The 57,671-nt window shown below is 42.9% G+C and carries 50 protein-coding genes (2 of these 50 running past the window's edge); 14 read left to right on the top strand and 36 right to left on the bottom strand.

Features of this window, described 5'->3' with window-relative positions; translation table 11 throughout:
* The 20 genes from AC3Z9T_RS19730 to AC3Z9T_RS19635 form a co-directional block, all read right to left on the bottom strand.
* On the bottom strand, positions 1-876 hold the 5' portion of the coding sequence (locus AC3Z9T_RS19730; protein ID WP_490127790.1) for a type VI secretion system baseplate subunit TssF. The gene continues 861 nt to the left of window position 1, outside the view; the window shows 876 of its 1,737 coding nt (coding positions 1-876); the start codon lies at positions 874-876; the stop codon falls past the left edge of the window.
* Positions 877-915: 39 nt separating this feature from the next.
* Complete coding sequence (locus AC3Z9T_RS19725) at positions 916-2,244, bottom strand: VasL domain-containing protein (RefSeq protein WP_490127789.1); 1,329 nt, start codon at positions 2,242-2,244, stop codon at positions 916-918.
* 38 nt (positions 2,245-2,282) lie between these two features.
* Entirely contained in the window at positions 2,283-5,831 is a 3,549-nt protein-coding gene (gene tssM / locus AC3Z9T_RS19720; RefSeq protein WP_490127788.1) for a type VI secretion system membrane subunit TssM, read from the bottom strand.
* The gene (tssA, locus tag AC3Z9T_RS19715) at positions 5,828-7,285 is read right to left on the bottom strand and encodes a type VI secretion system protein TssA (RefSeq protein WP_490127787.1); all 1,458 of its coding nucleotides are present in this window, start codon (positions 7,283-7,285) and stop codon (positions 5,828-5,830) included. Before tssA ends, tssM begins: the two co-directional genes overlap by 4 nt.
* 5 nt (positions 7,286-7,290) lie before the next feature.
* Complete coding sequence (gene vasI, locus AC3Z9T_RS19710) at positions 7,291-7,935, bottom strand: type VI secretion system-associated protein VasI (protein ID WP_490127786.1); 645 nt, start codon at positions 7,933-7,935, stop codon at positions 7,291-7,293.
* Entirely contained in the window at positions 7,932-8,729 is a 798-nt protein-coding gene (locus AC3Z9T_RS19705; RefSeq protein ID WP_490127785.1) for a Fis family transcriptional regulator, read from the bottom strand. Before AC3Z9T_RS19705 ends, vasI begins: the two co-directional genes overlap by 4 nt.
* Entirely contained in the window at positions 8,726-11,335 is a 2,610-nt protein-coding gene (gene tssH / locus AC3Z9T_RS19700) for a type VI secretion system ATPase TssH (RefSeq protein ID WP_490127784.1), read from the bottom strand. Before tssH ends, AC3Z9T_RS19705 begins: the two co-directional genes overlap by 4 nt.
* A gap of 8 nt (positions 11,336-11,343) precedes the next feature.
* The gene (gene icmH, locus AC3Z9T_RS19695) at positions 11,344-12,099 is read right to left on the bottom strand and encodes a type IVB secretion system protein IcmH/DotU (protein ID WP_490127783.1); all 756 of its coding nucleotides are present in this window, start codon (positions 12,097-12,099) and stop codon (positions 11,344-11,346) included.
* A complete protein-coding gene (gene tssK / locus AC3Z9T_RS19690) occupies positions 12,092-13,450 on the bottom strand; it encodes a type VI secretion system baseplate subunit TssK (protein WP_490127782.1) in 1,359 nt (452 codons plus the stop codon). The genes icmH and tssK overlap by 8 nt, the downstream gene beginning before the upstream one ends.
* A gap of 1 nt (position 13,451) precedes the next feature.
* The gene (gene tssJ / locus AC3Z9T_RS19685; protein ID WP_490127781.1) at positions 13,452-14,006 is read right to left on the bottom strand and encodes a type VI secretion system lipoprotein TssJ; all 555 of its coding nucleotides are present in this window, start codon (positions 14,004-14,006) and stop codon (positions 13,452-13,454) included.
* 1 nt (position 14,007) lies between these two features.
* Positions 14,008-15,279 (bottom strand): type VI secretion system-associated FHA domain protein TagH, encoded by a 1,272-nt coding sequence (tagH, locus tag AC3Z9T_RS19680; RefSeq protein WP_490127780.1) that lies wholly within the window; start codon positions 15,277-15,279, stop codon positions 14,008-14,010.
* A gap of 5 nt (positions 15,280-15,284) precedes the next feature.
* Positions 15,285-16,316, bottom strand: coding sequence for a type VI secretion system baseplate subunit TssG (tssG, locus tag AC3Z9T_RS19675; protein ID WP_490127779.1), 1,032 nt, complete (start codon positions 16,314-16,316; stop codon positions 15,285-15,287).
* Positions 16,280-18,061 carry a type VI secretion system baseplate subunit TssF gene (gene tssF, locus AC3Z9T_RS19670; RefSeq protein WP_490127778.1) on the bottom strand — a complete coding sequence of 594 codons (1,782 nt, stop codon included), beginning with the start codon at positions 18,059-18,061 and terminating at the stop codon, positions 16,280-16,282. Before tssF ends, tssG begins: the two co-directional genes overlap by 37 nt.
* 1 nt (position 18,062) lies before the next feature.
* Complete coding sequence (gene tssE, locus AC3Z9T_RS19665; RefSeq protein WP_490127777.1) at positions 18,063-18,500, bottom strand: type VI secretion system baseplate subunit TssE; 438 nt, start codon at positions 18,498-18,500, stop codon at positions 18,063-18,065.
* Between the two features lie 5 nt (positions 18,501-18,505).
* A complete protein-coding gene (gene tssC / locus AC3Z9T_RS19660) occupies positions 18,506-19,987 on the bottom strand; it encodes a type VI secretion system contractile sheath large subunit (RefSeq protein ID WP_490127776.1) in 1,482 nt (493 codons plus the stop codon).
* Between the two features lie 20 nt (positions 19,988-20,007).
* Positions 20,008-20,505, bottom strand: a complete 498-nt coding sequence (gene tssB, locus AC3Z9T_RS19655) for a type VI secretion system contractile sheath small subunit (protein WP_070929533.1) — start codon at positions 20,503-20,505, stop codon at positions 20,008-20,010.
* A gap of 1,210 nt (positions 20,506-21,715) precedes the next feature.
* Complete coding sequence (locus AC3Z9T_RS19650; RefSeq protein WP_490127775.1) at positions 21,716-24,025, bottom strand: glycoside hydrolase family 15 protein; 2,310 nt, start codon at positions 24,023-24,025, stop codon at positions 21,716-21,718.
* Complete coding sequence (zwf, locus tag AC3Z9T_RS19645; RefSeq protein ID WP_490127774.1) at positions 24,022-25,464, bottom strand: glucose-6-phosphate dehydrogenase; 1,443 nt, start codon at positions 25,462-25,464, stop codon at positions 24,022-24,024. Before zwf ends, AC3Z9T_RS19650 begins: the two co-directional genes overlap by 4 nt.
* A complete protein-coding gene (gnd, locus tag AC3Z9T_RS19640) occupies positions 25,461-26,513 on the bottom strand; it encodes a phosphogluconate dehydrogenase (NAD(+)-dependent, decarboxylating) (RefSeq protein WP_490127773.1) in 1,053 nt (350 codons plus the stop codon). The genes zwf and gnd overlap by 4 nt, the downstream gene beginning before the upstream one ends.
* Positions 26,510-27,220, bottom strand: a complete 711-nt coding sequence (locus AC3Z9T_RS19635) for an ROK family protein (protein ID WP_490127772.1) — start codon at positions 27,218-27,220, stop codon at positions 26,510-26,512. Before AC3Z9T_RS19635 ends, gnd begins: the two co-directional genes overlap by 4 nt.
* 443 nt (positions 27,221-27,663) lie before the next feature.
* On the opposite strand from AC3Z9T_RS19635, the gene hdeA reads away from it, so the two are divergent.
* The 3 genes from hdeA to AC3Z9T_RS19620 all read left to right on the top strand — a co-directional run bounded on the left by hdeA (position 27,664) and on the right by AC3Z9T_RS19620 (position 31,228).
* Complete coding sequence (gene hdeA, locus AC3Z9T_RS19630) at positions 27,664-27,972, top strand: acid-activated periplasmic chaperone HdeA (protein WP_490127771.1); 309 nt, start codon at positions 27,664-27,666, stop codon at positions 27,970-27,972.
* Positions 27,973-28,234: 262 nt separating this feature from the next.
* The gene (locus AC3Z9T_RS19625) at positions 28,235-30,283 is read left to right on the top strand and encodes a TonB-dependent receptor domain-containing protein (protein ID WP_490127770.1); all 2,049 of its coding nucleotides are present in this window, start codon (positions 28,235-28,237) and stop codon (positions 30,281-30,283) included.
* A gap of 66 nt (positions 30,284-30,349) precedes the next feature.
* Positions 30,350-31,228, top strand: coding sequence for an alpha/beta hydrolase (locus AC3Z9T_RS19620; protein WP_490127769.1), 879 nt, complete (start codon positions 30,350-30,352; stop codon positions 31,226-31,228).
* Between the two features lie 27 nt (positions 31,229-31,255).
* On the opposite strand, the gene AC3Z9T_RS19615 is transcribed toward AC3Z9T_RS19620, so the two are convergent.
* Positions 31,256-32,191, bottom strand: coding sequence for a LysR substrate-binding domain-containing protein (locus AC3Z9T_RS19615; RefSeq protein ID WP_490127768.1), 936 nt, complete (start codon positions 32,189-32,191; stop codon positions 31,256-31,258).
* Positions 32,192-32,777: 586 nt separating this feature from the next.
* Here AC3Z9T_RS19615 and AC3Z9T_RS19610 point away from each other — a divergent pair.
* The 8 genes from AC3Z9T_RS19610 to AC3Z9T_RS19575 all read left to right on the top strand — a co-directional run bounded on the left by AC3Z9T_RS19610 (position 32,778) and on the right by AC3Z9T_RS19575 (position 40,788).
* Positions 32,778-33,374 carry an ankyrin repeat domain-containing protein gene (locus AC3Z9T_RS19610; protein WP_490127767.1) on the top strand — a complete coding sequence of 199 codons (597 nt, stop codon included), beginning with the start codon at positions 32,778-32,780 and terminating at the stop codon, positions 33,372-33,374.
* Between the two features lie 18 nt (positions 33,375-33,392).
* Positions 33,393-34,316, top strand: a complete 924-nt coding sequence (locus tag AC3Z9T_RS19605) for an oxamate carbamoyltransferase subunit AllH family protein (protein ID WP_490127766.1) — start codon at positions 33,393-33,395, stop codon at positions 34,314-34,316.
* Positions 34,306-35,856, top strand: a complete 1,551-nt coding sequence (gene fdrA, locus AC3Z9T_RS19600; protein ID WP_490127765.1) for an acyl-CoA synthetase FdrA — start codon at positions 34,306-34,308, stop codon at positions 35,854-35,856. Before AC3Z9T_RS19605 ends, fdrA begins: the two co-directional genes overlap by 11 nt.
* The gene (locus tag AC3Z9T_RS19595; protein WP_490127764.1) at positions 35,856-37,271 is read left to right on the top strand and encodes a YlbE family protein; all 1,416 of its coding nucleotides are present in this window, start codon (positions 35,856-35,858) and stop codon (positions 37,269-37,271) included. The genes fdrA and AC3Z9T_RS19595 overlap by 1 nt, the downstream gene beginning before the upstream one ends.
* 110 nt (positions 37,272-37,381) lie before the next feature.
* The gene (locus tag AC3Z9T_RS19590) at positions 37,382-38,944 is read left to right on the top strand and encodes a xanthine permease (protein ID WP_490127763.1); all 1,563 of its coding nucleotides are present in this window, start codon (positions 37,382-37,384) and stop codon (positions 38,942-38,944) included.
* A 71-nt stretch (positions 38,945-39,015) separates the two neighbouring features.
* Positions 39,016-39,966 (top strand): carbamate kinase family protein, encoded by a 951-nt coding sequence (locus AC3Z9T_RS19585; RefSeq protein ID WP_490127762.1) that lies wholly within the window; start codon positions 39,016-39,018, stop codon positions 39,964-39,966.
* Between the two features lie 158 nt (positions 39,967-40,124).
* Positions 40,125-40,313, top strand: a complete 189-nt coding sequence (locus AC3Z9T_RS19580; RefSeq protein WP_070929546.1) for a type II toxin-antitoxin system HicA family toxin — start codon at positions 40,125-40,127, stop codon at positions 40,311-40,313.
* A 67-nt stretch (positions 40,314-40,380) separates the two neighbouring features.
* Complete coding sequence (locus AC3Z9T_RS19575; RefSeq protein ID WP_490127761.1) at positions 40,381-40,788, top strand: type II toxin-antitoxin system HicB family antitoxin; 408 nt, start codon at positions 40,381-40,383, stop codon at positions 40,786-40,788.
* A 189-nt stretch (positions 40,789-40,977) separates the two neighbouring features.
* Here the strand turns inward: AC3Z9T_RS19575 and AC3Z9T_RS19570 are convergent, their stop codons facing one another.
* Positions 40,978-41,565 (bottom strand): RBBP9/YdeN family alpha/beta hydrolase, encoded by a 588-nt coding sequence (locus AC3Z9T_RS19570; protein WP_490127760.1) that lies wholly within the window; start codon positions 41,563-41,565, stop codon positions 40,978-40,980.
* A 205-nt stretch (positions 41,566-41,770) separates the two neighbouring features.
* On the opposite strand from AC3Z9T_RS19570, the gene AC3Z9T_RS19565 reads away from it, so the two are divergent.
* Positions 41,771-42,583 carry a hypothetical protein gene (locus AC3Z9T_RS19565; RefSeq protein ID WP_490127759.1) on the top strand — a complete coding sequence of 271 codons (813 nt, stop codon included), beginning with the start codon at positions 41,771-41,773 and terminating at the stop codon, positions 42,581-42,583.
* A gap of 704 nt (positions 42,584-43,287) precedes the next feature.
* Positions 43,288-43,650: a helix-turn-helix domain-containing protein gene (locus AC3Z9T_RS19560; protein WP_490127758.1), complete on the top strand. Its 363-nt coding sequence runs from the start codon at positions 43,288-43,290 to the stop codon at positions 43,648-43,650.
* Between the two features lie 138 nt (positions 43,651-43,788).
* Here AC3Z9T_RS19560 and AC3Z9T_RS19555 read toward each other — a convergent pair whose 3' ends face one another.
* The 13 genes from AC3Z9T_RS19555 to AC3Z9T_RS19495 form a co-directional block, all read right to left on the bottom strand.
* Positions 43,789-44,922, bottom strand: a complete 1,134-nt coding sequence (locus tag AC3Z9T_RS19555) for a hypothetical protein (protein ID WP_490127757.1) — start codon at positions 44,920-44,922, stop codon at positions 43,789-43,791.
* A gap of 175 nt (positions 44,923-45,097) precedes the next feature.
* Entirely contained in the window at positions 45,098-45,640 is a 543-nt protein-coding gene (locus tag AC3Z9T_RS19550) for a fimbrial protein (protein WP_369514796.1), read from the bottom strand.
* A 15-nt stretch (positions 45,641-45,655) separates the two neighbouring features.
* Entirely contained in the window at positions 45,656-46,207 is a 552-nt protein-coding gene (locus tag AC3Z9T_RS19545; RefSeq protein ID WP_490127756.1) for a fimbrial protein, read from the bottom strand.
* Entirely contained in the window at positions 46,204-46,716 is a 513-nt protein-coding gene (locus tag AC3Z9T_RS19540; protein WP_490127755.1) for a fimbrial protein, read from the bottom strand. Before AC3Z9T_RS19540 ends, AC3Z9T_RS19545 begins: the two co-directional genes overlap by 4 nt.
* Positions 46,716-47,234 (bottom strand): fimbrial protein, encoded by a 519-nt coding sequence (locus AC3Z9T_RS19535; RefSeq protein ID WP_490127754.1) that lies wholly within the window; start codon positions 47,232-47,234, stop codon positions 46,716-46,718. Before AC3Z9T_RS19535 ends, AC3Z9T_RS19540 begins: the two co-directional genes overlap by 1 nt.
* A 14-nt stretch (positions 47,235-47,248) precedes the next feature.
* Positions 47,249-47,869 carry a fimbrial protein gene (locus tag AC3Z9T_RS19530; protein WP_490127753.1) on the bottom strand — a complete coding sequence of 207 codons (621 nt, stop codon included), beginning with the start codon at positions 47,867-47,869 and terminating at the stop codon, positions 47,249-47,251.
* Between the two features lie 36 nt (positions 47,870-47,905).
* Positions 47,906-48,667 (bottom strand): fimbria/pilus periplasmic chaperone, encoded by a 762-nt coding sequence (locus AC3Z9T_RS19525; RefSeq protein WP_140181176.1) that lies wholly within the window; start codon positions 48,665-48,667, stop codon positions 47,906-47,908.
* Between the two features lie 86 nt (positions 48,668-48,753).
* Positions 48,754-51,273, bottom strand: a complete 2,520-nt coding sequence (locus AC3Z9T_RS19520; protein ID WP_490127752.1) for an outer membrane usher protein — start codon at positions 51,271-51,273, stop codon at positions 48,754-48,756.
* 55 nt (positions 51,274-51,328) lie between these two features.
* Entirely contained in the window at positions 51,329-51,865 is a 537-nt protein-coding gene (locus AC3Z9T_RS19515) for a fimbrial protein (protein ID WP_369514802.1), read from the bottom strand.
* Between the two features lie 36 nt (positions 51,866-51,901).
* Entirely contained in the window at positions 51,902-52,420 is a 519-nt protein-coding gene (locus tag AC3Z9T_RS19510; RefSeq protein WP_272580561.1) for a fimbrial protein, read from the bottom strand.
* Positions 52,421-52,574: 154 nt separating this feature from the next.
* On the bottom strand, positions 52,575-52,937 hold the full coding sequence (locus AC3Z9T_RS19505) for a helix-turn-helix domain-containing protein (RefSeq protein ID WP_490127751.1): 363 nt from the start codon (positions 52,935-52,937) through the stop codon (positions 52,575-52,577).
* An 820-nt stretch (positions 52,938-53,757) separates the two neighbouring features.
* Positions 53,758-54,948 (bottom strand): mannonate dehydratase, encoded by a 1,191-nt coding sequence (gene uxuA, locus AC3Z9T_RS19500; RefSeq protein ID WP_490127750.1) that lies wholly within the window; start codon positions 54,946-54,948, stop codon positions 53,758-53,760.
* Positions 54,949-54,993: 45 nt separating this feature from the next.
* Positions 54,994-56,304 (bottom strand): MFS transporter, encoded by a 1,311-nt coding sequence (locus AC3Z9T_RS19495; protein WP_490127749.1) that lies wholly within the window; start codon positions 56,302-56,304, stop codon positions 54,994-54,996.
* A gap of 231 nt (positions 56,305-56,535) precedes the next feature.
* On the opposite strand from AC3Z9T_RS19495, the gene AC3Z9T_RS19490 reads away from it, so the two are divergent.
* Complete coding sequence (locus AC3Z9T_RS19490) at positions 56,536-57,252, top strand: FadR/GntR family transcriptional regulator (protein ID WP_490127748.1); 717 nt, start codon at positions 56,536-56,538, stop codon at positions 57,250-57,252.
* Between the two features lie 40 nt (positions 57,253-57,292).
* Here the strand turns inward: AC3Z9T_RS19490 and uhpT are convergent, their stop codons facing one another.
* Positions 57,293-57,671, bottom strand: the final stretch of a protein-coding gene (gene uhpT / locus AC3Z9T_RS19485; RefSeq protein ID WP_490127747.1) for a hexose-6-phosphate:phosphate antiporter UhpT. The gene runs 1,022 nt beyond the window's last position; the window shows 379 of its 1,401 coding nt (coding positions 1,023-1,401); its start codon lies beyond the right edge, outside the window; it ends in the stop codon at positions 57,293-57,295.

The following is a 57,671-nucleotide window of genomic DNA, read 5'->3' as shown; positions in this document are numbered from 1 at the left end:
ATTCTGTTTTTCTCGGTCAATCGTGGGCACACAGTTTAAATAGAAGCTGTCTTCACATTGTGCTGGGGTGATCGGCAACTGCTGATTGAAGTAGATATTGATGACGACAATGGGATCAGTTTGCCAATCCAGTTCTTTCACTATCGAGGGTATATCAATATCAATAAAATGATGTACATGCGGCAGATAGAAACCTTCTAACAGTTGCTGAGGAGCCGATAGCCCACAGTCGGATTGCTGAAAGATTTGATACTGCTTACCGATTTTCGGTTCGAAGGAAAAATCGATATTGTTGCCACGATAGTACTTACCCTGATGAGCCAACTCGATATAATCAAAATATTGGCTAAACCCCAACATTAAGGCATCAGCGACACTTTTTTCTTTGCTTAAAAACAGGTTTAAGGCCGCCGTCATCTGTGAGGTGAGTTGTCCACGATACCTCACACTCAATGAAATGCAGCTGCGATTCGGTTGATGCGTGATTTTTTTCTCAACAATGGTGAACGGTTGCAGCGTCATGCCATAGCACAGGCTAAAACTGGCACCATCAGATCCCAACACAGAATGACCGGCTGGAATATGGTAAGGGTAATTAACCACCTCCGTTTGGTCGACTTGAATAATCGCCGTCGAAGGTAACCCTTTGATGGCCTGAGAGCCTAAACGCTGTAACAAAGGTAAGGTGATCTCAGGAAAAGCGTCATCAATTTTTTCTTGCAAACGTGCGGAAAGAAAAGCAAACCCTTCAAGTAGGTAGCCCGTATGCGGATCTTGTGGGTCTAAAACATGCGCAAGATGTGGCTTCTCTTGCGCATAGTTATCAGCCAGTTTCTGCAAATATTGCTTTTCTTGTAGGTATTTAATTTCACTCATGGTTTATCTCTTTCCGCTATCATGCCATCGACTCATGTTTTAGTATGAGTTGGGTTTTAAACCCTGCTTTTCTGCCTGCTTTTGCAGTTCGTAGTAACGCGCTAGCAAACCATTAATTTGCCCATCGATATTGCTGATCAGTGTGGGTGAAATGGGCTGACCACTGTCGATTTGCAGCGCGAACTCACGCAGTTTTTCTTCCACTGGCGTGCTTTTGTTATGTTGTTTTTGGATGTCATAGATTGCGGTTTTCAAATAAGACAGGGTGAAGCTACCGCGATTGCGCTCTTGCATGACAATTTTGTCTGACAGCTGTTGCAACAGCGCAGTGGTTTCTGACCAACTGTCATCGATGGGGGCATTTTCGAGTCGAGTGGTGATCAGGTTTTGCCAATTGCGACTAGCGTAGGCTTGGTCGGCATCGTTCGGCCATAACCCTTTTGCTGTTTCCACAAGGGAGTCAGAAAGTTTTAAGCTAAAAACAGGTGATTGCTTTTCCAAAAGATTCAGGCTATCTGAATAGCTAGCGAGTTCAGGTTTAAATAACCAGCGCGCTGCGGCACCTTCAGGCACTGAGGTAGTGGCAATCAGCGCCTGTTTGAGGGGGTAATACACGGCGTAACCAATACCCGCAAATAATACAGCGCTAGCCACTAAGCCAATAAAAAAGCCTTTTGTCGCGCTCATTTTTTCTTGGATAGGCAGCGGTGCAGGCTCTGATGGCGCAGGCGTTTCAATAATAATCGATTGTATTGGCAGTTCTTGCTGAGCTTTCGGTTGCTGGATATACACCAAAGGTGGCAGTTTTACCGCTTGGCTTTTGATTTTACTCAGAGAGTCTTCGCGCTGTTCGAGGTTTTTTGCCGAGTTTTGAAAAAACCACAGTAGGTTTTCTAGCTTAGGCACCTTTGACCATGTGGTTTGTGCCAGTTTGTCGATAATCAGCTGTAGCGCACGCTCGGAGCGGTAAATTAGACGTAAATCATTGGTGTCAAACGTGAGCTGGCGCAGGGTAGAGCCTGCGCGGCTGTTAAACCAATTTAAAATATCGGCACGATGGTGTGGCTGCTCTGGCCATAAGTGATCCCACTGAGTGACGACAACACTGGCAAGCAGTTCAGTCCCTTCAGTGAAGCCACTTAACCCATGCAGTTGTAATCGAGCTATGGTGTAATAAATACCACTCTGCAAATCAATACCGTGGTTTTTGAATAAGGTTAAGCAAAGCGATTCAATGAGTGTCCAGCTCACTTCCGGGCGAGCTGGATGGTTTAGTTTATTGAACTCTGCTTTTAAGGCGATAAATTCAGGAGTCTCCAGAGGAGACCCTCCTACTTTGATCACTAAATTTTCAGATTGCGTACTCATTATTTCACTATTCCTTTGTTGTTATACCGAAAAGCACATTAGTAAAGGGTTTCCGGTAAACGGAATCGGGTAAATAATCCCCCAAAGAATGGGTTGTTAGATTCATCGATTTGCACACGGTACGTCATGTCACCACCATCGATGCTGAAACGCACATCGAAGGAGTTTGGTTTCACATTCATTAACTTACCGCTGTCGATCAGGCGTAACTGTGCCCACGGGCCACTAAAACTTAACGCACGCGGCGATTTATCACCTGAAAGAGGAACTAATGTGAGTTTGCTTTCTATATTTGAACGCATGGAGTTTGGCCAAACCATATGCACGGTATTGCTGCGACCATGTGAGTAATCAATAATTTGCCCATCAAGGTTCAAAATACTGCGGCGCTTATTGCCGGAAAGTGACAGTGGTTCAACTGCAAACTGGGTTTCAAGGTTACCTTGAGCAGTAAAGAAGGTGTCACGAATGCGGTTTGCAACCTCAATCTGTGCCAATACATCAGGGCGGATCAGCGACTGCCCATCCATATTTTCAATCAAATTATTTTCTACAAACAAACGTAGATTTTGCTGATAGAAGCTATCGATAGTACCGTTTGGTTTAAAGAAGCGTTCAAATTCACTCAGTGGTACATCTTGGGTTGATTTCGGATTGAATGGGTAACGCCCTGCAATATAAGCGTTATATTGCTTAACCACATTTTCATTCCATTCCACTTCCATGTAACGAATAGCTTCTTTTTGCACCACGTTCCATGCTTGGTCAGCAAGATCACCCACCCAGCGGTTCAATGGCTCCGGCAATGTTTTCGCCATCTGTGATAGCTCAAAAATCACATCACGGTTGTTGTCGTTCAAACGCATCGATACAGCTTTCAACGCTGCTTTACCCGGAACAGGTGAGTTTTGGATACTTAACAAATAACGGTGTAGATCGTTCAATTTTTGATTGAGGTTTTGCAGGTTTTCGCCGTTATTACTCACCAAAATTTCAGTTTCTGGGGAAAACTCTCTATCCAATCGGCTCAATAACTTGTATTTAGGCTCTTCCATCAGTTGTTTTTGTTCTGACGAAGGCAATGAGCTATCAATGGCTGGTAGAGAGGTGTTATCTCTGAGCACTTGTAGCGCACGACGTAGAGGTTGCTCACCACTAATGATTTGTTCCAACGCATTGATTTCGTCTTGGATGGTGTCAAACTCGCGGATCTCTAAGTTGCTCATCGCACCACGCCATTGCGCGGTGTAGTCGCTGAGATACTGTTCGCTGATTTGACGTTGAATTTCTTTACGATCACTATCACTGTATTGAGTATTGCGCGCCAAGCTCAGTACCCAAGCATCTAATAACGTCAAATCAACCAGCTCATCGTTCTGCCTGATAAAGTAGTTAATTAGCCCCGAACGTGTGAGAAATTGTGGGATTTCTAGCTTATCTTCATCGATTGCCGTGAATACGGAGTTAAAACCAGGGCCAATTTGATGGCGTAGGTTCAGTGGCGATGACAATGTTTGGTTAGCTTTCAATCTGAGAGTTTGGTAAACACGCTGATAAAGAGAGAGGGTGCTGAGTTCTTTCTGTGCATCATTGATTGGTTTTGCAAAAGGCATAAAGGCCTTATTGGCAATCACGGAGCCGCTATTACGCTCTGTCTGCCAATCAGTATGCTCTAACGCATAATGTAAGTGGCCTCGCAGTTGCATCTGGATATCTCGCTGCCCAGTAAAGATTTGGCTCCAATAATTCGCCATGTAGTCTTCAACTAAACCATTATTACGACCACTTTTATCATCTAGCATGCGCATCACACGCAGAATTTCCAGTTTCTCCTCACTGCCTTTTTCTGCTGCATTTAACTCAGTAAGCAGCCCAGCCATAATCGCCGGTAAGAAGCGCTCAGTCAGCAATTGTAGATAAACATTTTCAACTTGCGGCCCAACTTTTTGGCCTTGGTACAAACCCATTTCGGATAATAAACCGCTCTTGTCGCGATGGTTTCCATAAGCCAACGCGGCTTCCCTTAATGGGTTCAATACAGGAAGCTGTTTACTACCGTCAACATCTTTAGTGGTACTTGATTCTATCGCGCGGAAAGATTTCACTTCGTTGAGAACATTTTCACCTGCACGGTAGTTTTTATTGTAGTAATGGCTCCAGCCATTCCACACCACCAGCAAGCCAACCACGCCCACCGTTGAAGCAACCAATAAACGGGTACGATGTTTTTTCAACCAATAGTGGTTTTCTGCCGCTAGGTTTGGCTCGCTAAATAGCACATCACTGAATAAGTTTTGGGTGAAATACGGATGTGTATCCGCAATCGGCCAAGTGGTTAACGGTGCGGTAGGTAAATGATATTGAACTGATGCCGTTTGGCTAAACACATCATCAATTTGCCCGATTTGGGTTGATGAAGTGAGGTATACCCCTCTTAAACGGATATTTTTTTGTTCATTATTCGCAATCAATGATGAGATCAGTTTGCTAACACTGCTTTGTAAACCTTCAATTTGGCGTACAAAACTGAACAAATCGCTACGCTGACTACCTTCAGAACGATTTAACATCATCTCAGGTAATGCGCTGTTCATTTGGCCAACCCACTGCGTCCAAAATGTATTGAGTTGTTTTTCCCAGTTTGCATTTTCTTTAGCGCTAAAAGAAACACCCAGTACTTGGTTACGTTGTTGGGCGTCCAACGACTGGAACATAGCATCAAAGCCACGTAATAAATCAAGCTTAGTCAATACGATATAGAGTGGTAGCTGGCTGTTAAATGTCATACGAACTTCTTCAATACGCATATGTAAGTCAGCAATCAATTGACTATTTTTTTCTTTCGAATTGGTTAACAACGCCAAGGTATCAATAGTTAGAACAATGCCATTCATCGGTTGTCTTGAACGATTAGTATTTAACCAATCGAGTAATTCATTCCACAAACGATGATATAGCTGAGGTTTATCATTTGGCCCCATCGGTTGGGTCAACAATTTGCCATCCGGTACAAACAGCACCGCGTTATCTGCCAACAAACATTGAATATGTATAGGTAATTTATGATCACTGACGACATTTTCAGTCGGTGCAATATCCAAGGTATTGAGGCTATTTTTCAGCAGTGTCTGCTTACCACTATCGTCAGCCCCTAATACAAAGTACCAAGGACGCAGGTAAACCGCGTTAGTGTGGCCATTTAAATGACGAGTAAATTGCGACTTCCAGTAATCAAGGTAACGGTTTTGGAAATCAATATCATTACGGACAGGATCAACCACGGCGAGCTCAACATCTAGTTTGAGGCTTTCCAGTTTTTTCACCCGTTTCCATGTGGCATAACCAATCCAACTGACAATCACTAACACAATCACTATGGTTGCTAACCAACGTGCACTCAGTTCTTTCAGTGGATAGTCGTCTTGGTAGTGAAATTCAGGGCCCCACCACCAAATCCAGATAATTAAAATGGCAGGGAGCAACGCCAAACACAGCAGTAAAAATGATTTAATTTTTGGTTTATCGCCAAAAAACAGCTTTTTAAGAGAACCTGTTATTTTTGGTATGGATAGAAAAGATAATTTCATTGTTGTGAATTCCTATCAAAGGTCATTTCCTGCTTTTCTTGCGCTTTGCGTGCTAAACGATTGAGCAAATCTGGCTCCCAGTCTGATAGCGAGTAATGTAATGCGGCAGTATGCAGTTGCAGATAAAGGTTCTCAGCCATATGTGTCATACCTGCTTGCTCAAATAATTGGGCTGATAACAATTGGCTATAAAAGCGCGTTCTAGGCTCTTCAGTTGCAGCAATAAAACTCTCAACCCGTTTTAATGCTTCGCTTAGCCCATGCTCTTCAAAACATTGCAAAATTTCTTGTTGCTCAGCGTGTAAATTGTGAGCGCCAGTCGATGATTGGCTATTAGCTGATTTTTGGAAGCTGCTCAGCCAAGATTGCACTTCTTCAGGCAAAAAAGGGCTCATATCTGAAAAGCTCAACTTAGCCAAATCAGGTAAGCGGTTTAAAAATAGCTGTAGCTCCTGAGCAATGGCCTCTCCCACTCGTTCATGGCCCAGTCTTGTCGCCACTTGTCCTGCCAACATGTGGCCTTCAAACCAATACGGTGACAAAGTCAGGCTCTGCTCAATGTTATTCAGCAGTTCCATTGATGGTTGAGCCATTTGGTTTTTATAATCAATGATGCGGTCTTGAGAAACGGGGGCTAATGGCGTTTTACCCTCATTGTTCGCCATCGGTAACGCATTGATGGCATGCCAAATCGCATAACGGCGTAAGCAATACCCCACCGCGCCGGAAGGTGCTTGCTCACACACCGCTTCAGCCACTTTAAGCAATGTTTGCTTCCATTGACGCTCATCGCTTTGATTAACTTCAATATTAGGTGTACTGATAACGAGAGCCTGAGCTTGCGGAGCACTTTCAACGACTGGTTTTTCACTCGCAGCAGGCGTTGCAGCCGCGACAACTAAGGCAGGTTCACTTTGTTCGATACGGCTATAACGGCGACTGAGGGTATCTATTTCAGCGGATAGATCAGGACATTGCGAGTGCCACGATTTAGCCAAAAAGGCAAAAGAGCCTAAAATATTATCACGTTGATTCGCATCCGCTTGGCGGCAAAAACTGTCTTGCGCGGTATCAAAACGTTTAAGAATTTGCCCTGCTAAGCGTTGCTTCAAACGAATATTTTGTGGATAGCTCGTCTCCCAAAAATGACGCACAAATTCGGCTAATAATTCTGCTGCTAGCGCCAATTCGTTCGGCTCTCCGGCATGTTGCAAGGTACGCAAAAGATGTACCAATAAGCGAAAGTCTTTGGTTTCGCTAGCAAACAATTGCAGTGCTTTACGTTGGATCTCTTCAATATTTAATTGAGCATGGCTTAAGGAGCCAAACTTGATCATTTCGCCATCAATATATTCCCAATCGGGGTTATCATCAGCGATAGGTGCCGCTTGTTTGTCCTCATCGAGAGGCATCAACAGCAGCTCTTTCCATTTTAGTTGTCTATTCATCGTCATGATAATTACCAGTGGCAAGCTACCCTTAATGGTTTGATCTCTTCTGACATGCCTGAAATATTGAAAGTCAGTCGGTCATTGTTGGCGAGTTTTAACGTTAATTTTTCGCTATTTAGCAGTCTTTTAATTTCATCAATCCCAGGAATGCCGCGGCTGGATTCCAAAACGTAGCCGTTTTCACGCAGAAACCAGTCAGCAGTAAATTGGGTTTTATCGGTAGTTAGCATCACGCTACCTGCCTCTTGCTGGCGTGGTAGTGCCACTTGTAACCGAGTGATATTGTCAATACAGCTGATCATCATGATGGGACGAGGTGGCGCAAAACCAATCGCGGGTATGGTCATGATGACGGGGTAGTCTCCCGTTTCAGGAACCGTCACTAAGAAGCCTGCGCTGTTATCTTCTCGGTGCATTTCATGTTCCATGGCTTGGCGCCACGCCTTGCCCATTTGGCTTGGATCCAGCTGCGTCTCTGCGGGTGAGTCCACCATGATCTTGTCATAGCAGGCCAAGCGGATCAGTTGTGATGACTCCAAACGACACTCGGACAACGCTTGGGTTAGCGCTTGCGGGTCGAGTTTTTCCGCTGATGCCATTGCCGTAACCAGTAAAGCAGCGATTAGCCCCCCTGTTAGCGGTGAAATGTTCATCTCATGCTCCCATATTTTTTCAATTTATAGATTAGGGACCGCTTTGATAAATTCAGGCTCGATGCCATCGCTTCGAAATCACCATCGAATTGTTGCTGTCGGTCTTTTAAAATTTGCTCTTCGTAATGCTCCGTTGCGACAGTTAAGTCATCTATTTGTTTAAAATCAGAGAGATTGTTATTCCCTATTGGCACAACTGGGCTCGTCAATGCGTTGACCGCAGCTTGTAACTGTCGCTCACGATCTTGCTGTAACGAATTGAGATATTGCAGATGAGCAATTTTTTGTTGGGTGTGTGACCGCTCAAGGATGCTTTTGAGCTGATGATGAAATAAGGCACAGTAAATAGGAAAAATGCCTTGCTCGTAACTTTCCATATCGAGTGCCTGACCAAACAAGGTGATCGCACCACAGATTTTATTGCGCAGATCTCTCAGTGGTAGGCTATAGAGTCCTGTACCCGGCGGGAGCTCCGCCACAAACTGGTGAAAATGGCGATCGTTGATGTGGGTGCCTTGTTTTAAGTTTTCCCACAACACCACCTGCCCTTTCGATATTAGCTGGATCAACGGATGATCAGCATCGCTAATATCGACATCCAAATACCCTTGCTCAACTTGACCCCATTGCTTAATACTCCAACTTTGTAAACGGTTTTCAGGTTGGTTAATTAATGAAACAACAAGGGCACTATATGGGCTGCGTGTGAAGCTGAATGCCAAAAATTGGCTCGCTAACACATCTAAGTTAGTGCACTCAAGTAATGCTAGGGCATTTTTCAGTCGTGATTTCATAGTTCCGCGTTCACCGTTGCAACGAACTCATCGTTCTGTGTGGATAATTGAATGAGATCAATCGCTTCATTTTTCGCACTGTGTTGGAGCAACAGCAGTGATAGCGGCGGTAATAATGCCCCATCGATAATTGACTCAAGAATTCGTGCGCCATTTTCAGCACGAGAAGCACGACGCAGAATTTCATTTGCCACACTGTCATCCAACTCAACTTGAGCACCAAAACGTTGTTCAAGCAGTGATGTCAAACGAGCAAGTTTGCCACTGACAATTTGTTGTAAGACCTCTAATGGCAACGGTAAGAAAGGGATCACTTCCATACGCGCCAAAAGTGCAGGTTTGAAGAATGCCGTTAATTCAGGGTATAGGGCATCCTGCAACTCATCTGGCCTATCTGCATAAGTCGTGATGATTTGATCACCAAGGTTAGACGTTAAGAAGAAAGCTACGTTTTTACAGTCAATCACTCGACCTTCGCCATCGGCTAATTCACCCTTATCAAACGCCTGATAGAATAAATTCAGCACGTCTGGATGCGCCTTTTCCACTTCATCCAACAGCACAACAGAGTATGGTTTCTGACGAATAGCTTCAGTTAACACCCCACCTTCACCGTAACCGACATAGCCCGGCGGTGAACCAATTAAACGTGAAACCGTATGTTTTTCTTGGAATTCAGACATGTTGATTGTGGTCAGATACTGAGTACCACCAAACATCAATTGAGCGATTTGGATCACCGTTTCGGTTTTACCCACACCACTTGGCCCTGCCAACAAAAATGCACCAAGAGGGCGTCCTGGGCGACGCAAATCAGCTCGAGCTGTCAATAAATGCTTATGCAAACATTCAATGGCCAACGATTGGCCTTTGATCGTTTGTTCTAAGTAAACAGGCAGTTCGGTAACGACGGATAAAGCATCTTGTGATAGACGGTTTAGTGGCACGCCTGTCCATTCAGCGATCACTGCGGCAATCTGTTTTTTATCAACATGTGGTGATACCAACAAATGCTGCTCATGCAGCTCATTGAGCTGCTCATTAAGCTGTTTTAGCTGTTCTTTAAGCACCAAGCTGTCATTGATGGCAAGCTGCTCATCGCTTTCAAGTAACTGTGCTCTTAGTGCAACAATTTGTGAAACAATGGCTTGTTGGGTTTCCCACGCCATTTGTAGCTCTTCAACTTGTTGATTGATGGCTTCAGCCTGCTCAGCCAAAGCATCAAGGCGAATACGGTGATCATTCAAGCCTAACTGCTGCTCGCGCTGTAACACCTCCATTTCCATACCGATTTGATGTAATTCGGTTTTCAACAAAGAGAGCTTTTTCGGTGGCGAAGAGAGGTTAATGGCTGCCCGTGCTCCCGCAGTATCAAGGACATCAATCGCTTTATCTGGAAGCTGACGCCCAGAAAGATAGCGTTCACTCAGCTCTGCACTGGCACGTAGTGCTTCATCATCAATAAATACTTGATGCGCCTTTTCATAAATAGAGCGTAACCCACGCATGATGATCACCGCTTCTGCCGCGGTTGGTTCTTTAACTTGAACCAGTTGGAAGCGGCGTGCTAAAGCGGCATCCTTTTCAAAATACTTTTTGTACTCACTCCAAGTTGTCGCCGCAATGGTGCGTAACTCACCACGCGCTAACGCAGGTTTCAATAAGTTAGACACATCTAAGCCACCCTGTTGGTTACCTGCACCAATCAAAGTATGTGCCTCATCAATAAAGAGAATAATTGGATGTGGCGATTGGCTGACTTCCTGCATAATGCCTTTGAAGCGTTTTTCAAATTCACCTTTAACTGCTGCGCCGGCCTGCAACGCACCAAGATCTAATGTCATTAATTCACAACCACGTAGCTTTTCAGGAATTTCACCTGCAACGATGCGTAGTGCTAACCCTTCAATCAACGCACTCTTACCGACCCCCGGCTCCCCCACAACCACAGGGTTGTTTTTACGGCGGCGACATAAAATGTCGATCATCAAATCAATTTCATGGTCACGGCATAAAACGGGATCTAATTGGCCATCACGGGCCTGTTGGGTCATGTTTTGAGTGAATTTCGCCAGTAGTGTATCCGTAGGGCGACTTTCTCCTGCTTGCTGCTGTGCTTCTGTTAAAGGCGCTTCCGCCGAACCTGCCGTCCAGCTGTCAAAATTCAGTCGTAGCTGCTCGCGATTGACTTGAGATAGCAAATCAGCAACGGGTTTCGACAGGTAACGCAGTGGCATTTGCAGTAAAGTTAAAAATAAGGTACCTGAGCGCAGCTCACTATGGTTATATTCGGTTGAAGCTAATAGCCAGCTATCTTTCATCCATTCAATCAATAATGGCGAGAAACTTGGGTAGCTTTGGGTGATTGCATGGTGTGGTGGAATTTGTACTTCAAGCAACTCAACCAATTCGATGACATCTAAATCCGCTTTATGGCTGATCAGGCGAATGTCAGTTAATGGTGTTTCGACCAATTGCTGAAAAAACTGCGAAACCGTAATTTCAGGTTGCTGGTGGCTCACGCAGTATGCTGCTGCGCTTTCTAGCGCATGCTTGGCAATAGGATGTAAGCGGTTAACCAATGTCGAAAGATCAATCTGAATCATAATGCGTCCTAACCGAGTAATGTATTAAGTTGTTCCACGATGCTGAGTGTCTGATGATTCAGTCGCGATGAGTAAATGGTGTAAATTACTGCTGCCAAAACCATCACAGCAATCACGATATAGCGGACACCGAAGCGCTTACCTAAGCGGTAGCGATGGTGTTTATTGCCGCCTTCATCAAAGAGAACGATAGGTTTTGCATCACCTCTCAGCTGTTGAATTTGTTTCTGTAAGCGCCTTAGTAAGTGATTGAATTCATCGTTTTGCCCCGTCGTCACTTTGTAGCGACCGCGGTAGCCAAGGCACAAACACAGATAAATAAACTCCAACAAATCAAGGTAACGTTTAGGTTCACCAAGTAACCGTTCGATTAATACGAATACTTTTTCTCCCCCCCAAGACTCGTTATGAAAATGCACCAGTAATGACTGCTTGATCCAATCATTCTGCTGATCCCAACCTAAGCCCAATGCGGTTTCATCAATAAAGGTGCACAGTACATAACGGAATGAAACGATGGCTCCCGGTTCATAACCTTGAGTTTGTAGCTGCTGTTCTATTGAAGTGATATCCGTCACTACCTGCTGATAAAGCTTGTCTGACAGCGGTGTCTCAGACATGGCTTTCATTCTCAACACCATGCCAAGCAATGGCGTTGCAGCATCAATCATGGGGTTGATGCTGTTGCCTCTCAGCGGCAGCTGATAATTTTTTTGTGAACGATTCGGTTTGACATAGTCATTGAGGAAAGCGGCATTAGTCATTATCTAACCCACCTCTTACCGCCCATAATTGGATATCCAACTCAAGGAAGTTGCCGGATACATGGAATGCCATGTTGGAATGCTGTTTGATCTCTTGCCACACATCACAGTTTTTATCGAGTTCAAAATAGTTATAACCCGAGTGGTATGGCAGCTCGCGTGGTGCAGTTGAAAGCGCAACCAATTTGACACCTGGAACCTGTACACTGACCACTTTACGAATGTTACCCACTGAGGTGATCTTCGATTGTTGCGGAAACTGCAAACGTAACTGCTCTTGTGGCATATTGGCTTTAACCGCAATGATAAAGGTCGCTTTTTGTAATAGCAGTTTGTCGTGGATCGTTGCCACACGAATACCGTGATCTTGAATTTCCATTGGAATAGAAACGGCACGAGGTGTTAGCACCACACTCAACGCTTCCCTAATATCTTTAATGAGCGGAAAGTAACTGGCGGCTAAATTAAAATGTTGATATTTAGCAACAGTTTCCGATAAGCGAGAGCTTTTGGTAAATGTTTGCAATTCACCACATAACTCCAGCAGATCACGGAACAGCCTTTCAGGATGAATAACAGGCTCTTGGATATAGTGGCTATACAATGGATAGGTGCGATTCACTACCTGTAACATCAGAAACTCAGCGACATCCGCAACACCTTGCTGCCCCGGAGAACCAATACGTGAAGCAATTTGTCTTGCTCGCTCAAATAGAGCCCCTTGTAGCTCAACTAAAAATTCACTCAGCACCGGAAAGATACGTATATTTAAACAAGCAGGAATAAAATCAGTCTCTATGGTTAAACCGCCATCAGCGCCACGCTCTCTGATTTTACAAATAGGTAGAGTGACATAGGCGTCCATTTCCTTGGAGCCTTGTTTTAAAATAGGTCTCAATTTAGCCACATGAATTGGGCTCACATCACCCCCTTCCGTGTGCAAATCACGCACGTCTTCCATGCTATCGCTATAACGTGATAACAAACGGTTACCGCTATGTTCAGTCGACACTTCATTAACTGTGCTATTAACCAAAGGAAATGCGAGGTAAATAACATTGTTATCACCTTCGTTGATGTTTTTAATATCAATCGGCTGAGGAAGAATGTCCTGTTCAGGCAATGAAAAAACGGTACCATCAGGCATCACACCAGCAGCATCTTTGATGCCAATACGCCCCATGCTGTACAGTTCTTCACTCATGGTTAGTGAAGTTAACCCCCAATAATGTGAGATATAACTTTTCAGTATGCTTTCCGTGACATAATCTTGATGGCGTTGCTGTTGTTGGAAATGTTGTGGCTTAATAAATAAACCTTCGCGCCAAATCACTCTATTTTTTGTCGACATACTAATCATCTTCCTCTTGTCTAAATTCGATTTCATTTCCTCTAATGTGCGCTAGGAGGAAGTAATGGCGCCCCTTACCACGAGCCTTGACGATTTTTTTCCATTCAGCATTGTCGGGGTCGGAGTAGTAGCCAATCACACCGATATAACGGTTATCAGGGTAAAGCTCGATATTCGGTAACGGCTTATATTGACCCGGTAAAATGGTGTAGTCCTGATGGTCGATATAGTTCTTTTTCAGTACTTTCTCGAGATTTCCGTCTTGCTCCTCAATTTGATCAAAATCGAGCGCAGCAAACAGAGAATCTTCATTCATATAAACAATTTGTAAGTTGATAGGTGTCGCCTCACCATCCTGATTCGGATTGATGTTTGGCTCAGCTAAAATGGTTAGAGAAATCGTTGATGGCCTATCTTCCGGCGGCCCAATCGGGATCGACGGATCTAAGATAACTTGACCTATTTTCGATACCGCTTCTAATGGCTTAGTACAACCACTGAGAACCACCATGGAAAACAGTAAAAATAGGTAACCGAGTAAGGTGTGTACACGCATATTACGCTTCCTCAAGCCCTTTTCTTAAGGCTCTGTCATAAGCATGGGTGTAAACTTCATAGAACAATTTTTCAAAGCCCTGCTGGCGCGAAGAAGACAGTTCTTTGTAATAGTTGTTGTACATTTCCCAAGCCCAAGCATCATCGGTCGATGTGTTATCAGATGCACGGCGGTAGTGCGCGAAACGGTTTAATAAATGCTCAGGTGAAAACGCCGCTAACATGGTGGACAGCGCAGTAGAAATGGCGGCCTGGTTGGCCTGATAGTGCAACTGCATATTATGTAAGCTTTCGGCTACCGCAGAAGGTGCAGAAAGGTGCACAGGGCTGCGTTCATCAGTGAACATCAACGCCATTGTTTCTTGATAACTGCTATTAAGACGCAGAGGATTGTCTTCAATCGGTCGTAATTGCTTATCTTGTAAACTTTCTTGCTGTTGCTGTAACGCCAGTAAACCTTCAACTGCAGAGCGAACGGTTTTTCCCAATTCCACTAAAAAATCATTCGCTTGCTGCGAGGTTTGTAGATTCAAGTGAATACCAAGCCCCTGCATTAATGGGTTTACAGCTACGTGCTCAATATCGGTAATCGAGTCATCGTGTGTTGGTGTGATTTTTGGTAAATCCATAAATTCCTGAACCATGGTGTTCCCTTGATTATCTGAAGATGGGTTGGCAGAAAATTGAGCGAAATGGGTGCCATTCATCAATAGTGAATCGGCAGATTGCTGTTTCGTCTGTGAAATGAGACTTAGGCTCTCATTTTCTAGTGCTTGAAGTGGGTCATAAGTTAGCGAACCTTGCACTGTTGGTGCGAGTTCATAATGAGTCGGTTCATAAGACTGAGCCGGTGAAGTATCAAACAAAGAATCAAGTGGATTGCTGTTACTTGAAACCAGTGACTGTGGCGTCACCGCCATTAAGTCTTCTTGAAGTTGCCCTGTTAAATTGATATTCACAGATAACTTAAGTTGACCAATTTTAATTTGATCACCATGAGCAAGCCTAACTGCATCGAGATAACTCGGTACAATTGCCTTGTTGACATACACCGATTCGGTACTGGCTTTAAGGCAAAAATGTTTATCCTTCCATAGGATAGAGCACTGCACTGGTGCAATGGAATTGTGGCTATCTTGTATCTGCCATTCACATTGCGGGCTGCTACCAATTTGCCCGCCGTCTTGCGAAAATGTCATACTCGAAACATGACCGCTTTCGAGTAGTTCACTATTTATCAAACGAAATGAAATTGTAGGTAAATACTTATCCATGCGATTTATTCCAGTACAGTGATGGTGACATTAGGCCGCTGTTCAGGCTTACCTAAGAAGCTTTGCCACCCTAATTGGTTGTGTTGCTGGCGGCCTAAACACAGCCCTTCTGCTTGTTTTTCTGCTATCTTTAACCGTAAATCCCACGCTAATTGCTCATGGAAGATGTAAGACACAAAGGCAACAAGAGGCAGAAAATCAGCGCCATTCGGTAAAAAAGCCATATAACGCTCAAGTGATAATTCACTAAGCTCGATAGTGCATTTGCCGTTACAATCGTAAATGTGCGCACCCAAGCTGAAGTTTTCACCAAGTAGCATGCGAGGTTGTGATTTTTTCCCTGCTTGATGTGAAATCACACCAAGCCTGTTTTGCTGATTTTCAGGGATCGGCACTTTACGCGTTTCCCAACCAATCACATCGACATGATCAAGGTCGAAACAATGTGCAACTAAACTGCTAATTACATCAGGCGAACGGCTTGGACTGGCTAATAACCCCGCGTAAGCTAGCATCTTGCTATGGTTGATATGCACGCGCTCGCGGTTGACTTCATTCCCTAATCCCACCAGCGAAAACATATAGCGAGAGAATGAATCAACGCCTTCATTTTCAAAGCAAATGTAATAGCGGTACTTGCGCCAAATACGATGTAGCAGAGAAACTAGCCGATGGTTGAACAGGTTCAAATAATCGGTCACACCGGGTAGCTGCTGAGCATCTTCCCAAGCGAAATCATCAAGGTAATAGCTAGGAAGTGGTGACTGGCTACCATGCAAACCTAAAAAAGAGACTTCAAGTTCAAAATGCCCTTGCGGGTCCTTCTCAACCGAGATCACATCTCTCGTTGGAAAGGCAATATTGGCGCACGATCTAAAACGGAGCAGCTCATCCGCTTTTGCTTGTTCAGATTCGTTTTTCAGCTTATTGAGTAGTTCAACAAGTTGATAAAAGTTGTAATCAGTAACAGAAGTGCCAGCCTTATCTAGCCAGCGCTCGATTACCTCAGTGTTTGCTGATTGATTTGAGCTGGCCACCGATAGGTTTCCTTGTTATCGATATTGAAGACTTCCAGTTCATGAAACATGTTCACGCTGGTATACAGAGCAAAAAATTGGGCAATCACGGTGCAGAATAGATACAAGCTGCCCTCACTCAAAAAGGCGCTTTGGCGCACAGTTAGCGTTGTTTTCAAGCCTCGAACAGGTAACCCACGGTAAGCGTGCTCAATTGGCGTGGTTTGCAAGTCAATCAGTGCATCTAAACATTGCTGAGACTGCCTTGCCGTCTGACGATGAAACACCGCGGGAAGATCGTAGAGTTGCAGTATTTGCTTTAACGACGTTAAATTCAGCAGCGATTGATAATTCAATGAAAGATTAGTTAATTCAGACCAATACAATGTTTGCCCCAATAGGGGGTATAACGGCATGGTTGGCTTGAACAAATTACTGGCTGATACCACGCCATCAGGGATCCAGTTCTTATCAAGAGAAATTGCATGGGTTGAAAGGCGTGAAGCAACATTGCGGTTAGTGCAATTTAGAGAAACGGAAACGGTTTCTTCACAATGCTGTAATTTCGTCTCACTATCACGCACAAAAGACAGGGTGTGAGAATAGCCAGCGCCTTCTTTCGCATGATTGATTTTTAATCGATAGTAACCGTGATTTTTATCTTTAAGGTTGTGGCTTTGATGATGGAAACTTTCAAACGCCGTGTAATTAACAGCATAAGGTGTGGCGTTTTGTGGATACCTTAGCCCCTGTACTTGGTTAATCGAAAAGATATCGTAACACAGCGGAGTACGGTAACTCGCACTCAATACGTAATCATCATTTTTCCCTGTTAGGTCAATTGCCTCACTATCAATAGGGAAAAGATTCGCGATGGGGACACAGTTAAGTTTGATACTGTCATTGCGGATCACAACGGCATCGGGGATTTCACAATCAAAATTGATAACAAGTTTAAATGAGTCCGTATTCAATGCTAAAGGAAGATCATCTAGCCCTTTAAAATCCATAAACATAAAGGCTTCAGGGAAGCAGAAATACTCCTGCAAGATCCGATAGCCATCGTAACTATTTTTAGGGTAAGGCAGTAAGGCGTCTTCTTTTTTGAAACCAACAGGAGCCGCAGCAAAATTATCTAATGGCAACCGATGATGTTCAGCTAGTAATGTTACGTCCTTAACTTTATGACTTAATAGATAAAACAACTGGTTGGTGGTATAGGTTGCGCCATTCAAATGAACGCGTAACTTATCTAACCCTATTTCTGCCAGCACGCGGGGCTTATCTAATTGAAAGACAATCTCAATGCTTGCGGTATTCTGTTGTATCTGTGAAATTTTTGCAGGCAGTAACCAAAGGTCTCGACATTGGCTAAAACGACATTGATGCAAGCTGTCTGAATTGGGGTTGTCCCCTTGTACATACAATGGTCTTGCCACAAAAGGATGACCTGCCGCGACTTTACTTGCCTGATTCAGTACATGAGCATCCACACAATACTCTGCAATCGTCATACTTGGAAAAGGACGTGCGTACGCAGGCCACAGCATATTCACTAAGCTGCTCGTTAACTCAGAAAACTGCCTGTCTAGCTGTTCACGCAAATTACCTGAAAGATAGGCAACCCCTTCCATCAAGCGTGCACCATCAGGATCCTGTAGTTGATTGGACAATAAATCAACGAGGTGAGGTTTTTCTACTGCGACCTCGCGAGCGAGTTCTTGCAGGTACTTTAGTTCATTTTCAAAATATGGGCTTGAGGGCATATTAGAACTGTTTCAATTGGTATCGCCGATTATTGTCGAGCTGCATGCTAAATTCGATGAGTTGGCGCTGGTTGTCTAAATCAATAAAAGCGATGATGCTGAATTGGAGCAACAATGCATCGGCATCGCTTTCAATAAATGAGACCTGTACATTACTGATACGAGGCTCATAAGCTCTGATGCATTCTGTGATGGAGTTTTCCAAGCTCTTGCGAAAATCCATTGCGGCTTGCGTTGCGTCATTTAAATCAGGCACACCCAAGTCCGCTGAACTTTGGCAAGCATCAGGCCGGCTATTCAAAATTTGCTTTAAGTTTTGCTTGATTGATTTAACCAATGCATCCATGCGAGCGTGATGAGAAGAGCCAGAGCTCTTCCCTTGGATGCGCTCAAATAAACTGGCAGTCTCCGAAGACTCCCAGTTATAGTTAGCGGCCATGACGCTTACTCTTTGTCTAAGCGGCCAACAAGCGACAGCTCAAAGTTTGCACCCATATACTTAAAGTGAGGGCGAACTTGAATTGCGACTTGATACCAGCCAGGATCCCCTGCGACATCGAGAACTTGGATCTGTGCTGAACGCAGTGGGCGCTTGCTACGCACATCTGCTGGCGGGTTTTCTTGATCAGCAATGTATTGCTTCAACCAGATATTCAGTTCACGTTCCAAATCTTGGCGCTCTTTCCATGAGCCGATTTGTTCACGCTGCAACACTTTAATGTAATGCGCTAAACGGTTGATAATGAACATGTAAGGTAATTGAGTTCCCAATTTATAATTGGTCTCTGCAATTTTACCTTCATGGGTATTTGGATAGGTTTTTGGCTTTTGCACTGAGTTTGCAGAGAAGAATGCCGCATTATCGCTGCCTTTACGCATCGTCAATGTGATAAAACCTTCTTCCGCCAATTCAAATTCGCGACGATCAGTGACTAAAACTTCAGTTGGGATTTTAGCCTGTAATTCACCCATGGCTTCAAACACATGCACAGGTAAATCATTCACTGTTCCACCACTTTGTGGGCCAATAATATTTGGGCACCAACGATATTTCGCAAAACTGTCGTTAATGCAGCTTGCTAACAAGAACGCAGTATTACCCCACAGGTAATGATCATGATCTTGTTTTACATTTTCGTTGTAATTAAACAGCTTAACTGGGTTATCTGTTGGTGAATATGGCAAACGCAACAAGAAACGCGGCGCAGTCAATCCCAGGTAACGTGAATCTTCCGCTTCACGCAAAGAGCGCCATTTGGTATGTGCTGGGCCTTCAAAAACAGATTTAATGTCTTTGATTGCTGGCAGCTCAGCGTAGCTGTTGATACCAAAGAAATTAGGCGCTACTGATGATAAGAATGGAGCATGTGCCATTGCGCCAACCGCGCTGACATATTGCATTAATTTCAGATCAGGAGTGGTGTTGTTGAAGGCATAGTTACCGACAACTGTTGCCACAGGCTCACCACCAAACTGTCCATAGCCTGATGAGTAAACATGTTGGTAGAACCCTGATTGAACAATTTCAGGAGAAAACTCAAAATCTTCTAACAACTCTTCTTTGGTTGCGTGAAGAATATTAATTTTGATGTTTTCTCTAAAGTCAGTGCGGTCAACCAACAATTTCAATGAGCGCCATGAAGATTCCAATTCTTGGAATTTAGGCGCATGAAGAATTTGGTCAACTTGAGCACTTAATTTGTTGTCCAATTCAACCAGCATCTTATCAATCAATAGCTTATTGATTTGCTCATCTTCATTTTGGCTAGCAAAGATATTGCTGATAAATGCAGCGACACCTTGTTTTGCAATACCATAAGCTTCTGATTCAGGCGACATGCGTGATTGAGCCATAATTTCATCGAGCAGTGATCCGCTAGATGATGAGGCAACTTGTTGTTCCTGAGTTTCACTATTTAACGACATGAAATAATCCTCTATAAACATTATTTTTGGCTAGCGATATCGAGCTCTTTCAACAGCTGCTCACGAGTATCTTCATTTTCTAGAAGCTCTTGCAGACGTTTTCTAAAAGCAGGAATATTGCCAAGAGGACCTTTTAAGGCGACTAACGCTTCCCTCAGTTCCAATAATTTTTTCAATTCAGGAACTTGGCGTGCAACATTATCAGGGGAAAAATCTTGTAGAGATTTAATATCTAAATTGACGTTAAGTTCAGAATCACTTTTCTCATCAAGTGTATTTTCAACATTGATATTCAAACTAATTCCAGCGCTTTCCATCACTGAATTAAAGTTATTCTGATTTACTGAAACTGCCTTACGCTCTTCAATTGGAGTTTCCTCTGTTCGACCGATCATATCACCTACGATCAGCATATTAAGCGGCAACTCTATTTCAGATTTGGCTCCACCATCATTAGGTGTATATTTGATATTAATTCTTTCTTTTGGCGCAACGCTACCGAGATCTTTTTTACTCATTATAAGTTAAGCTCCTTATTAGCTTAAAATCTTATTGCATGATTAAAAAACGCTCAAAATTATAATGAATAATAAATTCAGAGCATAGGACTCCTAATGAGTAATTTCTCACTCACTAAAAGAGTTAAATTGTCCCGGTGGTAAAAAATAGATAATTATTTATATTTGATATTTTACTTTGTTTCAGAACATCCTATATAAATTCTGCTTATGGTCAATAGTAAATCATCACTTAATATAAATGTTTTTTGCAACCATATGTTGCAGAAAGTCTAAAGTTATAGGAAAGTCAAACAATTAGTATAGTCGTAGAGAGATTAAACATCATGGAATACTCACAATATGATTAGACCCTTAATTAAATAGTGAAAGTTTATGGTGTTAATAACAATGATAAAGATGAAACACATATCATGAGTATTGTTTATTTTTTTCACAATAACTCTTTTAATTACAGCTAATTATTTCGAAGGAAAATGGCCAAATTACATATGCCAATCAATAACTATACTGGGCTTTATCTGTTTATTAAAAAACAAAAAATGACTAATTAAATATGAATAAATGATTATTCAATAAACAAATAATTAGGATAAAACTGAGAGTCTTTAGTTAAAATAAATATAAACAAATATTCAAAATAAGATTAATCAGGCTAATATTGAGGTTAATTATTAATATTAAGATAACATTAGCAATAGTTAACATTAAATATAGTTTATTTTATTTATTATTTATTTTGTTAATGTTTTCGATACAAATTTAATCATTATTAGACCAACCCCATAGATTCTACTATTAATCGACGTAGAACATGTACGCCTAATATGAGTATAAAATATGGGGAAACCCTCATCCATTAATTAGAGTAATGAATAAGAGCATTAAAATAATACATTCAGGATACTCTTTTCGAGTTTATCGACTTCAACAATATTCTTCGATGATAAAAACTAGGGATTGCTGCGTAAATAAATCGATTTTTGATAAAAAATGAAAGAAATATGGAATAATAGTCAACATCATTATTTTATTTGTCTGCGGTCGTTACGGTTTTTGAAATAAACAAGGAAAATCAATTCATTGATTTTCGGCTGATAACACGGAGCGGAAAAACCGCGCTTTTATCCCGCTTCGTCAACAACATGAGGCACTCGATGCTACGAGTGCCTCATGCCGCAGACAAACGTATTTTGTTTGTCTGCGGTCGTTAAGCTTTGATATCCACGTACCAGTCGCGGCCTTCCCAGCCACGGCCGTCGAACCTGCGAGTAAATTGCAGCGATTTTCCGGCTAATGTGCTGACATCTAATGTAACACCATAAAGCCCTAGACCAAGAGGTTGGCTGCTCTGCTCTTGAATATCCTGCCAATTGTCATAACCATAATGCAGAACAAATGGCTCTTGTGCTTCAATCCACAGCTCATGAGAGGTAGGTACGAAGCCACAAGGTTGGCTATCACGCCAATGGCGTGCTCGCGCGACGGGTGGTTGAATACCATAGCGCCCACTAACCGATTTTAATTGCTCAATCGGAATACCTGTTTTTTGCACATAAATTAGCTTAATCAACTCTGCATGTGCCCAAATCAATGGCATGGCGCTACCACTTGGCCTTCCGGTGAGCAACCCTCGTTCAGGAATACTTTCCTGATCCCAAATTTGCTCAGGTAACATTCCACCAGTACTGGCAGAGGCTAAAATCGCATTTAAATACGGCGTGACATCTTGCTTACAAGCGGCTGCATAATGCCCTCGTTCACCACTTAATAGCGGCCACAAACGCCCAACGCCACTACCGTCAAATGCACGCCCATCTTCATGTTCACCATAACCATCTTCGTTATAACGATAATAGTATGGCCCAGCAGGTAATTGCACACACAGCAACTTATCAACCAATTTCGTCGTATCTTCAATTCGCTTATCTGTCGCTCTACGTAAGCCTAAACGAACTAAATACAGATACTCCATGCCTAACAGCGCTCGTGTGTTGATAGTTTCGTTGTTGCGGTTACGCAGCATCACATCGCCAAAACGCGCTGAATGACAATTTGGGTTCAAACGAACATAGTGCCCAGCTATCTCTGATTCACGATCGAGTTTGGTATCTTTTACATAAACCCATGATTCAAGGCGTTCGTTCCAATCATCCGCTAAATCAAGCGCATATTGCTTGTCACCCTCTTCGAGGAAGCCAGCCTTTGCCCCAGCAACCAATGCTGCAATGGAAACCGACAAAGTAAACGGGTTAATACCTGCATTCTCTTCCCAGCGATCTTGTGGGCTAGCAGGCCCATATTGCGCAATAAATGCCAATGCTTTACGTGCCATGTGGATCGCAGCACCTTGCATTTCACCCAGTAACCCTTGTTCATGCAGTTTCGCGGCAAAAAGTACCGGTAACGCCACCTCGTCTAGCTGAATGCCTTGCCAATATGGTTGACCATCAGTGAAATTGTTTTGCATCCAGTGACCATCTGGCTGCTGAATAGCAATCAAATAAGCCATCAGTGCACGTACTTCTGCGATCAAGCCACAAGCTAACATGGCAAAACCAACTTCAACAGAATCGCGAGGCCACACGAGATGATAGCCACCTGCATCTTTATGGGTATCACCCCACGGAGTACTTAAACTTGCGACTAATGAACCCGGGAAAGTGCGCCCTTCGTGAGTTTTGATCACTGCAATCGAAGTGCGCACTGCATCAGATAAGTTTTTAGGTAGTTTATCCAAACCAGGGAAATTGACCGTTTCATTCCATGCCGCCCATAAATATGCATATTGGCGTCGTGCTTCTTGGTAGCCTGCGGCAATCGAGCTGTCCGCCAGCGTTGCTGCACCTTGCGCACTGTCCGAAAACGCTAACGCTAACACGCCTGAATTATGATTGAGTTCCCCCATCATCGCGAGGTTACCCGGCCCTGCTTGCTGGTATTCCCAACTCATATACCCATTTTGGCTAAAGTCTTGCCATCCATCAGAGCTGCCAACGTAACCCACGCTAGCACGGTTGAAACCGTTTTCCGCAGCTAATATTAAATAGCGCCCTTTTTTATGAGCGGCTAAGCCTTGAGGAGTGATAGATGCATAATTATCATCTCCATCACCACCGATATGGGGTGCTAACAGCGGATATAACCTAAGCCCTTCACCTTCAAGGTGATACCGAATCAGTAGCACATCACGTGCAGGATCCGTGATGATTTCTAATTCAAGGCGGTAGCGTTCATGATGATGAACAATTTTAGGGATCGGCAAAGAAGATGATGGCGTAGTCAGCTCATATTGATTGACCCGTTTTACTTCAGACCAAAAATCATCCCCTGCAATGATAAAGCCTAAATCACGAATATGCGGTGTACTGCAAGAAGGCCAATAGACTTCATTTAAGATACCATAGCCTACAGTAAACCATACGCGACCTTGCCCTATCGCCGTTCCTACCATATCTTTTGCACTGCTGGTCCATGTTGCAGTGCTACCCGGGCCGCCGGGCGCTTGTTGCTCACTCATTCGCTGCTCTCCTGTTCGAAGAGAGAACGCCATTGGTGCCCCGAACGCATAATTCTTGATTGTGTATCAGGCCCTTGAGTTCCCGCTTTATACAGATCAGGCATGCCTTGCTGCCAAGCTTTTAATGCAGGATCAATGATCCGCCATGCCCATTCAACTTCATCAAAGCGTAAAAAGTGAGCCCCCTCACCGTTCAACGCATCAATCAGCAACTGCTCATAGGCTGATACTTCATATTGGCCGGGCTGAGTATAAGGTGCACTTAGTGTGATGCCATGCGTATTCAAATGCATACCGGGCAATTTTGCCGTCATGTGCATATCCATACCCATAGTGGGTGAGAGCCTAAAGACTAGCCAATTATTATCGACTTCAACGCCACCCGGTAATGCCCCTGCGGGGGCTTTAAACTGCACCGCAATTTCAGCATAGTTATTCGCTAAGCGCTTGCCACTACGCAAATAGAACGGCACGCCTTTCCAACGCCAGTTGTCAATTTCAATCCGTAATGCAGCAAAGGTTTCTGTGTTGGTATCCACAGGGATCCCCGGCTCATTGCAATAGTCCGTCGCCGTTTCACCATTCACTTGCCCTGCACAATATTGTCCGCGTACCGCCCAATCATTTGCATTCATATCATCGGTCGGACGAATCGATTTCAGCACTTCTACTTTATGGTCACGGAGAATTTCACCATCCCAGCGGCCTAATGGCTCAATCGCTGCTAATGTTAACAGCTGCATTAAGTGGTTTTGCAGCATGTCGCGCATCGCTCCCGAGTGGTCGTAATACACTGCACGGTTTTCAACTCCCAGCGTTTCTGCATAGGTAATTTGTACTTGTTCAATATGTTCCGCATTCCAAACGGGTGCCAATACACGGTTCGCAAAGCGGAAAATCATTAGGTTTTGGGTGGCTTCTTTACCTAAGAAGTGGTCAATGCGATACACTTGCGATTCGTTCCAATAAGCGTGGACTTGCTCACGCAATACTTTTGCAGAAGCTAAATCGGTGCCGAATGGTTTTTCAATAATAATACGTCGCCAGTTGTCACCGTCTTCTTTGGATAACCCTGCTTCACCAATCGCTTGTGCAGCTTGCCCAAACAGCGTTGGCGGCAATGCAAGGTAAAACAAAGCTGATGGCGTTAATTTATTTTCAAGCGCTCGTAATGCATCCGCTTCGAGGGAGCCACTGACAAAATCTAAATGCTCACTGAACGTTTTCCATTCTGATTCATTGAAATCATTAATAAACTCAGCAAGGGCATCATGAATATGTTTTAAAAAAGCATCGCGATCCCACTTATCAATCGAATAACCAATAATATTCAGATCAGGGATCAACCCCAGCCGATGCAGACGAAATAACGATGGCATCAATAAGCGTTTGGTGAGATCGCCACTTGCTCCTAAGATCACTAAAGAAAGACGACTCATTTATCGCCCCCTTGATCCACTGATTTTTCTTTATGGCCGCCGAATGCATGACGCATTGCTGATTGAACACGATCAGCAAACAGGTCATTATCGCGAGAGGTGAAGCGTGAATAGAGCGCGCTCGTTAGCACTGGTGCGGGGACCCCTAGGTCGATTGCCGCAGTGGATGTCCAGCGGCCTTCACCTGAATCGGAGACACGGCCTGCATAATTTTCCAAATCAGGTGATTGATGCATCTCTTGAGCGATCAGATCGAGCAACCATGATCCAACTACACTACCACGACGCCACAACTCACTGATCTCACCAACTGGTAGCTTGTATTGATAATATTCAGGGTGTTCAAGCGGTGCAGTTTCTGCATCAGCAGCAACTGGATTTAAACCTTGATCTGCGTGCTTAAGAATGTTCAAACCTTCTGCATAAGCCGCCATCAAGCCATATTCAATGCCATTGTGTACCATTTTAACAAAGTGGCCGGCACCACTAGGCCCACAATATAAATAACCTTGTTCAGCAGGAGAAGGTTCGCCGTTGTTACCTTCGGTACGCGGGGCCGCATCCACACCCGGTGCTAATGCACGAAAAACCGGTTCTAAGTATTGATAGTGTTCTTTCGGCCCACCAATCATTTGGCAATAACCACGTTCTTCACCCCATACGCCGCCACTTACGCCAACATCCATATAATTCAGCCCCTCCGCTTTTAATGCATTGGCGCGACGAATATCTTCAGTGAAATGAGAATTACCACCATCAATCAGCGTGTCACCTTTCTCTAATAATGGCTTGAGCTGTGCAATAACGGTGTCAACAACAGCTGCCGGTAGCATCAACCAAATATGCCTTGGCGCTTGCATATTTTTTACCATCTCCTCAAGAGAGCTGTTAAAAATAACGCTATCAGGCAATTGTTGGCGAATAGCCGCATTTTGATCGTACACCACACATGAAATGCCTGCTTGCTGGATACGACGCACCATCGCAGCACCCATTCTGCCAAGTCCAATAAAACCCAGTTGAAGCTGATTTACAGATGATTGATTCATAGGTTATTTCCCCAAATTCTGATCCCACCAAGAAAGGCTTTGTCGTTATCTCCACGTCGGACATGTTCAGGTAGTTCAGTAAAGTGATGCACGTTACCGCCACCAATCACAATGTAGTCCGGCATTAATGCTTGATAAAAATAGTCCACAATCGTCAATACGCTATTTCGCCACACCTCATCGCCAACGGACCCACGATAGTGTTCACTCACATAGTATTCATAATCGTGCTCAAGGTATGGCAGATGGGCGATTTCCATTGGCTGTAATTGCTGGTTTACCACCAAAGCACTTCCCAGCCCCGTTCCTAGCCCTAAAAACAACATGCTGCCGCCTTCATAGCTACCAACAGCTTGCATGGCGGCATCATTAATCAAACGTATCGGACATGAAAAGGCATTTACTAAATCGAAACCAACCCAGCCACGCCCTAAATTCACTGGCTCTTTAAGGATACGATTACCTGAAATAGGCGATGGGAAGCCAATGCTCACGCCATCAAATGACGATGGATCAACATATTGATTAATATCCTGAATAAATTGTTCTGGTGTCATCTCATGCCCAGAAACAAATTCAATCGCAGCCGTATTCGGCGCGGTATAGAGTTTGACGTGAGTGCCGCCAACATCTATCACTAAGATCCGTTTGGTGGTAGGAACATCCGAAATGGTGATCACACAGGATGTTTGACTGTTTAAAGGCATAGAAAGGTTTCTCCGCTTTAGCAGCTTCGATGATGAATGCTTCCACTCTTAAGCCAACACATTGGCTTAGCCTTTTCCCTTAGATGATAAGAGACTGATGTTAATACCAGTCAAGAATTGATAATAAGTTTAAATTTTATTTTTAGTTGGTAAAAAAAGTATACTCACAATTAGTTTTAATAAAAGTAAAAATGACGTCAATTAAATAAAACTTAATTAGCACTTTATATTCATTGTCATTTAACGATGCTATTAATGTTTAATTTTCAACACACCGAAAATGACTTTGAAAAATAATAATCATATAAATACCATCGGTTTACGCTCTTTAAATTTTATTTTTCATCATCTATGATTATTAAGGAATAGGAAGATCGACTCTCTAACTCTATTACAACCTTCTATGAAAACTACATTTATTGAACGTTAAATATTAAGGTGGAATGATGAAAAAATATTTTATTATCGGTGCAGTTATTACCTCATTAGCGAGTATGTCTGCAATGGCAGCGGATAAGAAAGGTGAAGCTAAGCCTGTTACAGAGTGGACTTGTGAAGAATTTTTAGCTATCGACGATAATTTCTATCCAACGGCGGTAGGCGTTGGTGAATTACTGACCAAGAAAGATAAAGTCGAAGATGCCGTACTCGATGTTGACGGTATCCAAACCATCACACCTTTAGTGATCGATGCCTGTAAGAAAGATGGCAAAGCCAACTTTGTGGAACAAGTTAAGAAAGCCAAAAAATAAAGCTTTTCAGTGTGCGTAGCCATTGGCTACGCATTTTAGCTATCGCACATGTTCTGACCATACAACGCCACGCTGTTAATTTACTTCAGTATCCTTGTTAGTGCTGATTTATTGCCTTGTCTTATTACTGTTAATTCTCTCTTAAATTCACTTCAATTAGCCAATCGCGTATTTATTTTTAGCATATATCGGTGGTAGTATTCGCATACAATATGATTATCAATCTCATTTACATTTAGATTCGCGTTTACTAAGGGATACTATGTCAACTCACTGCCACTACACACGATTAGCGGCTGCTGTTATCGCCGCTACAACCTCTTTTAATGCTCTCGCTCAAGAAGATGCAGATAAAATGATTGTCACTGCGTCAGGCTATTCACAACAATTACGTGATGCCCCTGCCAGTATTACTGTAATCACCAAAGAACAACTGCAAAATAAACCCGTTCGTGACCTTGCTGATGCCGTCAAAGATGTTGAAGGTGTGAGTGTTGTAGGGAGCCCTGATAAACAGGATATTAATATTCGTGGGTTACCGGGCGAGTACACGCTAATATTAGTCGATGGGCGTCGCCAAAATAGCCGTGAATCACGCCCAAATGGCAGTGGTGGATTCGAAGCAGGCTTTATGCCGCCAGTTGAAGCTATTGAACGTATTGAAGTGATCCGCGGCCCAATGTCTTCCTTATATGGTTCTGATGCCATGGGTGGGGTGATTAATATTATCACTAAAAAAGTCACCAATGAGTGGCATGGTAATGTCGCTATGGGCGGCATTTTGCAAGAAAATAGTGATAGTGGTAACTCGACCGACGGCAATTTCTACCTTTCAGGCCCGCTGATTAAAGATAAATTAGGGTTACAATTATATGGCGGTGGCGATTATCGCCAAGAAGATCACATTCTTGAAGGGCACCAAAAACGTGACAACCGTAGCCTGACCGCGAAGTTGACCTTTACCCCATTGGAAAATCAAACCTTCTTACTTGAAGCAGGAAGAACGACTCAAGAAAGAGATGCAACGCCGGGTAAATCAATTGATGACTACGAAATTCGTGGTGGCTTAAAACAAGATAATAGCAAATCAGAAATACATAACGACCGCAATCATATGGCATTGACCTATAAAGGTGATTGGGATGTTGTCAAAACTGAACTCAGCGTTTATCAAGAACAAACTAAACGTAAAACCAAATCACAAAAACGCGATGAAACAAGCGGTCAATGGGTTGGCGGCTATGAAGAACGCGTTCCTGAGATCACCAATACTGTGGTTGATGGCAAGGTGGTTGCCTTTTTGCCTGACAACGTGCTAACTGTTGGTGGTCAATTCCAGCATGCTAAACTGAAAGATAGCTCACTGATCGCACCAAAAGTGATGGAAAAAACGTCCATGTCTGCAGATCAACACGCTTTGTTTGTTGAAGATGAATTCACTGCGACAGATAACCTGATTTTAACTGGCGGCTTGCGTTTAGATCACCATGAGACCTATGGCAATCATTGGAATCCAAGGGGCTATGCCATCTATTATCTGACTGATGAAATCACCATCAAGGGTGGTGTTTCACAGGCTTTCCGTGCGCCAACTTTGCGTGAAATCAGCGCAGGTTACGGGACATCGACCCAAGGCGGTAAAGGGATCATTTATGGTAATCCCGATTTGAAGCCCGAGAAAAGCCTGAACGAAGAAATCAGCATCGCTTATGACCATGCCTCTGGGTTTAATGCCAGCCTGACTTTCTTTAATACTGACTTTAAAAACAAGTTAACCAGCTATGCAACGGGTGAAGTGGAATCAGGAACTAACTTTAATATCTACAAATATGACAATGTGGGTAAAGCGAATATTAAAGGTATTGAAGTTGCAACAGGGATCCCTCTCGCGGAAGATTGGAAATTAAGTCTGAATTACACCTATGTCGACTCCAAACGTGAAAGTGATGACGAAAAATTGTCTAGCGGGCAATCGCTCAAAGGTTATCCATTGGATAAAACGCCAAAACATACTGCGAATGCCAAGTTAGATTGGCAATACAGTGATGATCTAAACCTATACACCCGAGCGCACTATGAAGGTGAACAAGTTTGGGCATCACAACGTAATGGCTATACCAAACCACGTTACCGTAGCGGTTATACCACTATGGATGTTGGGATGACTTATCAGTTATTGGCAAATACTAAGCTCAATTTAGCGGTACTGAATATCGCCGATGAAAAAGGTCCTAAAATCGATAAGCAAGGTGGTAACTGGGATGTTGAAGACGGTCGCCGTTATTGGGCGAATGTTAATGTCAGTTTTTAATCTATTTTAACCTTTAAAAGCAGGTATCATCTGATATCTGCTTTTCTGTATGCTGTCTATCTGAATATGATAAGTAAATTAATTATTTCTGGTTTATTACTCACCATGACCCTATCCACAGCTTTTGCTCGCCCATCACAAACACCTCCTCCGTTGGATGAGCAAGTCAGCCAATTTTATGATGTCCAGCATCATGATATGGAAAATACCCATAGTACTCAGGGGGCACGCGGCTATCGCATTTTTAGTGCCGTACCACATGGCGCGGGTAACACACGGTCTGTGCTCTATATGCTTGATGGAAATGGTTTATTTCCATTAGTCGTCAATCGTGCCATCCAAAAGCTTCCTACAGATAAACTGCCCGTTATTATTGGCATTGGTTATCCGATTGATGAAGCATTCCCTAAACAACTACGTGATTATGACTATACCCCGCGTGTTTCAGGTGATGACTTCCAACAAGGCGGCGGTTCTGAAGAGCTGTATCAGTTTATTGATAGTCAAATTCGCCCTTGGGCAGAGCAAACTTTCACTTTTGATAAACAAAAACAAACGCTGTTTGGACATTCATTTGGCGGTTTGTTTACTTTGATGGCTTATCAAAATCACCCCAATGCATTCAATGCATTTGTCTCTGCCAGCCCATCATTGTGGTGGGGTAAAGGTGAGATGATTGATTTGCCTAAGCTTACTCAGCCACAAAAGGCATCACCACTATTTATCACTTTAGGTGGTTTAGAAGAGAAACCTGATTTATCAAGACTGAGTGAAGAGCAAATCAAACACTACCAATCTCGTTCCAGCTGGATTGGAGCGCGACAATTGTGTACTGAAATTGATAGCCACGGGCGCATGTGTCAATTTACCTTATTCCCTGATAAAAACCACGGTAGCGCCATTCCAGATGCCATCAATAAAGCATTGGAGGTTGCCGTACAGTAACTGGAATAACATGAGCCCATCATTGCATCATTGATTGATGGGTTTCAAAATATCACTGTACAACTTAGTTAACATGCCACTTGCAGCAAACTCTTTACGGATCCATTGTGTGACTAGCCCCGTCGCAGAGTGTTGAGTGGCTAATAACATATGTGAGTCTTGCCGTGGATTTTGGATCTGTTTAGTCACTAACAAACCACTTTTTACATGCTCTTTCACAAGATAGTCAGGCAAGAAACCGATCCCCTCCCCTAAAATCTGACATTGGCATTTAGTATTAAAATCAGGAACCTGTATTGCTTCCTGCCCATGTAGTAACCAACCCACACGCTTATTTATCGTATGTGCCGTGTCTTCCACCATGATGTTTGGATATAACCGTAGCTGGCTTTCCGCAATCGGCTCTGGCATCAATGCGAGTGGATGAGTTGCGGCAATGGCAAATTGCCAATGAATAGCACCGATTTCTTCATAATCAATACCGCCACCATCCATTAACGTGCCCGGAGCACCAATAGCAATATCAGAATGGTTATTAATAATGGCATCCCATACGCCATTATAGACCTCTGTAGTGACGGTGATCTGGCAAGTAGGAAACTGCTTTTTGAGAATTTGCAGTAATTTAGCGGTGTGATACGGAGTATACAGCAGTTGATTGATGCAAATACGCACCCGAGCCTCTATCCCCTGCTCTATTGAATAAATACTCTTTTTAATTAGATGGAAGTTGTTCAGCAAGTCTGTTGCTTTGCGATAAAAATAATAGCCCGCTTCTGTTAATTCAATATTACGAGTATCTCGAATAAATAAAGCGACATCGAGGTAGGTTTCAATGCGTTTGATGGTATAACTGACTGCTGAAGTGGTAATACCCAATTCTTCAGCGGCTTTGCTAAAACTCGCGTATTTTGCGGCTGTCGTGTAGGTCAGTAAATTTTCTTCAGTAAAGATCGAGTTCATACTGTTGGCCCAAATTGGAGAAAAAACAATCAAAAATAATAGGTTCTGTGAATTATATTTAATAACCGCTAAATCAGAGCGGTTTATCTACCCTATTTGTTAGATTAGCAGAAATAGGCCGGCATACCGAGCCATAAATAATGGATGACATTTTTCGCCTAATTTTGCCTGCAAAAAAATCAACATAAACAGTAAACCCATTAATATTACTGGGGTTAATACTAAAAATAAAATAAGGCGGCATTCTGATCTCGATCAATCAATTTACATTTTTAACCGTTATGAAACGCTTAATTTGATGGCCGTCACAAAATCAACTAAATCATTTTTCCACTCCACCATTGGACAATATTTTTTGATTATTTTGCTGATTTTTTAGCCAAAAAACATCAAAAATGGCTAAAAAATAATGCTTACCCGCACAAAAAATCATAATTATTGAATTAAACTCAACAATAGCGCTCACTATTGATGAATTAAATTTAAATGGATTCTATTTCTATTAAGCGCTTGCTATGCTGAGTTCATCATAAATATCAGACTCGTTTTTATATCTTGGGTGTAACAACCTTAACAGGGGAAAATCATGACAATCGATCAGGAATTTTTATCCGCCGCAGAGCAAGGCAATCTAGACATATTAAAAGGCTGCCTTGAAAAAGGGGTTAATATTGATATTACCAACCGCCAAGGGCGTACTGCTATTATCAATGCCAGCCTGAATAAACATTATGAGTGCGTTAAGTTTCTGATTAATGCGGGCGCTGATATTAATAAGCAAGATCAAACCTGTTTTAACCCATTTTTATTAAGCTGCTTAAATAATGATTTAACATTATTACGCATCGTACTTCCAGCACAACCAAATTTAGATTTATTAACCCGTTTTGGTGGCGTGGGTATCACCCCAGCAAGTGAAAAAGGCCACGTTGAAATCGTCCGTGAGCTGCTGGAAAAAACAGAAATTAATGTTAACCACACGAACTTTGTCGGCTGGACACCACTGCTTGAAGCCATCGTGCTCAATGATGGTGGAGAGAAGCAACAGCAAATCGTCAAACTGCTGCTCGACCATGGCGCAAACCCGCATATGACCGATAAATACGGTAAAAAACCATTAGAGTTAGCACGTGAAAAAGGCTATCACGAAATTGCTGAATTACTGGTGGCAGCTGGCGCATAAAGCATCACAAGGAGGCTTGTGAATACGATCAAGACTCAACGACAACAACTGTATGGTATCTCGGCTGATGTAGCATTTCTGCAATTGTTAGATCAGCCTGCTTTTTCAGGCACAGTAGAGCAGATATTTCATAAAGCACTCAATATTGCTGTAGGCGATACATTGTTTACTTTATTGAGTACTGAATTAGATAATGCCCCAAACAGTTGTCGAATATTACACAATGATTTTACTCAGTTAAATTTACGAGAGGGTGATCGGGTTTATTTTTCTGAACAAATTATTTATTTGGCTGACCATTATTTTCTGTCTTTTTCTTTTTGTCAAAAATGGCAACCAAAAGAAGTTTGCTTTAATAAAAATAAAATAAACCAAAAACAATATCTTTCGTTTTTAACAAGTAAGGTAAACATCATTGATAACCTTCTAAAAACAGAAGGGAATTCACTATTTAGTTATTGCGGAGATAATTTATTTTATTTAGCTGCATCTGAAAAATTAAATTTATTGCGAACTGAATTAATTGATTCATTACTGAAACAGCAATATCAAAAACTACCCAACATTATTAAGCAGTTTATTGGATTAGGTATTGGTTTAACGCCATCCGGAGATGATTATTTGGTGGGGTTAATGGCGTTTTTATTACTCAAGCATCATCCTTTGCAACACCTTGAATGCCAGTTTCAACAAGGAATTGATGACGCACGTGAAATAACCACTAAAGTCAGCGCCATTACCTTAGAGAAAGCCATTAATCATCAATACCGAGAAAACATATTACAGCTACTGCAAATGTTAGTTGCAGCAAGCAAAAAAGATATTTATCCACAGTTTCGTCAGATTTTAGATATCGGGTCTAGTTCAGGCAGCGACATGCTATTTGGCATTCGTGATGCTTTGTATCTTACCCATTATTTTGGAGAAAGGTATGTCGACTAAAGTTGTCATCAAAAAGAATACGTATTTTGATTCCGTATCACTGATGTCTATCTCCACAAAAGCAAATCAACTCGATAATGTCGAGCAAGCCTTTGTGGCAATGGCAACAGAAATGAATAAGGGGGTACTGAGAAATTTAGGGCTATTAACCCCTGAATTAGAGGACGCTAAAAATGGCGATTTGATGATCATCATTAAAGGCAGCAGTGATGAAGCCAACGAAGCGACTTTAATTGCCATTGAAGAACTCTTTAATAAGAAAAACCAAGGTGGTTCAGCGCACGAAGCCAAGTACGCCACCATCAATTCAGCTCATACGCATATTCCTGAAAGCAACTTAGCGGTTATTTCAGTGAATGGCCAATTTGCTGCTCGCGAAGCGCGTATTGCCCTTGAAAACGACCTTAACGTCATGTTGTTCTCTGATAACGTTTCCATCGATGATGAGCTCGCACTCAAGCAACTTGCTAGTCGTAAAGGCTTATTGATGATGGGACCCGACTGCGGAACCGCCATTATTAATGGTGCCGCACTCTGCTTCGGTAACAACGTTCGCCGTGGCAGTATTGGTATTATTGGGGCATCTGGAACCGGTAGCCAAGAACTTAGCGTACGTATTCATGAATTTGGCGCTGGTGTTTCACAGCTGATCGGAACAGGTGGACGTGATCTGAGCGAGAAGATCGGCGGGATCATGATGATTGATGCGCTGAAAATGCTCGATGCAGATGATGAAACCAAGGTTATCGCTTTAATTTCTAAGCCACCAGCACCTGCTGTTGCCAAAAAAGTGTTAGAACAAGCCGAAAAATGCCATAAACCCGTTGTTGTTTGCTTCCTAGGCAGTCAACCGATCCCAGAAGATAAAGCTGGGCTCAGTTTTGCACAAAATACCAAAGAGGCAGCATTAAAAGCCGTTCTACTAACGGGTATTAAAAAAGAAAATCTCAATCTGCACTCTTTAAATTGGCCGTTAATTGAAGAGGTACGTGCAAAACTTTCTCCTCAGCAAAAATATATTCGTGGCCTATTCTGTGGCGGAACTTTATGTGATGAAGCCATGTTCGCGGCCCTCGAAAAATATGATGATGTTTACAGCAACATTCAACCTAACCCTGACTATCGCCTCAAAGATTTGAATCGCAGCATCGCTCACACTTTCCTTGATTTTGGCGACGATGATTTTACTAACGGCAAGCCACACCCAATGATCGACCCAACCAACCGTATCGAACGCCTGTTACAAGAAGCACGTGATCCTGAAGTGGGTGTGATCGTAATGGATTTTGTACTCGGTTATGGCTCTCACGAGGATCCAGTTGGTGTAATGATCGAAGCCATCAAAGCCGCAAAAGAAATCGCGAAACAAGATGGCCGCGAACTAGAAATTTTAGGGTATGTGTTAGGTACAGACCAAGACACACCATCAATGGATGTACAGGTAAAAATGTTAACCGATGCAGGGGTGATTTGGGCGAGTAGTAGCACCAACACGGGTTTGTTAGCACGTGAATTTGTCTGGAAAGGGGAGAACGCATAATGACTTCATTATTTAAACAGCCATTGAATGTGATTAACGTCGGCATCGAAATGTTCAGCGATGACCTGAAAAAACAACATATTCCTGTCACACATTTAAATTGGACTCCTCCTGGGCAAGGCAATGTTGCCGTGATCCACGCGCTAGACAAAATTGAAAGTAATGCAGCATTACAGGAAAAAATTGCCGCCGCTAATGCGCAAGCGCTTGAACGTATTATTCAATCACAACCTGTATTAGTCGGTTATGACCAAGCGATTAATGTCGTACCGGGTATGACCAAAAACACCATACTGCACGCTGGCCCTCCAGTGGCATGGCAAGACATGTGTGGCGCAATGAAAGGAGCGGTCACAGGTGCCTTGGTATTCGAAGGCTTAGCCAAAGACCTAGCTGATGCAGAGCGCGTTGCCGCTTCAGGTGAAATTATTTTCTCTCCTTGCCATGAACATGATTGCGTAGGCTCGATGGCAGGTGTCACTTCAGCCTCCATGTTCATGCATATCGTAGAAAATAAAACCTATGGTAACCGCGCTTTCACTAACCTCAGTGAGCAAATGGCGAAAATTTTACGTATGGGTGCCAACGACCAAAGCGTTATCGACCGTTTGAATTGGATGCGTGATGTATTAGGCCCAATGCTACGTGATGCCATGAAACTCGCGGGTGAAATCGACTTACGCCTTATGTTAGCCCAAGCACTACATATGGGCGATGAATGCCACAACCGCAATAACGCGGGTACCACCTTACTGATCCAAGCACTAACCCCATATATTATTCAAACAGATTTTACTGTCGCACAGCAAAAAGACGTGTTTGATTTTGTGGCAAGTAGTGACTACTTCTCAGGTCCAACATGGATGGCCATGTGTAAAGCTGCCATGGATGCCGCGCATGGCATCGAATACAGTACCGTTGTCACAACGATGGCACGTAATGGCTTTGAATTCGGCTTACGTATCAGCGGTCTACCGGGTCAATGGTTCACTGGCCCGTCACAGCAAGTTATCGGCCCAATGTTTGCAGGCTATAAACCTGAGGATTCAGGGCTCGATATTGGTGACTCGGCAATCACGGAAACTTATGGCATTGGTGGCTTTGCGATGGCAACCGCGCCAGCGATTGTGGCACTTGTCGGCGGAACCGTCGAAGAAGCCGTTGATTTTTCAAGACAAATGCGTGAAATCACCTTAGGTGAAAACCCGAATGTCACCATTCCATTGCTTGGGTTTATGGGTATCCCAACGGCGATTGATATTACTAAAGTAGCCGCCAGCGGTATCCTTCCGGTCATCAATACGGCCATCGCTCATAAAGATGCTGGTATTGGCATGATTGGTGCAGGTATTGTTCATCCACCGTTTGATTGCTTTGAAAAAGCGATGTTAGCGTACGCAGAAAAATACGCTTAGTCAGCAATAAGTGCCCAGTTTCGGCTGGGCACTCTATAATAACAATTTTTTACCAAGGGCTTTTAATTGTTTGACTGCACACGCGGTCTCTTCCTTGAAGGATACATTCCATGAGTATAATGAAACTAAAATGGAAACGTGGTGACTGGGCAGCCTACTTTGGGCTGATGACCAATAACTTAACCAACCTGCTCACCATGATGGGGTTACTGATCTTTGTGGTCGGCATCCCAAAAGAGATTGTTTATGGACGTATTGCCCCCGCTTTTGGTTTTGCCGTATTACTCGCCAGTATCAGCTACGCCTATTTTGGACAGCAACTGGCTAAACAAACCGGACGCGATGATGTTACTGCCCTGCCATCTGGCCCAAGTGCACCGTCTATCTTTACGGTGACCTTTTTGGTCATCATGCCCGTTTACCAAACCACGCAAAATGCTGAGTTTGCTATCCAAATCGCGTTAGTTTGGTGTTTTGTTGAATCGATGATCCTTGTCGGTGGTTCATTTCTTGGTGAAACCATCCGTAAAATGATCCCGCGTACCGTATTGCTCTCCTGTCTGTCTGGGCTAGGTTTGCTATTACTGGCAATGAACCCAATGCTGCAAGCTTTTGAAGCACCAACGGTTTCATTTATTGTTTTACTGCTGATCTTTATTAACTGGTTTGGTAAAAAACCTATTTTCGCTCGCATCCCAACGGGTTTGTTACTGCTAATAGCAGGTACTGCACTGGCATGGATTTCGGGCCTACAAAGCCCTGAAGCAATTAAAGCCTCTATGTCATCATTTGGGTTTAACCCACCAGGTATTCATATTGATAGCTTCTTACAAGGCTTGCCACACGCACTACCTTACCTTGCATCTGCGGTTCCATTAGGCTTAGCAAACTATATTTTTGACCTTGAGAACATTGAAAGTGCTCACGCAGCAGGCGATGAATACAATACCCGTAAAGTCATGCTAGCCAACGGATTATCATCCACTGTCGGTTGTTTTATGGGTAACCCATTCCCTGTCACTGTGTATGTGGGTCACGCAGGCTGGAAAGCGATGGGAGCGAGTATTGGTTATACGTTAGCTTCTGGTATCACCATGTTTATCGTGCCATTGTTTGGATTGGGCGCGTTCATGTTAGCCATCATCCCAATGACCGCGATTGTGCCGATCCTTGTGTTTATCGGTGTCGTTACCGCCAATCAGGTGGTTCGAGAAACACCGAAAATTGAAGTACCGGTTATCTTTATCTGTCTGTTCCCTTGGATTGCTAACTGGGCACTCACTATGATGAACAGCATGATGGGGGCGGCAGGAACCTCTGCGGCACAGATCGGCGCTGATGTTTTACTCAGCAAAGGGGTCTACTATCAAGGTTTGGTACACCTCGGCAATGGAGCACCGCTCGCCAGTATGCTTTGGGGCTGTATCGCTATCTTCGCTATCCTCAATCAACCTCTGCGTGGTGCTATCGCCGCGGCTGTCGGTGCGTTATTAGTGTTCTTTGGAATAATTCACTCCCCAATGGTAGGAATTGCACAGGGATCTGCCTTGATGTTTGTGTACGCTTACCTCATGATGGCGGGCTTGTTTGTCATGAAGTACTTTTTGGATAAAGGCAAATCTGTAGAACAACAACAACCTGAAAAAGCTGAAAAAATCAGTAAATCAGCGTAATGCCACTAACCTCCGATTGTTGGTGCGCCTAGCGCACCAACGCTTACTCTCTGTATCAGGACACATTAACAATGAAAGAACTCGTGGTTGTTGCCATCGGGGGCAACAGTATTATCAAAGATAACAACAGCCAATCTATTGAGTCTCAAGAAAAAGCGGTGCAAGAAGTCGCATCACATGTCTGCGACATGTTAGAAGGCAACTACAATATCGTGCTTACCCACGGCAATGGCCCGCAAGTTGGTTTAGATCTGCGTCGGGCAGAAATCGCCCACTCAGTGGAAGGCTTACCATTAACGCCGTTAGCCAACTGTGTAGCTGACACCCAAGGCGGTATTGGCTACTTAGTGCAGCAGGCACTCACTAATGCCTTAGCATCGCGCGATCAGCGCCAAGCGGTAACAGTGGTGACTCAAGTTGAAGTGGATAAAAACGACCCCAACTTCCGTTCACCAACCAAACCTATTGGGGCATTTTTTAGTTTAGAGCAAGCCGAAGAGCTGAAAAAAGCCAACCCTGATTGGCATTTTGTGGAAGATTCAGGTCGAGGCTACCGCCGCGTTGTTGCTTCTCCGGAGCCAAAAACGGTTATCGAATCAGCAGCCATTCGTACATTGAGTGACAATGATTATGTGGTAATTGCCGCGGGTGGCGGTGGGATCCCCGTGATCAGTAACGGTCGTGGCGGCTATCAAAGTGTTGATGCTGTTATCGATAAAGACTTATCTACCACTTTGTTAGCAAAAGAGCTACAAGCTGATATTTTGATCATCACCACAGGGGTTGAAAAAGTGTGTATTCACTTTGGAAAACCTGAACAACAGACACTCGGCGAAACCACCACCACGGCAATGCAGCAATATATGCAGGAAGGCCACTTCCCAGCAGGCAGTATGTTGCCAAAAATTGAAGCTAGCCTGTCATTTATCGCCAATGGCGGCAAACGCGTGATCATCACTACACCTGAAAAGTTACCGCAAGCACTACGTGGTGAAACAGGTACGCATATCATTCAAGGTTAATCATTTATTCCATCAGGTTACCCAAGGTAACCTGACATCGCTTGATTAAGGGGTTTCTATGTCCGCCAACAAAACATAATATGGGTATAGAACCCACCAATATCTTGAACTCCAGACAGAAAGTGGGTATTATACCCACATCAACGAATGGAGGATTGATGAGCAGTGCAGAGTTAATCAAGAAACTGATCGCTGATGGGTGGGTTAAAGCTAGGCAGACAGGTAGTCATATAACTTTAACCAAAGAGGGATTTGATAAAATAATCACTGTTCCTCATCCAAGAAAGGATTCTTCAAAAGGAGTCATCCGGCAAGCACAGCAAATTTCAGGATTGAAATTGCTATAACACAAGGAGCGGGCCATACCGCTCCTTTCTCTGCATACTCATCAACACAAGTAGAGGCTAGAGAAAGATGATATATCCACTCTTTATATTTAAAACAGAAGATGGTTTTGATGGTTACTTCCCTGATATTGAAGGGTGTTTCTTTGCGGGAAATAGCATTGAAGAAGCAATTAAGGATGCTGAATCTGCTTTCGCACAACACATGGAAATATTAACCGAAAATGGTAGCCATGTACCCGCACCACGCGACCCTGCGGTTTATATCAGTGATGTAAGGTTAAAAGAAGATGATGGAATACTTGGGCTTGTTGAAATAGACCCAGCAAAATACGAGTCAAAAGCCATTAAATTCAATCTAACAATGCCAAATAATTTATTAACAGCGATTGATAAATACATTGCTCAAAGCGGACATTATAAAAATCGTTCTGCATTTTTGGCTGAACTAGCAAGAAAAGAAATAGCTAATCACTAAGCAAGAGGGCAGGAAACTGCCCTGTGTATTACAATACATGTGCTTTGATTCTGAATAGCATTAACATAAATTACTCTTCTTTCACATATTCACCATTTAAATTTGTTCATGATTCATGAACAACAACACACCGTGAACAAAAAGTAAGTAAACCAACATAAATTTTCAGAGATGCCGACTCAGAAATCACTACAACTCTGTTATTGATAAAGCATTTAATACTTTTAATATCAATGGAAATTCACTAAACCCTTCTCGGTCTAAAAAATGCCCTGCATTTTCTACTGTAATAACCTCTGTTTCTAACAAATTCGCTAATGTTCTAGAGGATTGTGGCGAAACGATCGCATCGTTACTCGAAATAATCGAAACACGGTTATCCGACAATGATTTTAAATTAGCATAATCAAAGATGAAATCGGTGTGTGCCTTCAGCTCAGGTAATGTCTCTTGTTCTTCGGTAAAGCCAGAAATCAGCAGGTAACCACCGATTTGTTGCTGCTGGCTAGCCAGATAACGCAATAGCGTGGCACAACCAAGGCTATGACCGATCACAATCGTGTTTTTGTCTAATTCAATTTGTGCATCTAGCAGATGTTGCTGCCAGCGCTGTGGGTCAGGTGATAACGAGTCTGGCATAGCAGGTACCTGCACCTCGACACCTTGCTGCTCAAGCTTCGCTTTTAACCAAGGGAACCAATTTTTTTCAGGCGATGCTGTATAACCATGAACAATAATCACTTTTTTATTGCTTAAGTCTTTAGATTGAAAAATCATTGTTTCCTTCCTTTTATCAGTGCCGGCAAATATAACTGATTAAAATAACATTGAGAGATCCTTTAAACTACTCATGAAATGACAATCATTGATACTGAGAATTTTTCACCTCAATACCGAGAGGCATTTTGGTCATTATCTCATTATTATTATTCAGCAGACCGCTATAATTCGCTAAAAATCAACATAAATGGATATTTCCCCTGTGCAAAATAATCTTCAACTTTCAGATAAAGTTTTAAACGCCTTCCCACAGCGAGCGCTGAAATTAACCCCATTATCCGGCGACGGTGGCATGGTTCGTTCACTATTTTTAATTGCGGTAATGGTGTTATTGACCGCATTCTGTGCTTATCAGCTACCAAACATCGCTTATGATTATAAAATTGGCCAAAATGCCGTTCCTGTTGATGCAGATGTCGATGGCTCCTGCAAAACCAGCCTGCTGGTGATCACCAACTGTAGCGTTGATTTACGTTATAAAAGAAATGTCGTCTCCCATGATTTCACTTTCTTAGGGTTAAATGGTGGAAATATCGCCGTCATGCCATTAATGGATGCCACAGATAATTCAAAGCTTACTGTCGATGTTGCTGTCGATAGCGTGATGATCCGCTTTATGACTACCATTGTATTAATTGGCTTATTTGTTTTTTGTATCTTCTTTTTTATTCGTGCCCAAATACGCATCAGCAAAATGAGAAAAGAGTTATTGTCAGTAGGCAACCAACCTTTAAAATTAATCGCCATCCCTGCCAAGGTCATTAATGCCAATCGACAAATTATTGCCACTTATAAGCGTGAATTGACTGGCAAACAGATATCGACTGGCTATTCAGGTAAGAAGAAGAGTGCGCCTATCGTCTTAGAAGCCAATGGCACAACGTATGTACTCGCCGTCACTAGTGCACAGCAAAATATTCCTTATGTGCTTGATTTTCCGATGCAGCGTATTCAAGCCACCCCTGAAGAAGTGCAGCGTTTTCATGATGCATTACAAGAAGAAGGGATCATTTAGTTTTTATTAAATAGATTGGGCTAAGCAGCCCAATCTACTGAAATTATTTCTAGCCCAATTTTTATCTATGAGTACACATAATATTTAATACATCTTGAGCAAACACCAAAAGACAATCTCAATGGCTAAATACACTAATATTCAGGTTGTTTCATGATGAAGTGATTTTTTATATCACATATAGCAGCGATGAATTTTTAACATACTGACATTATAGATTAAACACTTATAATAAATATTTAATCTCATAGCTATTACTTAGCTTGCTTATAACTTAATTGAATAAATAAGTTTAATTACATTATAAGAAATAACTACATTATCGAGAATGATTATCAACATCATAACACTATGTTTTTATTTGATTTATAATTTTTTTATTTTTACTTTCCATTTTATGGGCAATTTATTTAATTTCTTATATCACTTATTTTTTAAAATAATTATCTTTTTTATGCAAAAATTAAGCTTTTTAAACCAAACAAAATGTACAAACTAGATAGTCTCCAAATGATTATGTTTTATGCATTGTTTTACAAGGATTTTATATATTACAACACAACACCCAAAAGACTTATAAAGATCGTCGAGAAATGTCACTATATTGTGTTTAATTATATTACGGTGATAATATCTGAAATGAATAATTTCTAATATATGTTTTAATTTTACCTTATGACTTTCTTACATTAAGGGAAAACACAATGAAAAATAAAAACATTTATCAAACTAAAACATTAATAAAAATTATCATTGGAACCCAGTTAATGGAGCTAAGGCGCTCCAGGGGAATAACTGGATTAGAGTTAGCAAATAAACTCGGCATATCTCAGCAACAAGTTTCTCGATACGAGAGAGGGGTCAGCCATATTGATACCGATATGCTATTTTTTATATTAATACAATTAAATGTTTCACTATTTGATTTTTTTTCTAATGTCTTTGAAGAATTGAAAGAAAAGGATCCTTCTTTCTACTTAAAACATAATTTTATACATAGCTCTTTAGATATAAGCAGTTTACATCAATATTCTTTATTTTCCTCTAAAGAAGAAATTTTTTATTAAAAACCTGCTATTAATATATTAATAAATAGCATTGCTTATTAAAGAAATGAAGTAATTTAATAAATTCTTAAATGCCTATCTCTAATTTGATGCCTCCCTTCTACATGCAAACTCAGGAAGGGAGGCAGATAATTATATTTAATTATATTCTGCGGTCACTACCATCGGTAAATTGTACGTCCCACTGACTGTTTCTCCTGAAAGTACAGCATTAACGCGTGTGGTATCAGTTACCCCCCCTGGTACGGAGAAGGTATAACTCGAGGATCCACTGCCAGGAAATGTCACTGATAGTGCTCCCCCAGCAAAAGTGTAGGGCCCCGTTTTCCCTGAAGTATCAGTGATCTTCAAGGTAACCGATGCGGTATCAGAACACACAGATGAAAAGTATTCTTGTCTCTGTTCTTGTGTAGTACCAGCAGAAACTTGGCCAAAATCAATATCGGGCATATCGAATTCACAAGTTATCAACGGAACCTCTGGATCAACTGGCTCTACGATAGTAGGAACGTCGAGGCTCCAGCTAAGACCGATACCTCCTCCTGCAACTTGGCAATCATACGTTACAACCGTTCCTTGATTAGCACCCTGCGCCCAAAGAGAGGGAGTCGACATCGCTGCTACTCCTTGAGCAGGATATGGTGATTTGTCAGTATTAGAGCTTACGCGCACTGCCCCTTGAGAGCGCCAATCCCAGTTCGTGTTATTCGGTATAGACCATGTATACAACGTTACATTACCCCCAACCAACTCAATCGGTATATCAGCGGTGAGAGAGTTTGTTGCTGGATCAAATTCGGGAGGTGTAATTCGGTACCTTGACTTAATTGCGTTTTCATAACCTCTTGCATTTCTCGACGGTGCAGCATTGGTTGGTGATGCCCCCGTGTATAACACGTGAGAAGAGATCACAAGGTCTACATATTGCGAACTAGCAGCACAAATGTTGAAAGGCAAGACACCACGAGGGACAATTGCAGAGCCCGTGGTTTGTACATTAACAGAATATACAGAGGAGAGGGCATAATTGGTTCCTATAACACCCGAGGCGACATCATTTCGGACCAATTGAGTTCCGATTAGATTCGTATTGAAGATAATCGCTCCCGAACCAGAGATAGTACCTCCACTCACTGCTGGTGATGCATTATCACCGGAGGCAATTGTAGTGCCTTGAAATGAGACTGCTGCAACAGCAGGGGTAAGAGCAGTGGCATATATACCCATTAGGCTATAGATCCCAAGGATCCGAAAGGACCGTAGATAGCTCATTGTGTATTCCTTCTAATCGTATCGTTTGACCACTCGTGTGGTATTAACACTTTCGGCACAGTGATGTGGTTCACACCGATGAACTAGGTTTCCCTTGTTTTGCAAGCTCATAATTGGATTAGCACTAGGCTTCTGAGCTGTGTATTGGATAGATAAACCACCACTTCGCCTGATATTATTCATAACTCATGCTGTACGTCAGTACCGCCGAAAAATCTCCGGCCTCCAAGCTCTTATTCGCTAACGCATTTTGTTGGCCCTGCACATACGCCTTCATTCGAATGACCATGTCTCCATCACGGAGCGGCACCTTGTACACTGTTCCATCATTAATCGGAATAGGACGACCATCCAAATATTCCAACCCAATGCCTGCACCTTTTGCGGTACTACCGGATGAAAAGCTCAATAACCCTTCATTGTCCATCGGTCCCGTAAACGTCGCCGTAATCGCATTTCCCAACGACGTATCACAATCTTCCAAATAAAACTCAATCGTTTTTCCGGCGGTGCGGGTAAAACGGTATAAGGATTTGGTCGGAATAGTGCCCATGTCCACGTACAAATTGTTCATCCCCGGTACGATGGTGCAGGGCAGAGCGATTAACGTACCGCTATATTCAATGCCTACACTGCTGTCAGCTTGCGCAGCCAATGGCATGAAGAGCATTCCGCCTAGTAAGCCCAATAAGGCACCATTACACACTGTTCTTTTCATGGTTTATCTCCTCGCCTAGGGATACTGTATTTCCATTGAGGCCATAGCGCTAAACGCCCCTTCCAGCAGCACGGTATCGGGATCAGGATCTTTTACTGGTACAGCCATAAAAGAAAGACTCTTCTGGCCATTACTGGACATCGTGACCGGCAAACCACTACCCGCTTCCGGTGGAAAAACCGGTGGCATTACCGTTCCATTATGAGAAAGTAAAATACCTAACCCGCGACGGTCAGTTTGTAAGGCTTGAGTGTTAAATGATGCTGCATCCACACCGATATACTTCAATACCAAAGCCACGTTATTGCCTAAATTCGAACCACATGTAACCGTCAAACTAAACGGCTCCGCATAGTTCACCCCATCAATCCGTGTAATCCCCACCTCGCCAAAATCGATCTGTATCGGGTCATTGTCCCCGTACACATCGCACGGCGGGTTACTGATTAAGGTCCCACTAAAACTGGCATCCGCACTGGCAAAAGATGACACCCCCACCAACATAGCGGCGATAACGACGTGTTGTAATTGTCGAGCACACACCATTCCTTCTCGCCACCTCATCATTGGTACTCCACTGTCAGACTGGCTGTTGCGTAAAAGTACCCGTCATCATTATCGCTCAGTGAACTACTTCCTTCAGGTGCCACTGTAATCGTTGGCTCATAGCCATATGAAAATGAATAATCATCATTCAATTCATATATACGTCCATCAACATAGAACTGCAGGCCTAAATTCGCTTTCGACGTCCTTAGCAAATATCCATCCCAAGACGTCGGTGTACCGCTAATCTTTAAATTCATTGCGTCGGAGGTATTCGCATTCTCACAATCAATGGTATACGGCACATCGCGAGAATATTGCGATCCCTCTTGCCCTTGCACATCTCGAATGAGGACATCGCCAAAATCCACCTCGATCGGATCATTGTCATTCACCACACACGGTGAATTGCCAATCAAAGTGCCACTGAAAGTCGCTTGTACCGCCAGTGCGCTTAATGGTGCCACAAGCAGTGTTATCATCACCCCAGCGCGCACACAAAGCTGAGCACGTAATTGTTTTTTTTCCATTATTCATACTCCACATTAAACGTTGCTGAGGCAAAAAAGTCCCCACTATCGACACCGATAGGGCTACTCAAAATAGGAACCACGCTAAGATCAGGAAGATCACCATACGTAAACGGCACCCAATCATTCACGGCGAAAATCTCCCCGTCTGACTTAAAACGCAAGCCCAGTGCAGACTCAGAGGTTTTCAGTAAACCGCTGTTAAAATTTGCTCCCGTACCACTGAACTGCAGCTTTAAACCTTGGTTATTCGCGGCCCCCGCACACTGCAACGTGTAGTAAATGGGCATCTCATAATTCACACCGTCGATGGTATTAATCTGCATATCGCCAAATTCCACCGTAATCGGCTCATTGTTGTTGACCTGACACGTGCTTTGGACAACAGATACTTTGACATTAAAATTGACACTGTCTGACCCCGCCTGACTTTGTAAGCTCCACATTAATGCGCCACTCATTAGCCATGGCATTAACTTGGTCAACCCCTGCCGAGAAGGGAATGGAATGACGTTCATCTCTGTAAACTCCCTTACTCGTACAACATTTCAAAAGCAATCAAGGCGGAGTAAGCACCCGGCTCCAATAATCCAACTCTTACTGGTGTGACGTAATACGTCAGTTGGCTCTGCCCAGACGGTAATAATTGCGGGTCACTTTCTTGCCCCATCGGTAATAAAGCACCACCCGGTGTTGTCACGGCTAACCCTAATCCTTGAACCCCATTCACTTTCACAAAATCGCTATAAAATGGCACTGTCGGTGCCACGAAACGGATTTTGACCGCAGGTTGTGTTGAACTCCACGCCGTCATGCCGCTTTGCACATTTGTCAAACGTGTCGCCATTTCGATACAGTCTTCCAGTTCAATTTGGAATGGAATGGGTGTACCTTTACCGTTGTGTTGCAGTTCTGCTGTTTCAATATTTCCAAGGTCAACCGATTGGTATGCCGATGTCATCGCTAAGCGACATGGACTTTCCGTGAGTGAGCCTGATACATACAACACGCCATTCGCGCCATCCACATTCCAGTTATCAACAGGACGGTAAAGGCGACTATTATTGTCTGCTGCCATCGCATTCACACTACACGCCAAGGCGCTACCCAATAATACGCGCTGTCCATAACGCCACATTTTGCTTGTTTTCATCGCTCTTTCCTCCTGTCGTCACTCTGAGTATCCGCCTTACGGATTTTGGGATTGGCTATCAGCTACTACGTGGCATTCATTACCTTGACATTGGAATGTCAGTGCAGGACGACCACCGTAATCATTGATATACGTTAAGACAGGCTTTGCACCTAATGCGCTGGCTTTCATCCCTAATGACATTTCACCAAATGGAGCAACCATCACTGGCGCAAACTCTTTTCCTTTTTCACCTGCCGAAGATGCATTAGCGGCAGCATTGATGATCGTCACGTAATATGGCGTCGGATTTTTCACTGTCATTTGTTCACCCACCTTTTGTAAGGTAAGTTTTTCCTGCCACGGCGTACCATTTTTATCCGCTTTGATAGCTTTAGGCCGATAGAACAGCTTCACGCGAGTTTGCAACGCAATTTGTAACGTATTGGGCTTATCGCTTTTTGGTGGAATTTCACGTAAGTTAAAATAGAACAAACTTTCTCTATCTTGTGGTAATGCATTGATAGCCGGTAATGCCTCAATTTTCACTTGACTGGATTTCCCAGGTTCAATACGTTGAACGGGTGGCAGCACCACCAATGGAGAGGTGATTTTTTTACCCTCTGCATCATCAATCCAGCCTTGGGCAAGATAAGGCAATTGCTTATTGTTATTCGAAATATTCAATGAGATAGACTTTTGGCCACCGTCAAAAATGACGCGGGTACGGTCTAGTGATACTGCGGCCTGTGCCACTTGGCTGAGTAACATCCCACCCAATAAACACATCATGGCATAATGTTGTTGATTCTTTTTCATACTGTTATAAACCTTATTTCTTCTTAGACTGTTTATGCTGTGAGCCAGTCAGGAGTAAGCCGTACGGCTAGTAAGTTCCAATGAATTTATTGAGCCACTGGTGTACACTGCAGTAATAAAGCGTCATCCAAGCTACCCAACGTATCGGGGAGTTGAATTTGGCAGGTGCTGTTTTCTCCCCATTGCACTGTCATGATTTCATTGGCATTAATCCCGCTGATATAAGCGCTGCCAGCATCACCGACAAGACCTGTACTCTGCCCTTTTGCATTAAGAATTTGCGCGCCGAAAGGTGGATAACTTCCATCCGCTAATCGCAATACCGTCATGGCTTTTTGGCCTGCGACAACAGAGAATTTACGATAACCCACCGCACCTTCTGTCAGGGTGGCTTGCACTACGGATTGTTGTGCGTCTACGTTGTCTGGTAAGGTGTTTAAATCAATTTGAGCTTTACTTCGGTAATAACTACTCACATCACCCACAATCGCTTTACCAAACGCATTCGATTCCACAGGTGCCCCAAATCCTTTTATTGGCACACCTGATACACCTTCTGTATCTACCAACATACGTGTCCCACCCAGCGTGCTCATACGATGGAAGCCAGCACCTTCCGCTGTCACTGTCAATCCGCCACTCGCTGAAAGCCCATACGCACTGTATTGATTATGTTGATAACTAGCATTGGCCGTTAAACGAGCAATATCACCTTGGTGGGTAATAAAGGCCGATCCAGAAGCCCCTTTGCTACTACTACCTGCTCCGAGCTGGTATGTTGTACGCGTGTTAATACGGTCGTGATAGGTGACACGATTCGTCGTATCGTAACGATTATTGTTCATTGAATAGCCAACATTAGCCCCGTTGCTTAATGGGAACGATGTCGATAAAAAGACGCTGTCATCTTTGACGCCGTTATACATGTTGCGATTTGCTGAGATATTCACACTGACATTTTTAATTGAACCAATATCAAAATATTTCGAAACCGACACACTGTAATAATCATTATCTGGGCGATCCCAATACGTTTGATGGTTATAATTCAGGAATACTGACATACCCATATCACGGAAATTTTTACTCAGTGAGATCGTGTATAGCTCTTTGTTACCGCCATATCGTTCCCCACTTTTTAGTGCCTGCAAAAATTCAGACATGCTCATGAAGTCACGTTCAGAAAAACGGTAACCTGCAAATTGAATTTGACTATCAATCGCATCAAAACGCTTGGCATAGCTTAATCTGTATGACCCACCGCTCAGCGTGCTCTGGCCCGGCAGCTTAGAAAAGGCTTGCGTGATATCAAATGACAAGGCACCAAACGCCATCAAATCACGCCCAATACCGAGTGATACCGCATTGTAATTTTTGCTATTAAGACTTCCCCCGAAGAGTGACCATCCATTATTCACCCCCCACGAAAACTCTCCTGTGACAAAGCTATCGCCTTCACTGTGGCGTTGATAGTTTGTCGGCTGCCCCAAGGCAAGTTTGTATTGAATTTGCCCAGGGCGCGTCAAATAAGGTAAGTTCGCCGTATCAACCTGAAATTCTTGCACTGTTCCATCTTGTTCTTCGACTTTAACATCTAGCTTCCCGCTGACTGCATCATTGAGATTCTGGATACGAAACGGCCCCGGAGCGACTTGTTCGGTATACAATACCCGCCCTTGCTGGCTGATCGTTACAGTCGCGTTTGATTGTGCAATTCCCGTAATTTCAGGCGCGTACCCTCGCAAATTAGGTGGAAGCATATTCAAATCTGAACGTACACTCGCCCCAATAAACCGGAAGGAATCAAACATGTTTGATACCAAATAGTCTTCTCCAATCACCAACTTGGCAGCCAAATTGGGCAGTGCACGATAGGCGTAAAAACGACTCCAATCGAAATCCTTATTGACGGCATCGCCAGATCCCGTCGCATGATTTAAACGTCCTTGCCAATCCGCGCGAAAACGCCATGCTCCCAAGTTAATTCCTGTCACACCATTACCGTTAAGAGCATAACTGTTGTGCCCTCCCGTATAAGAACGGTTGGCATTACCATTGACGTTGTAATCCAAAATCAACGCTGAAATACCTTCATCCCACCGAGAAGGTGGATCCCAGTTAGGTGCTGTGTATTCCAAATACGCTTGCGGAATGCTGAGGTATAATGTTGACGTTGCGAGATCTCCGCGCACTTGCATACCTGGTAAACTAGCAATATCTAAGCATTGCCCATCGCGCCACCATGTCACTGCCTTTCGATGCGATGAAGTTAGCGCTATTTGCTCAACAATCTCAGGTGTCAAACAAGCCACACTTCCTTCAGGATCTCCTTCAGGAGGGTAAAAAGTAACTGGCATTTCCGGCAACGTATCGTCATTGATTTTTAATGACAGTAGATACGAGCCTGGCATGATGTAACCCGCACGTGAGAAGTGAGAAAGGTTGATATTTTCTTTGTCTTCAACATCCAAAACATCTGTGTTGAATTCGATACTGTCTGACGATGAGGTCGCCCATGCACCCGAGATCCCGCTCATGCTATAGGTGAGTGCAATAGACAAAGGCAACAACGCCAATCGAAAACGAAGTGCAGTGTGTAAAGACATAAAAAATATCCCTGGCAATTAATGACAATAATGAAAAAAGGAATGAAATTGCACTTTAGTAATAATCAACTTTAAAACGGATCGCGCTTTGGTAAGGACCTGCACGTAATTGCCGTTGGTCTGAAACCAAACGTAGCTGATAACTTAATCGCATTGTCGGCGGCACGATGGCTTGCTGAGGTAAAGCTTCTCCAGGGATCACTTGGCGTAAGTCAGCGTCACGCATGAGTAATCCAACACCTCTTGCGTCGCCAAAGACTTGGAAAAGGCCGTTATCTGCAGGCCCATCAAATGTCATACTCAAAGCCTGCCACACTTGTGAAGGATCACTGGCTTTGGTTAAGTCACAGTTCACTAAATAAATATCAACATCACGAACAGGGCCTTCTCCCGTTTGGCGGATCACCCCAACCGGTAATACCCCCATGTCGATAATTTGTTCGCGAGAATCCATGGCAATACTGCATGCCGCATCGGTAATTTCACCGTTAAGGGTGACAGTACCTTCTCCATTAGATGCCGCTTGTGCGGTAGAAAAGGCAACACAGCCGGAAAGAAAAAACGCACTGCTTTTTAACCATCTCAATATCACTGTGCTACCCTCGATTTACCGTTAAAATAATAAGAATTAGTTGTATGACATGGTGAAGTTAGTCAGCGCTGTGAATGCACCTGGGACGATAGTCGTTGTGTCACCTTTTAGATAAGCAGAGAACAACAATGAGTTATCACCATTTTGTAATGCGACAGAACCTGCTGACGCAGAACCGTCTAACTTAACAGGAACCGCATCCAGACCCGTGATCACAACACCAGCACCTGATGCAGTACCTTGAATTGCTAAAGAGTTCGCTAAGTTCGGGTTCACACCACCGGTGAATGTCACTTCAGCGGTATCCCAAGTGGTCGTATCACAATCAACCAGTTCAATCGTGAAAGGCACAGGTCTAGACATACCGCCATCAGCCAAGGTCGCAGACGCAACTTGTCCGAGGTTAACAGTTTGGTCAGTTGACTCTGGAGAAATACCACAAGCCGCTTCAATGATAGAGCCTTCAAATGTAACAGTACCTTGGCCAGCATCTGCTGCTAAAACTGATGCACTCATTGCGCTAGAAACTAAAGTTGCTAAAATAATTTTTTTCATATAAACCTTCTGATTAATAAATTAATGTGTTGATAAAAAGAAAAGCGCACAAACTCATTAATAACAAAACTTTTGTTATTAATTAGAGAGCAAGACTCTTTCAATTCTATTTTTAATACATTTCTATTATTTAAATAAATAATGGAAATAACATTTAGCCAAAATAATGACCTGGATAAGAAGTAAAATAGGGTATTTGGTTTCCTTTTTCTAATGACTCAAAAAAAGGAGAGAATTCCAAATATACACCTGGATTTTTTTCTTTTAAATTCAAAGAAACATCCAAAAAAAATGCTGTTAGTGAAGTACCTAACAATTGTAAAGTATAGAGTAATGTATCAGTGTCTATACGACAGATACCCCGTTCATATCGGGATATTTGTTGTTGAGACACCCCTAATTTCTCAGCTAAAACTTTCCCTGTTAAATTACGAGACTTTCGTAACTTCTGAAGTTCTTCTCCTATTGAAATAGCTAATGCTAATTTTACATCCTCTATTTTTTTAGCTTTTTTCACTTGATAATTCCTTTATGACAATGGATATCAATAATGAAAAACTCCTGGTACAGCGCTAAATAATAAAAGCACAAATACAGAATTACATATTGAAATAAACATACCTTGCGTTGAGAAAAAGATTAGCATACTGAGAATAAAAAAAACAACCAACGCGAGTCATTACAAATAGTGAATATATTGCATTCATGTCAAATTATTACATATGACGCAATTAAAAATCACTTAATAATCAAAACAATAAATAACAACCAATACTAACCCAAAAAAATAAAACCAGCGTTTAAAACTAAAAACAAACAAAAATTGAAACAAAAAACAAAATTTTAATCTAAAATAAAATCTTTTTAAAACACATTAACAAATAAACACCAAATGTGAGTAAACCTTTGCTAAGTTATAAAAAAACAACTTAAATACAGCAAACTATCCATTAAAATAAAACAACAAAAAAGAGTAATTATAGACCGTTCTTTATCTCCTATATTAATTACTTCGTTTTATCCATATATCCCCAGTTAAAAAAAATAAAAACTCAATCTTTTCAACTAGTCATTTAATGTCATAAATTTGAAAATTAGCATCTAGGATCTACTAACAATCCTCATACAATCCAAAAAAGAATAGGTAATGTTAAAAGTAAATTATTAATATAGAAATGAAGTTAGAACATGGTGATTTATAAAAGAGGGACTAGAGAACGATAAAAATATGTAGGCTAAAACTAAATTTAAAGGCTTGACTCCTATAGTATATGGAATCAAGCCTTACAGCTATTTAACTACATGCACCTTAATAATCTTATTAGTACTGGCAGCAACTATTTTAAATCAGGAAAAAACACGCGTTTAATTGCCAGTTCGACGCCGCGCACTTCAGCCAGACCTTTCAAACGCCCAATCGCAGAGTAACCTGGGTTGGTTTTCTTTTTCAGGTCATCCAACATTTGATGTCCATGATCCGGACGCATTGGAATACGGCGCATATTGCCTGCTTTTTGGCGTCTGTCTTCTTCCGTTAAAATCGCTTTTACCACCGCAAACATATCCACATCACCGCCTAAATGCGCCGCTTCATGGAAGGTTTTTGGGTTGTCTTCACGGCAAGTTGAACGCAAGTGAGTAAAATGAATACGATCGCCAAACTGCTCAATCATTTTCACTAAATCGTTATCGCCTCTTACGCCATAAGAACCCGTGCACATGGTGAAACCATTGTGAATACTGTCTACCGTTTCTTTCAGCCACTGCATATCTTCAATGGTGGAAACAATCCGTGGTAAGCCCAAAATTGGACGCGGAGGATCATCTGGGTGGATCGCCATTTTCACGCCAACCTCCTCAGCTACAGGGATAATCGCATTCAAGAAATAGGCCATATTGTCACGTAATTTAGCCTTATCAATGCCTGCGTAGGTTTTCAAATGTTGTTTGAATTGTTCGAGGGTATAACCTTCTTCTGCGCCCGGTAAACCTGCAATAATGTTACCGACTAATTTGTCGATGTCCGCTTGGCTCATCGCTTCATAGTAAGCTTTGGCTTGAGCAATTTCTTCTGCACTATAATCTTGTTCAGCGTTTTCGCGCTGTAATAAATGCAGCTCAAATGCAGCGAAAGCGATTTGGTCAAAACGCAGTGCTTTTGAGCCATCGGCTAATTCATATTCCAAATCGGTACGTGTCCAATCCAGCACTGGCATAAAATTGTAGCAAACAGTATCAATACCACATGCGGCAAGGTTGCGAATCGATTGTTGGTAATTTGCGATGTGCTGATCGTAGTCACCGCTGTGCGTTTTGATCTCTTCGTGAACAGGGATGCTTTCCACGACTGACCAAACCAGTCCTTTTGCTTCCACTTCGGCTTTGCGTTTTTGAATTTCTTCAATGCTCCACACTTGCCCATTCGGGATATGGTGTAAAGCGGTCACAATACCGGTTGCGCCTGCTTGGCGAATATCACTCAGAGAAACGGGGTCATTCGGACCATACCAACGCCATGTTTGTTCCATATTGCTCACCTCAAAAAATAGGGGCACAACGAGGTGCCCTGAAAGTTATTGTGTTACGGTTTCTTCAATCGGTGATTTCACGATGAAGAAGTAAGCCAATGCACCTGCGAAAGTCACCATCGAGCAGACAATCAGCGCCCAATTAAAGGAGCCAGTGGTGTCTAATACCCAACCAGTGACAATCGGTGCGAATGAAGCAAAAATGAAGCTACCAAAGTTTTGAATACTACTGACTGAAGCAACCATTTTGCTTGGTGTCACTACTTGCACCAGACCCCAACAAGAGGTGCCCGCAAAGTGAACAAAGAATAGCGCTAAGCTGATAAAGGCTACCGCCATTGCTGTAGAGGTTGCTTGCACCACCAACAAGGTACAAGCCGCTGAACACACTAGCCCTAAGCAGATCAGGATCTTACGACTATTCATTAGCGAGTAACCTTTTTTCGCCAATCGGTCAGCCACCATGCCATTGACTAACATGCCCATTGAGCCAAATAGGAATGGGATCGCCGCCACCCAACCGGTGTTGGCTAAGCTCAAACCTCGTTCTGCCTGTAAATAGCCCGGCAGCCATGCGAGGTATAACCAACCTGTATAGTTCACACCACTGAAGCCTAAAATCATGCCCCATACGGTACGTTTTTTGAATAAAGCGCCCCATTCTTTCAAAGTCACTTTTTGTTTTGGCTTCTCTTCACGGCCTGAATTTAGGTATTTTAAATCGTCTTCAGACAGCTTTAATGATTCACGGTTGCGGTAGTAAGCGTACCAGCAGATACCAATTAAGATCCCCGCCACACCAATGATGATAAACATCATTCGCCAGCCGAAAGCCAACATCAATGCGACTAAGATTGGCGGCGCAAAGGCTTGACCGATAGTTGTCGATGAGTTGAAGATCCCCATTGGGATACCGCGCTCTTTAGCGCTAAACCAATCATTGACCACTTTTACGCCACTTGGCATAAAAGGGGCTTCACCGACCCCAAGGCCGATCCGTAATGCAATAAATTGCCAGAAGTTTTGGATTAAACCTGCCATGCCTTGCATGGTTGACCAAAAAATTAAACCCGCCCCCAGAACGATACGTGGACCAAATCTATCGAGCAGTAAACCGGAAGGTAGCTGTGAAATGCCGTAAGACAGTGAAAATGCGGATAACAAAAAGCCAAACTGAGTTGCTGATAGCCCTAAATCAGCACGAATAGCTTCGTTAGCCACCGAAAGAGAACCGCGGTCGAGAAAGTTAATGATCCCTGCTAAGAACAATAACAGCAGAGAAATACGTTGAATTTTCTTGATCCTGGCGGTTTTTCTAATATTTTCGGGTGTTATGTCAGATATAGAGCTCTGCATAGAGACATCCTCAATCAATGAATTATAATTGTCATGTTGCCTGAATGACCGATGGCTTGAATGTCAGGTGGTCAGGCCAATATTATAATTAATGAATTCAAAAAAAATTAACTTGATATCGCTCACAGATCTGTTTTTTTATGATCCGCATTAGCGGTAAACGTGGATTAAAGAGTATGATAACGGCGATATGGATGACCACATGTATTGAGAACGCACTGAGGAATTAACATGGCATTAGCCCCCCTAAAAGTTGAACGGTTGTACCGCCAGATCTCAAATTTAATTATTGAGTGTATTAAACGTGGCGATTTCAACGCAGGCGAACCGCTACCTTCTGAACGAGAGCTCGCCAAACAGATGGAGGTCAGCCGGTCATCCATTCGCGAAGCCTTTATTGCATTAGAAATGACAGGTTGGATTGAAATTCGTGTTGGAAATGGTGTTTATGTTGCAAATCCATTACCACAGATTGAATCTAAAAAAGAAATTTCTAACATAAATGTAGAAAAAGATGAAACTGAGTTTAGCCTACGTGATCTACTCAAAGCACGACAGTCCTTTGAAACCATGATCGCAGAATTAGCGGCTCGCAATGCCACAGACGAGCAGTGTGCTGAGCTGCAAGAGATCATGAAAGACTTAATCAAGCAAAAAGATAACGATGAGAACTTTTTGCGGGAAGATAAGCGCTTCCATTTGCTGATCAGCGAAATGACAGGAAATGAAGTGTTGCATAGCATGATGGAACATTTATGGGATATGCGCCAATCGACGCGTTTTATCCGAATGGAGTCACACTATGCCAATATCGATTTACCAAAAACCATGAATGAAGACCACCAACTGATCGTCAATGCGATTTTAGAACGAAATCCAAAACAAGCGGCGAGATGTATGCATGAACATTTACAGCATGTTTATGAGTGTTTCTTCAATATCGAATAAGGGTTTGTTTGGCTACCCCGCAGGGTAGCCAACAGATTAGTTAGTGACCATTTGCTCTATCGCGGCGAATTTTTCGCTCTTCATAGATAGCCACCACACCTAACATCACAATCCCCAATGCAGTTGCAGCAAACAATAAGTAAAACGTATCCGACCAACCGTGTAGCGTTAAACTGCCTACCGTGATGCCATCACCTTTTGGGTCAGCAATACGTGACACTAACACTTTTGCCATCCCATCACCGAACAGGTAACCGAAGAAACCGGGGATCGAGTTAACTACAGCAGTTGCACATTTAGGTGCAAAGCCAATAATTGAAATGCCAATCAAAATCACAGGGCCAAAAATAAAGAAACCTTCAAAAAACAGTGCGGTATAGATACCCCAGACACTAGTCATATTTTGGTAGGCAATCAGC

Source organism: Providencia sp. 6390, from assembly GCF_058148425.1.
Note: the sequence above shows the minus strand (reverse complement) of the source record. Positions and strands in the feature narration are given on the sequence as shown.

Excerpts from the sequence above, each read along its gene's own strand:
- AC3Z9T_RS19725 (WP_490127789.1), bottom strand. The coding sequence starts at position 2,244 with ATGAGTACGCAATCTGAAAATTTAGTGATCAAAGTAGGAGGGTCTCCT.
- tssM (WP_490127788.1), bottom strand. The coding sequence starts at position 5,831 with ATGAAATTATCTTTTCTATCCATACCAAAAATAACAGGTTCTCTTAAA.
- tssA (WP_490127787.1), bottom strand. The coding sequence starts at position 7,285 with ATGACGATGAATAGACAACTAAAATGGAAAGAGCTGCTGTTGATGCCT.
- vasI (WP_490127786.1), bottom strand. The coding sequence starts at position 7,935 with ATGAACATTTCACCGCTAACAGGGGGGCTAATCGCTGCTTTACTGGTT.
- AC3Z9T_RS19705 (WP_490127785.1), bottom strand. The coding sequence starts at position 8,729 with ATGAAATCACGACTGAAAAATGCCCTAGCATTACTTGAGTGCACTAAC.
- tssH (WP_490127784.1), bottom strand. The coding sequence starts at position 11,335 with ATGATTCAGATTGATCTTTCGACATTGGTTAACCGCTTACATCCTATT.
- icmH (WP_490127783.1), bottom strand. The coding sequence starts at position 12,099 with ATGACTAATGCCGCTTTCCTCAATGACTATGTCAAACCGAATCGTTCA.
- tssK (WP_490127782.1), bottom strand. The coding sequence starts at position 13,450 with ATGTCGACAAAAAATAGAGTGATTTGGCGCGAAGGTTTATTTATTAAG.
- tssJ (WP_490127781.1), bottom strand. The coding sequence starts at position 14,006 with ATGCGTGTACACACCTTACTCGGTTACCTATTTTTACTGTTTTCCATG.
- tagH (WP_490127780.1), bottom strand. The coding sequence starts at position 15,279 with ATGGATAAGTATTTACCTACAATTTCATTTCGTTTGATAAATAGTGAA.
- tssF (WP_490127778.1), bottom strand. The coding sequence starts at position 18,061 with ATGCCCTCAAGCCCATATTTTGAAAATGAACTAAAGTACCTGCAAGAA.
- tssE (WP_490127777.1), bottom strand. The coding sequence starts at position 18,500 with ATGGCCGCTAACTATAACTGGGAGTCTTCGGAGACTGCCAGTTTATTT.
- tssC (WP_490127776.1), bottom strand. The coding sequence starts at position 19,987 with ATGTCGTTAAATAGTGAAACTCAGGAACAACAAGTTGCCTCATCATCT.
- tssB (WP_070929533.1), bottom strand. The coding sequence starts at position 20,505 with ATGAGTAAAAAAGATCTCGGTAGCGTTGCGCCAAAAGAAAGAATTAAT.
- AC3Z9T_RS19650 (WP_490127775.1), bottom strand. The coding sequence starts at position 24,025 with ATGAGTGAGCAACAAGCGCCCGGCGGCCCGGGTAGCACTGCAACATGG.
- zwf (WP_490127774.1), bottom strand. The coding sequence starts at position 25,464 with ATGAGTCGTCTTTCTTTAGTGATCTTAGGAGCAAGTGGCGATCTCACC.
- gnd (WP_490127773.1), bottom strand. The coding sequence starts at position 26,513 with ATGAATCAATCATCTGTAAATCAGCTTCAACTGGGTTTTATTGGACTT.
- AC3Z9T_RS19635 (WP_490127772.1), bottom strand. The coding sequence starts at position 27,220 with ATGCCTTTAAACAGTCAAACATCCTGTGTGATCACCATTTCGGATGTT.
- hdeA (WP_490127771.1), top strand. The coding sequence starts at position 27,664 with ATGATGAAAAAATATTTTATTATCGGTGCAGTTATTACCTCATTAGCG.
- AC3Z9T_RS19625 (WP_490127770.1), top strand. The coding sequence starts at position 28,235 with ATGTCAACTCACTGCCACTACACACGATTAGCGGCTGCTGTTATCGCC.
- AC3Z9T_RS19620 (WP_490127769.1), top strand. The coding sequence starts at position 30,350 with ATGATAAGTAAATTAATTATTTCTGGTTTATTACTCACCATGACCCTA.
- AC3Z9T_RS19615 (WP_490127768.1), bottom strand. The coding sequence starts at position 32,191 with ATGAACTCGATCTTTACTGAAGAAAATTTACTGACCTACACGACAGCC.
- AC3Z9T_RS19610 (WP_490127767.1), top strand. The coding sequence starts at position 32,778 with ATGACAATCGATCAGGAATTTTTATCCGCCGCAGAGCAAGGCAATCTA.
- fdrA (WP_490127765.1), top strand. The coding sequence starts at position 34,306 with ATGTCGACTAAAGTTGTCATCAAAAAGAATACGTATTTTGATTCCGTA.
- AC3Z9T_RS19595 (WP_490127764.1), top strand. The coding sequence starts at position 35,856 with ATGACTTCATTATTTAAACAGCCATTGAATGTGATTAACGTCGGCATC.
- AC3Z9T_RS19590 (WP_490127763.1), top strand. The coding sequence starts at position 37,382 with ATGAGTATAATGAAACTAAAATGGAAACGTGGTGACTGGGCAGCCTAC.
- AC3Z9T_RS19585 (WP_490127762.1), top strand. The coding sequence starts at position 39,016 with ATGAAAGAACTCGTGGTTGTTGCCATCGGGGGCAACAGTATTATCAAA.
- AC3Z9T_RS19580 (WP_070929546.1), top strand. The coding sequence starts at position 40,125 with ATGAGCAGTGCAGAGTTAATCAAGAAACTGATCGCTGATGGGTGGGTT.
- AC3Z9T_RS19575 (WP_490127761.1), top strand. The coding sequence starts at position 40,381 with ATGATATATCCACTCTTTATATTTAAAACAGAAGATGGTTTTGATGGT.
- AC3Z9T_RS19570 (WP_490127760.1), bottom strand. The coding sequence starts at position 41,565 with ATGATTTTTCAATCTAAAGACTTAAGCAATAAAAAAGTGATTATTGTT.
- AC3Z9T_RS19560 (WP_490127758.1), top strand. The coding sequence starts at position 43,288 with ATGAAAAATAAAAACATTTATCAAACTAAAACATTAATAAAAATTATC.
- AC3Z9T_RS19555 (WP_490127757.1), bottom strand. The coding sequence starts at position 44,922 with ATGAGCTATCTACGGTCCTTTCGGATCCTTGGGATCTATAGCCTAATG.
- AC3Z9T_RS19550 (WP_369514796.1), bottom strand. The coding sequence starts at position 45,640 with ATGAAAAGAACAGTGTGTAATGGTGCCTTATTGGGCTTACTAGGCGGA.
- AC3Z9T_RS19545 (WP_490127756.1), bottom strand. The coding sequence starts at position 46,207 with ATGATGAGGTGGCGAGAAGGAATGGTGTGTGCTCGACAATTACAACAC.
- AC3Z9T_RS19540 (WP_490127755.1), bottom strand. The coding sequence starts at position 46,716 with ATGGAAAAAAAACAATTACGTGCTCAGCTTTGTGTGCGCGCTGGGGTG.
- AC3Z9T_RS19535 (WP_490127754.1), bottom strand. The coding sequence starts at position 47,234 with ATGAACGTCATTCCATTCCCTTCTCGGCAGGGGTTGACCAAGTTAATG.
- AC3Z9T_RS19530 (WP_490127753.1), bottom strand. The coding sequence starts at position 47,869 with ATGAAAACAAGCAAAATGTGGCGTTATGGACAGCGCGTATTATTGGGT.
- AC3Z9T_RS19525 (WP_140181176.1), bottom strand. The coding sequence starts at position 48,667 with ATGAAAAAGAATCAACAACATTATGCCATGATGTGTTTATTGGGTGGG.
- AC3Z9T_RS19520 (WP_490127752.1), bottom strand. The coding sequence starts at position 51,273 with ATGTCTTTACACACTGCACTTCGTTTTCGATTGGCGTTGTTGCCTTTG.
- AC3Z9T_RS19510 (WP_272580561.1), bottom strand. The coding sequence starts at position 52,420 with ATGAAAAAAATTATTTTAGCAACTTTAGTTTCTAGCGCAATGAGTGCA.
- uxuA (WP_490127750.1), bottom strand. The coding sequence starts at position 54,948 with ATGGAACAAACATGGCGTTGGTATGGTCCGAATGACCCCGTTTCTCTG.
- AC3Z9T_RS19495 (WP_490127749.1), bottom strand. The coding sequence starts at position 56,304 with ATGCAGAGCTCTATATCTGACATAACACCCGAAAATATTAGAAAAACC.
- AC3Z9T_RS19490 (WP_490127748.1), top strand. The coding sequence starts at position 56,536 with ATGGCATTAGCCCCCCTAAAAGTTGAACGGTTGTACCGCCAGATCTCA.